General features: G+C 42.0%; 55 protein-coding genes and 1 tRNA gene (1 of these 56 only partly in view). 28 read left to right on the forward strand and 28 right to left on the reverse strand.

Annotation, left to right across the window (positions count from 1 at the left end; all coding sequences use genetic code 11):
* Nucleotides 1–476: the 5' portion of an acetate--CoA ligase gene (acs, locus tag KXV15_RS04650; protein WP_240006986.1), read on the reverse strand. 1465 nt of this gene lie to the left of the window's left edge; 476 of the gene's 1941 nt are visible here — the first part of the coding sequence; the start codon lies at nt 474–476; its stop codon lies off the left edge, out of view.
* A 361-nt stretch (nt 477–837) separates the two neighbouring features.
* On the opposite strand from acs, the gene KXV15_RS04655 reads away from it, so the two are divergent.
* Both KXV15_RS04655 and KXV15_RS04660 read left to right on the forward strand, forming a co-directional pair.
* Nucleotides 838–2055 (forward strand): pentapeptide repeat-containing protein, encoded by a 1218-nt coding sequence (locus KXV15_RS04655; RefSeq protein WP_240006987.1) that lies wholly within the window; start codon nt 838–840, stop codon nt 2053–2055.
* Between the two features lie 74 nt (nt 2056–2129).
* On the forward strand, nt 2130–2876 hold the full coding sequence (locus KXV15_RS04660; protein ID WP_240006988.1) for a creatininase family protein: 747 nt from the start codon (nt 2130–2132) through the stop codon (nt 2874–2876).
* Here KXV15_RS04660 and KXV15_RS04665 read toward each other — a convergent pair.
* From KXV15_RS04665 to KXV15_RS04685, 5 genes are all read right to left on the reverse strand, one after another.
* Nucleotides 2873–3955, reverse strand: a complete 1083-nt coding sequence (locus tag KXV15_RS04665) for a DUF2336 domain-containing protein (protein WP_240006989.1) — start codon at nt 3953–3955, stop codon at nt 2873–2875. The two genes, KXV15_RS04660 and KXV15_RS04665, sit on opposite strands and share 4 nt — an antisense overlap.
* Nucleotides 3956–4058: 103 nt before the next feature.
* Nucleotides 4059–5456, reverse strand: a complete 1398-nt coding sequence (locus KXV15_RS04670; RefSeq protein WP_240006990.1) for a PAN domain-containing protein — start codon at nt 5454–5456, stop codon at nt 4059–4061.
* 72 nt (nt 5457–5528) lie between these two features.
* The gene (locus tag KXV15_RS04675) at nt 5529–7364 is read right to left on the reverse strand and encodes an ABC-F family ATP-binding cassette domain-containing protein (RefSeq protein WP_240006991.1); all 1836 of its coding nucleotides are present in this window, start codon (nt 7362–7364) and stop codon (nt 5529–5531) included.
* 54 nt (nt 7365–7418) lie between these two features.
* Nucleotides 7419–7658, reverse strand: coding sequence for a GIY-YIG nuclease family protein (locus KXV15_RS04680; protein ID WP_240006992.1), 240 nt, complete (start codon nt 7656–7658; stop codon nt 7419–7421).
* A 150-nt stretch (nt 7659–7808) separates the two neighbouring features.
* Nucleotides 7809–7885: transfer RNA gene (locus tag KXV15_RS04685), tRNA-Ile, on the reverse strand.
* Between the two features lie 210 nt (nt 7886–8095).
* On the opposite strand from KXV15_RS04685, the gene KXV15_RS04690 reads away from it, so the two are divergent.
* From KXV15_RS04690 to recG, 4 genes are all read left to right on the forward strand, one after another.
* The gene (locus KXV15_RS04690; RefSeq protein ID WP_240006993.1) at nt 8096–8839 is read left to right on the forward strand and encodes an SIMPL domain-containing protein; all 744 of its coding nucleotides are present in this window, start codon (nt 8096–8098) and stop codon (nt 8837–8839) included.
* Between the two features lie 86 nt (nt 8840–8925).
* On the forward strand, nt 8926–10344 hold the full coding sequence (locus KXV15_RS04695) for a Do family serine endopeptidase (RefSeq protein ID WP_240006994.1): 1419 nt from the start codon (nt 8926–8928) through the stop codon (nt 10342–10344).
* On the forward strand, nt 10341–11648 hold the full coding sequence (locus KXV15_RS04700; RefSeq protein ID WP_240006995.1) for a replication-associated recombination protein A: 1308 nt from the start codon (nt 10341–10343) through the stop codon (nt 11646–11648). The genes KXV15_RS04695 and KXV15_RS04700 overlap by 4 nt, the downstream gene beginning before the upstream one ends.
* A 55-nt stretch (nt 11649–11703) precedes the next feature.
* Complete coding sequence (recG, locus tag KXV15_RS04705) at nt 11704–13761, forward strand: ATP-dependent DNA helicase RecG (protein WP_240006996.1); 2058 nt, start codon at nt 11704–11706, stop codon at nt 13759–13761.
* Between the two features lie 29 nt (nt 13762–13790).
* Here recG and KXV15_RS04710 read toward each other — a convergent pair whose 3' ends face one another.
* From KXV15_RS04710 to KXV15_RS04725, 4 genes are all read right to left on the reverse strand, one after another.
* The gene (locus KXV15_RS04710) at nt 13791–14762 is read right to left on the reverse strand and encodes a hypothetical protein (RefSeq protein WP_240006997.1); all 972 of its coding nucleotides are present in this window, start codon (nt 14760–14762) and stop codon (nt 13791–13793) included.
* Nucleotides 14763–14820: 58 nt separating this feature from the next.
* Nucleotides 14821–15399, reverse strand: a complete 579-nt coding sequence (locus KXV15_RS04715; protein ID WP_240006998.1) for a YqaA family protein — start codon at nt 15397–15399, stop codon at nt 14821–14823.
* Between the two features lie 140 nt (nt 15400–15539).
* Nucleotides 15540–15929: a hypothetical protein gene (locus tag KXV15_RS04720; RefSeq protein WP_240006999.1), complete on the reverse strand. Its 390-nt coding sequence runs from the start codon at nt 15927–15929 to the stop codon at nt 15540–15542.
* Nucleotides 15930–15982: 53 nt separating this feature from the next.
* Nucleotides 15983–16339: a DUF1491 family protein gene (locus KXV15_RS04725; RefSeq protein WP_240007000.1), complete on the reverse strand. Its 357-nt coding sequence runs from the start codon at nt 16337–16339 to the stop codon at nt 15983–15985.
* 46 nt (nt 16340–16385) lie between these two features.
* Here KXV15_RS04725 and KXV15_RS04730 point away from each other — a divergent pair, with 46 nt between their 5' ends.
* Entirely contained in the window at nt 16386–17216 is an 831-nt protein-coding gene (locus KXV15_RS04730) for a hypothetical protein (RefSeq protein ID WP_240007001.1), read from the forward strand.
* Here KXV15_RS04730 and KXV15_RS04735 read toward each other — a convergent pair.
* Nucleotides 17213–18349 carry a sensor histidine kinase gene (locus tag KXV15_RS04735; protein ID WP_240007002.1) on the reverse strand — a complete coding sequence of 379 codons (1137 nt, stop codon included), beginning with the start codon at nt 18347–18349 and terminating at the stop codon, nt 17213–17215. The two genes, KXV15_RS04730 and KXV15_RS04735, sit on opposite strands and share 4 nt — an antisense overlap.
* Before the next feature lie 225 nt (nt 18350–18574).
* On the opposite strand from KXV15_RS04735, the gene KXV15_RS04740 reads away from it, so the two are divergent.
* Nucleotides 18575–18997, forward strand: coding sequence for a SufE family protein (locus KXV15_RS04740; protein WP_240007003.1), 423 nt, complete (start codon nt 18575–18577; stop codon nt 18995–18997).
* Between the two features lie 5 nt (nt 18998–19002).
* Here the strand turns inward: KXV15_RS04740 and KXV15_RS04745 are convergent, their stop codons facing one another.
* The 4 genes from KXV15_RS04745 to KXV15_RS04760 all read right to left on the reverse strand — a co-directional run bounded on the left by KXV15_RS04745 (nt 19003) and on the right by KXV15_RS04760 (nt 23427).
* Complete coding sequence (locus tag KXV15_RS04745) at nt 19003–19362, reverse strand: helix-turn-helix domain-containing protein (protein WP_240007004.1); 360 nt, start codon at nt 19360–19362, stop codon at nt 19003–19005.
* A gap of 98 nt (nt 19363–19460) precedes the next feature.
* Nucleotides 19461–19931, reverse strand: a complete 471-nt coding sequence (locus tag KXV15_RS04750; protein ID WP_240007005.1) for a PAS domain-containing protein — start codon at nt 19929–19931, stop codon at nt 19461–19463.
* Between the two features lie 355 nt (nt 19932–20286).
* A complete protein-coding gene (locus KXV15_RS04755) occupies nt 20287–21516 on the reverse strand; it encodes a DUF2336 domain-containing protein (protein ID WP_240007006.1) in 1230 nt (409 codons plus the stop codon).
* Nucleotides 21517–21651: 135 nt separating this feature from the next.
* Nucleotides 21652–23427, reverse strand: coding sequence for an acyl-CoA dehydrogenase (locus KXV15_RS04760; protein ID WP_240007007.1), 1776 nt, complete (start codon nt 23425–23427; stop codon nt 21652–21654).
* A 302-nt stretch (nt 23428–23729) separates the two neighbouring features.
* Between KXV15_RS04760 and KXV15_RS04765 the strand changes: the two genes are divergently transcribed.
* The 7 genes from KXV15_RS04765 to KXV15_RS04795 all read left to right on the forward strand — a co-directional run bounded on the left by KXV15_RS04765 (nt 23730) and on the right by KXV15_RS04795 (nt 30418).
* Nucleotides 23730–24401, forward strand: coding sequence for a YceI family protein (locus tag KXV15_RS04765; protein ID WP_240007008.1), 672 nt, complete (start codon nt 23730–23732; stop codon nt 24399–24401).
* Between the two features lie 17 nt (nt 24402–24418).
* Complete coding sequence (locus KXV15_RS04770; RefSeq protein ID WP_240007009.1) at nt 24419–24961, forward strand: cytochrome b; 543 nt, start codon at nt 24419–24421, stop codon at nt 24959–24961.
* Between the two features lie 12 nt (nt 24962–24973).
* Nucleotides 24974–25552: a YceI family protein gene (locus tag KXV15_RS04775; protein ID WP_240007010.1), complete on the forward strand. Its 579-nt coding sequence runs from the start codon at nt 24974–24976 to the stop codon at nt 25550–25552.
* 42 nt (nt 25553–25594) lie between these two features.
* On the forward strand, nt 25595–26551 hold the full coding sequence (locus KXV15_RS04780; RefSeq protein ID WP_240007011.1) for an L-threonylcarbamoyladenylate synthase: 957 nt from the start codon (nt 25595–25597) through the stop codon (nt 26549–26551).
* 182 nt (nt 26552–26733) lie between these two features.
* Nucleotides 26734–27825: a hypothetical protein gene (locus KXV15_RS04785; RefSeq protein ID WP_240007012.1), complete on the forward strand. Its 1092-nt coding sequence runs from the start codon at nt 26734–26736 to the stop codon at nt 27823–27825.
* 282 nt (nt 27826–28107) lie between these two features.
* Nucleotides 28108–29322 (forward strand): tetratricopeptide repeat protein, encoded by a 1215-nt coding sequence (locus KXV15_RS04790; protein ID WP_240007013.1) that lies wholly within the window; start codon nt 28108–28110, stop codon nt 29320–29322.
* Between the two features lie 148 nt (nt 29323–29470).
* On the forward strand, nt 29471–30418 hold the full coding sequence (locus KXV15_RS04795; RefSeq protein WP_240007014.1) for a hypothetical protein: 948 nt from the start codon (nt 29471–29473) through the stop codon (nt 30416–30418).
* A 210-nt stretch (nt 30419–30628) separates the two neighbouring features.
* On the opposite strand, the gene KXV15_RS04800 is transcribed toward KXV15_RS04795, so the two are convergent.
* Nucleotides 30629–32431, reverse strand: a complete 1803-nt coding sequence (locus KXV15_RS04800) for an ABC transporter ATP-binding protein (protein WP_240007015.1) — start codon at nt 32429–32431, stop codon at nt 30629–30631.
* Between the two features lie 180 nt (nt 32432–32611).
* Between KXV15_RS04800 and surE the strand changes: the two genes are divergently transcribed.
* Genes surE through KXV15_RS04825 form a run of 5 tightly spaced genes read left to right on the forward strand, consistent with a single transcriptional unit; the run spans nt 32612 to nt 36380 of the window.
* Nucleotides 32612–33388 (forward strand): 5'/3'-nucleotidase SurE, encoded by a 777-nt coding sequence (gene surE / locus KXV15_RS04805; protein ID WP_240007016.1) that lies wholly within the window; start codon nt 32612–32614, stop codon nt 33386–33388.
* A 3-nt stretch (nt 33389–33391) separates the two neighbouring features.
* Nucleotides 33392–34027: a protein-L-isoaspartate(D-aspartate) O-methyltransferase gene (locus KXV15_RS04810; RefSeq protein ID WP_240007017.1), complete on the forward strand. Its 636-nt coding sequence runs from the start codon at nt 33392–33394 to the stop codon at nt 34025–34027.
* Between the two features lie 42 nt (nt 34028–34069).
* Nucleotides 34070–35215 (forward strand): LysM peptidoglycan-binding domain-containing M23 family metallopeptidase, encoded by a 1146-nt coding sequence (locus KXV15_RS04815; protein WP_240007018.1) that lies wholly within the window; start codon nt 34070–34072, stop codon nt 35213–35215.
* A 39-nt stretch (nt 35216–35254) separates the two neighbouring features.
* Nucleotides 35255–35737, forward strand: coding sequence for a hypothetical protein (locus KXV15_RS04820; RefSeq protein ID WP_240007019.1), 483 nt, complete (start codon nt 35255–35257; stop codon nt 35735–35737).
* Between the two features lie 31 nt (nt 35738–35768).
* A complete protein-coding gene (locus KXV15_RS04825; protein ID WP_240007020.1) occupies nt 35769–36380 on the forward strand; it encodes a glutathione S-transferase family protein in 612 nt (203 codons plus the stop codon).
* Nucleotides 36381–36555: 175 nt separating this feature from the next.
* On the opposite strand, the gene KXV15_RS04830 is transcribed toward KXV15_RS04825, so the two are convergent.
* The 5 genes from KXV15_RS04830 to KXV15_RS04850 form a co-directional block, all read right to left on the reverse strand.
* Nucleotides 36556–37119, reverse strand: a complete 564-nt coding sequence (locus KXV15_RS04830) for a hypothetical protein (protein ID WP_240007021.1) — start codon at nt 37117–37119, stop codon at nt 36556–36558.
* Between the two features lie 300 nt (nt 37120–37419).
* The gene (locus tag KXV15_RS04835) at nt 37420–38037 is read right to left on the reverse strand and encodes a class I SAM-dependent methyltransferase (RefSeq protein WP_240007022.1); all 618 of its coding nucleotides are present in this window, start codon (nt 38035–38037) and stop codon (nt 37420–37422) included.
* Between the two features lie 30 nt (nt 38038–38067).
* The gene (ypfJ, locus tag KXV15_RS04840; RefSeq protein WP_240007023.1) at nt 38068–39015 is read right to left on the reverse strand and encodes a KPN_02809 family neutral zinc metallopeptidase; all 948 of its coding nucleotides are present in this window, start codon (nt 39013–39015) and stop codon (nt 38068–38070) included.
* 55 nt (nt 39016–39070) lie between these two features.
* A complete protein-coding gene (locus KXV15_RS04845) occupies nt 39071–40780 on the reverse strand; it encodes a lytic transglycosylase domain-containing protein (protein WP_240007024.1) in 1710 nt (569 codons plus the stop codon).
* Complete coding sequence (locus KXV15_RS04850; RefSeq protein ID WP_240007025.1) at nt 40773–41594, reverse strand: uracil-DNA glycosylase; 822 nt, start codon at nt 41592–41594, stop codon at nt 40773–40775. Before KXV15_RS04850 ends, KXV15_RS04845 begins: the two co-directional genes overlap by 8 nt.
* A gap of 135 nt (nt 41595–41729) precedes the next feature.
* On the opposite strand from KXV15_RS04850, the gene KXV15_RS04855 reads away from it, so the two are divergent.
* Nucleotides 41730–43379 carry an electron transfer flavoprotein-ubiquinone oxidoreductase gene (locus KXV15_RS04855; protein ID WP_240007026.1) on the forward strand — a complete coding sequence of 550 codons (1650 nt, stop codon included), beginning with the start codon at nt 41730–41732 and terminating at the stop codon, nt 43377–43379.
* A gap of 74 nt (nt 43380–43453) precedes the next feature.
* Here the strand turns inward: KXV15_RS04855 and KXV15_RS04860 are convergent, their stop codons facing one another.
* On the reverse strand, nt 43454–43603 hold the full coding sequence (locus KXV15_RS04860; RefSeq protein ID WP_240007027.1) for a hypothetical protein: 150 nt from the start codon (nt 43601–43603) through the stop codon (nt 43454–43456).
* Between the two features lie 91 nt (nt 43604–43694).
* Here KXV15_RS04860 and KXV15_RS04865 point away from each other — a divergent pair, with 91 nt between their 5' ends.
* Genes KXV15_RS04865 through KXV15_RS04875 form a run of 3 tightly spaced genes read left to right on the forward strand, consistent with a single transcriptional unit; the run spans nt 43695 to nt 47418 of the window.
* Nucleotides 43695–45440 (forward strand): tetratricopeptide repeat protein, encoded by a 1746-nt coding sequence (locus tag KXV15_RS04865; RefSeq protein ID WP_240007028.1) that lies wholly within the window; start codon nt 43695–43697, stop codon nt 45438–45440.
* Nucleotides 45441–45497: 57 nt separating this feature from the next.
* On the forward strand, nt 45498–46394 hold the full coding sequence (locus tag KXV15_RS04870; protein WP_240007029.1) for a 4-(cytidine 5'-diphospho)-2-C-methyl-D-erythritol kinase: 897 nt from the start codon (nt 45498–45500) through the stop codon (nt 46392–46394).
* On the forward strand, nt 46387–47418 hold the full coding sequence (locus KXV15_RS04875; protein ID WP_240007030.1) for a glycosyltransferase family 4 protein: 1032 nt from the start codon (nt 46387–46389) through the stop codon (nt 47416–47418). Before KXV15_RS04870 ends, KXV15_RS04875 begins: the two co-directional genes overlap by 8 nt.
* Here KXV15_RS04875 and KXV15_RS04880 read toward each other — a convergent pair.
* The gene (locus KXV15_RS04880) at nt 47411–48421 is read right to left on the reverse strand and encodes a polyprenyl synthetase family protein (protein ID WP_338050412.1); all 1011 of its coding nucleotides are present in this window, start codon (nt 48419–48421) and stop codon (nt 47411–47413) included. The genes KXV15_RS04875 and KXV15_RS04880 overlap by 8 nt on opposite strands.
* 173 nt (nt 48422–48594) lie before the next feature.
* Here KXV15_RS04880 and KXV15_RS04885 point away from each other — a divergent pair, with 173 nt between their 5' ends.
* The 4 genes from KXV15_RS04885 (at nt 48595) to KXV15_RS04900 (ending at nt 52738) form a co-directional block, all read left to right on the forward strand.
* Nucleotides 48595–49362: a tRNA1(Val) (adenine(37)-N6)-methyltransferase gene (locus KXV15_RS04885; RefSeq protein ID WP_240007031.1), complete on the forward strand. Its 768-nt coding sequence runs from the start codon at nt 48595–48597 to the stop codon at nt 49360–49362.
* Nucleotides 49359–50210, forward strand: a complete 852-nt coding sequence (locus KXV15_RS04890) for an NAD(P)H-hydrate dehydratase (protein ID WP_240007032.1) — start codon at nt 49359–49361, stop codon at nt 50208–50210. Before KXV15_RS04885 ends, KXV15_RS04890 begins: the two co-directional genes overlap by 4 nt.
* A 74-nt stretch (nt 50211–50284) precedes the next feature.
* Nucleotides 50285–51574: a serine--tRNA ligase gene (gene serS / locus KXV15_RS04895; protein WP_240007033.1), complete on the forward strand. Its 1290-nt coding sequence runs from the start codon at nt 50285–50287 to the stop codon at nt 51572–51574.
* Between the two features lie 90 nt (nt 51575–51664).
* Entirely contained in the window at nt 51665–52738 is a 1074-nt protein-coding gene (locus tag KXV15_RS04900) for a lysozyme inhibitor LprI family protein (protein WP_240007034.1), read from the forward strand.
* Nucleotides 52739–52741: 3 nt separating this feature from the next.
* Here the strand turns inward: KXV15_RS04900 and KXV15_RS04905 are convergent, their stop codons facing one another.
* The 5 genes from KXV15_RS04905 to KXV15_RS04925 all read right to left on the reverse strand — a co-directional run bounded on the left by KXV15_RS04905 (nt 52742) and on the right by KXV15_RS04925 (nt 57437).
* Nucleotides 52742–53872, reverse strand: coding sequence for a glutathionylspermidine synthase family protein (locus KXV15_RS04905; protein WP_240007035.1), 1131 nt, complete (start codon nt 53870–53872; stop codon nt 52742–52744).
* Between the two features lie 28 nt (nt 53873–53900).
* Nucleotides 53901–54233, reverse strand: a complete 333-nt coding sequence (locus KXV15_RS04910; RefSeq protein WP_240007036.1) for a hypothetical protein — start codon at nt 54231–54233, stop codon at nt 53901–53903.
* A 64-nt stretch (nt 54234–54297) separates the two neighbouring features.
* The gene (pth, locus tag KXV15_RS04915; RefSeq protein ID WP_240007037.1) at nt 54298–54912 is read right to left on the reverse strand and encodes an aminoacyl-tRNA hydrolase; all 615 of its coding nucleotides are present in this window, start codon (nt 54910–54912) and stop codon (nt 54298–54300) included.
* Nucleotides 54913–55002: 90 nt separating this feature from the next.
* Complete coding sequence (locus KXV15_RS04920; RefSeq protein WP_240007038.1) at nt 55003–55614, reverse strand: 50S ribosomal protein L25/general stress protein Ctc; 612 nt, start codon at nt 55612–55614, stop codon at nt 55003–55005.
* A gap of 179 nt (nt 55615–55793) precedes the next feature.
* Nucleotides 55794–57437, reverse strand: coding sequence for a SulP family inorganic anion transporter (locus KXV15_RS04925; protein ID WP_240007039.1), 1644 nt, complete (start codon nt 57435–57437; stop codon nt 55794–55796).
* Nucleotides 57438–57671: the final 234 nt, after the last annotated feature.

The following is a 57671-nucleotide window of genomic DNA, read 5'->3' on the forward strand; positions in this document are numbered from 1 at the left end:
ACCACAGAGTGAATTGCACCAATACGGGTACAAGCAAGCATTGCAAATGCCGCCTCTGGAATCATTGGAAGATAAATTGTAACGCGGTCGCCCTTATGCACGTTCAATGAACGTAGGGTATTTGCCCATTTAGAAACTTCAAGATGAAGCTGTTTATAGGTATAGGTTTTGCTTTCCTTTGGGTTGTCGCCTTCCCAAATAATTGCAATTTGTTCACCACGCGTTTCAAGGTGGCGGTCAATACAATTGTAAGAAACGTTTAATTCGCCGTCTTTAAACCATTCAATGCCAAAAGTATCTTCATCAAATGATGTGGTTTTGATTTGGGTTGGCTCTTTAAACCAATCTAATGTTTTCGCCTGTTCCGCCCAAAAAGTATCTGGGTCGGTAATAGACTGTTTGTACATTTCCTCATATTTTTCTTTGTTAATATGGGCATTTGCCGCCAAGTCTGCGGGAGGTGCGTAATTAGACATATTTGGTATTCCTCAATATAAACCTTGTTTGGGTGAACCCTAGTTTTTAATTTGTTGTTCTAACGGATGGCTCATTTGCAAGATTTCATAGCTTGTAGTCAACTACTACTTTGGTGCTATGCAGTTTTTTTATTATTTTACACAAGGCATTACATTAGTAAAAACCTATTATTAGCAAGTAATAATAAGAATTAAATTGCATCAATGTTCGAATAATTTTGAGGCATTTTATATTATTTTCACCCTTAGAGAGTAAATAGTATTATTTTCTTAATAAAATAATGATTTACCTGAGCTTCAAAACATCTATATATTTGTTTTTCTTAAATAATATAACAGGTCAGGGAGAATATAATTATAAATGACTGTTAATTATCTTAAAATCGATGACGCGATTCTTGCGGAATTGATTAACATGCACCGTTTGTTTCTTGCCAGAAATGGCGGAAAACGCCTTGTGCTACGGATGGCAGACTTTTCAAAGAAAGATTTATCGGGTGCCGATTTCACTGATGCAGACTTGACGGGGTGCAACTTTGAACATGCGCGTTTGGTAAAGGCAAAGTTTAATCGTGCGGTTCTTACGGGTGCAAACTTCCGCAATGCCGATTTAAAATCTGCTAGTATGCATCGGGCGGACGTGCGCGGCGCATATCTTGCGGGGGCTGATATGTCGTTCGCAGATCTGTCAGAAGTCGATTTCCGTGAGGGCGTGGTCGCATACAGTGATAAGGTAAATGGCTTTACCGTTATAAAGCATAAAAAAATTGCTGGTGATGCCGAAAGTGCCAATTTTACTGGTGCAACGCTTGACGCATCGCGTTTTAATGGTGCAGCAGCAAATGGCGCGGTCTTTCGTGATTGTTCGATGCGTGGTGCCAAGCTTACTGGTGCGCAATTGAAAAATGCTGATCTGGGTGGTGCCAATCTCGAAGGGGCGGATTTAAAAGGTGCGCGTCTTGAGGGGGCATTATTTCACGACGCAATTCTTACACGCACAGATTTTGGCGGTCGAATGCCAAGTGGTGATGCAATAAAGGGTGCATTATTATCGCCTGACGAAAAATCAATGGAATCTGTTGATGAATTAAAGGTAATGGCATCAGAGCATCAGGAATGGTGGAAAACCAATGGAAAATCTGGTCGCCACGCGAACTTTAGCAAGCGGGATTTACGCCCTTTGCCAACTTTTTTACGTGGCATGAATCTAACGGCGTTAACCGCAATTGAAGTTGTGGCAACCGGCATTATTTTCATGGAAGCCCAGTTGCAAGGTGCGAATTTTGAAAATGCCGATTTGCGCGGCGCGGTTTTTGTAAATTGCGATTTAAGGGGTGCGAGTTTTAAGGGTGCGCGTCTTGTAAAAGCTGATTTTCGTGGTGCGAATTTGTCGCCCCTGCCGGTAAATCAAACCACGATTAAACATGCTAGTTTTGATGGTGCAGAATTGCGTTATGCACGGTTTGATAAATCGAACCTAGAACAAGCAAGTTTTATGGAGGCTGATTTGCACGGTGCGATTTTTGCGGGTGCCAATCTGAAAGGCGCAAAACGCAGCCCACAGCCATCAGGAGCATAAAACATTTGCTTTGTTGTTTTGGTGCGCTAAATATTTGTTGACCAAATTAATTATACGCCAAAACAGGAAGATAAATGTTACTAACCACCGCCACATGGCAAGAAGTTGAACAACGCATTAAATCAGGCAAAACTGGAATTATCATTCCAATTGGTTCACATGAACAACATGGACCAACCGGATTAATCGGAACCGATGCCCTTTGCCCGCAATTAATTGCATATGAAGCAGAAAAAAATAATGATTTGCTTATTGGGCCAACTTTTGCGGTGGGGCAGGCACAACACCATATGGGGTTTGCGGGATCAATGGCGCTTAGACCGTCAACCATGATTGCAACCATTGTTGATTGGACGAATTCACTCGTTAAACACGGTTTTACGCATATTTACTGGCTTAATGGGCATGGCGGCAATTGTGCGACCATTAATGCGGCATTTTCTGAAACTTATTATCCATATTCATTCAAAAATGAAAAAGCGCCTTTTGCCCATAAAATGATGAATTGGTGGGAATTGCCAAATATCACCAAATTATGTTTTGAAATGTTCCCAACTGGGCATGGCTCACATGGTACAGCATCCGAAGTTGCTCTAACTTATTGGGGCTATCCAGAACGCGAGGTTTTGAACCAAATGGTGCTTGACCCGAAAATTGCCCCCGAAGGCCCAATTCGTGATGCAGTTGACTACCGCAATCGCTTTGCCGATGGCCGTATTTCATCCGACCCCACCCAAGCAAGCGTGGAGAAGGGCGCAAAAATCGCAGAAGTCGCTGTCGCGAGCCTAGTTGAAGATTTCGCGAAGTTTTTGGAAACCTAAGCCGCGTTTTTGGTAACGTTCATTCGAACTTGCATAAAGCGTAATGCACGACCTGCGGCATCGGTTGGAACATCATTGTATAGCTTGCCAAGTTTTTCGGCATTGCCCATACCTTCGTCACCTAAAACGAACACTGCAAGCGCAACAAAAAGCCCACGTTCCAAATCTTTGGCGCGGCACAACATTGCAAGGCCATCAATATCTTTGCGCTTAACAAGATTATCAATTGTTTGATAATCAAGGCCGCATAAATCTGCAAAAGCAAGACGGAATAAAGTATGGTCGCCGTTGCGCCAGATATTTGGTAATTGCTGCGGTGAGAAGCTATTGGTTGATTTCATAATCAATAATTTGCGTTCCATACGTTCGTAATCTTCTGGCAATGCCGAATTTCTGATTACGACGCGTTGTTTCGCTTTTTCCATTGCGCGGTTTAATTCTTCTGGGGTAACGTTCTGGTTACGCTCCATGATTTCTCGGCGTAGGTTCGGGCCAACCGTCATATAAACTTCGTTTAGGAATTCCAAAGGCACGCTTTGACGCATAACAAATGGGTGGTGTAATGCGGGGTTGGCTTCGGCACGTTCAACAACTTTTCCATAAGTTGTGTCACCAATTTTTGCGCCTTCGTTACGTAACAATGATGCAACAACATTATCATCACCATGATCAACCAAGGCATCAGAAACCGCTTCTGAAAGGGTTTCACGTTCGGTAACCGCTAATTGATATTGGGTTTCTTTGTCGGCAACGATTTGAATCAAGTCGCCGTCTGTAAATGATTTTGACGAACGAATGATTGGATATGCAACATCAATAGTGTCATTGGCAAGTGCAATCGCAAGCTCACGCGGGGCTTCGCCACCTTCAAACTTCATTGATAATTCTTTACGAACTTCTTGATTAAGTTCAAAGGCAACTTTTGCCATCAACTCGCCGAATAATGCGGTTTCAACCTGCGTTTTTTCTTCGGATTCAAAGAATAAATCGGTAATTTCGTTTAATAATTCACGTCTTCTCTCGGAGGAATCTACCTTGGCGACTTCCAATAATTTGGTATATCTTTGACCAATTTCCATATCGCCCCCTAATGTAGTCATCTGGCATTTACCAGAATAAAATAAGCATAATTATCATTACATAATTAAGTAAATAAAATGTGCAAAAAATAATTAATTACAATCATTTTCTGCGTAATGGACCATCGTTTTGGTTGTTGTCTGCGCTATCTTCGCTTGCCGGTTCGGCATATTCGTCAAGTTCGCGTTTAAATATTTTTGAAAACAAACCTTTCTTTTTAGGTTTTGTAGCGGCATCGGCCGTGTCTTCAGTTAAAATGTCTTTTTCGCTTACTTCCGGCGGTAGTGGGACAGGTGCAGAGTTTTCATAAATTTTTGCGGCCTGATTTGCATCAGACGTTTGTGCGATGCCTTGCCATTCAGATTCAACTGAATAACGCGGGCTTTTTTCATTTTTCAACATATCGCGGCGCATTGCAGCGGCATCAACCATACCATCCTTGTCGCGATATTTATCATATTCCATTTGGGTTTTTGCCGACGGACGAAGTGGCCCAAGATTGGCCTCTCGTACAGGTTTTGCCACAGCATCGATGTTTTGTTGTGCCGCCTGTTGTTGCATTGCCTGTTGTTGTAGGGCCTGTTGTTGTAGGGCCTGTTGTTGCATTAATTGTTGATTAGCCTGCTCTGTGGCGCGGGCAACCGAATATTCAGGAACTGGCTGTTTTGAATGGCTTTGATAATTTACGTCATTCGCCGAATAGCTTTGTTGTGGTGTGTTTGTTGGTTGTGCGTATGAATATTGCTGCTGTGGGGCAGGTGTCGGCGTGTATGTTTGCACCTGTGTAACCGGAACTTGTTGATATTGTTGCGGTTGTGGTGCTGGTGCCGGTTTATATTGCTGTGGTTGATAAGAAGCCTGTGGTTGGTATTGCGGTTGCGGATTGTATTTCTGCATTTGGCCTTGTTGCTGCTGATTATTTTCAGGGCGAACAAAGCTTATTGCGCCACCTTGTGGTGCCTGTTGCGTTTGGGGATTATATTGAACTTGCGGCTGTGGATTTGGGCGCGCGTTCCAGTTTGGTGTATTTGCCGCCGAGCCATAAGGAAGTGGCGTAACCGCATAATTTCCAGTGCCACGATTTTGATTATTTGTTACGTTTTGATAATTTGTAGCTGTGGTTTTTTGTGGGCTTGTTGCGTTAATGGGGGTGTTTGTCGGCGCACCCATTGATTGCGAACGGTGTGGAACGCCAGAAATCGCCCCAACCACATTCAAAGGTGTTTGTGATGATGTAAGTTGGCAAACATTGGCCATTGCCGCCTGGGTGTAATAAACAAATGAACCACAAGACATATTGGCCGCGCAGGCTTGTGCGCATTCTTGGATTGTCGCGGTGCGTGCCATGCCTTGCGGCACGTTATTGCTTGTAATTTGTGTATTATTAGCCATTTGGGCGTATTGGGCAAAGGCAAATGTCGTGGAAATTGCGGTCATTGCCACCAATGGCAAAGAAAAATAAAGACCTTTTTTAGGATTTAATTTCAACTTTACAGACACATTCTGCCCCTTAAAAAATGCAAATTGCGCAATTTTAAAGGCGATGTTTTCAATTATTCGGTTAAAATTAGATTAAGATTTAACCAATGTGGCTTTTTTCTCTTCTATCTCAAGCCATTCCATTTCATAATTATCAAGAATTTCTTTGGCATTGTCCAATTCTACACTAAGGCGGGTAAATTCATCGGGTGATTTGGCATAAAGACCGTCTTGGGACAATTTTTCTTCTAATTTGATAATTTTTTCTTCTAATTGCGGAATAAGCTTTTCAAGCTCAGAAAGGCGATACTCATCTTTATAGCTTAGCTTGGTTTGAACTTTTGGTGCGGCGGGCGGTGGTGGTGCTTTTTTGACCACCACTTTTTGCGGTTTATGGGTAATTAATTGCAGGTTTTGCGCTGATAAATCACTCCAGCCGCCGGCGGTTTCAAGCCATCTTCCATCACCGAGTGGGGCAAGGGTTGAGGTTACGACATGATCCAAAAATGCCCTATCATGGCTTACAAGAATGATTGTGCCATCATAATTTGCCAATACTTCTTCTAAAACATCCAAAGTATCCATGTCCAAATCGTTTGTCGGCTCATCGAGGACAAGGAAATTGCTAGGTCGCGCCATAGAAAGCGCAAGCATAACACGGTTACGCTCCCCACCTGAAAAAGAGCCAACCGGTTGGCGTAATTGTGCCGAAGAAAATAAGAAATCCTTGGCATAGGCGGCGACGTGACGCTGCACATCTTGCACCATAATCATATCGCCACCATGCGGGGCAAAAGTTTCCCAAAGTGTGGCTTTGGGGTCTAATTTTGCGCGTGATTGATCAAGGTATGAAAGCGTTAAGTTTTTGGCGCGGCGTATATTACCACTATCCGGGTTTAGTTCACCAACCAACATTTTTATTAGCGTTGATTTACCAATCCCGTTGGGGCCAACGATACCAATCCGGTCACCGCGTAAAATCCGAAGGTTGAAATCTTTGATAAGTGGGCGTTTTGCGTCAAAGGCCTTTTGAACATTTTTGGCCTCGAGAACCAGTTTGGATGATATGTCACCCGATTGCGCTTTAACATTTGCCGCAGCACCCGATAGGTTTGCCAAAACCTGCACACGTTGTTCACGCATTTCATAAAGCCTGCGTAAACGCCCCATATTTCTTGTCCGCCTTGCGGTAACACCGCGTGACAGCCAATGGGTTTCTTCTTTGAGACGTAAATCAAGTTTTTCAAGGGCGCGCGCTTCTTGTTGTTCAATATTTTCTGCCCATTCATCAAAGGCTTTGAACGATTGCCCCAGTTTCTTTGCCTTGCCATTCCTAAGCCATAGACATGATGTCGAAACATTTTCCAAAAAGGTTCTATCGTGCGAAATAAGAAGGATTGCGCCTTTATACGCCTTTAATTTTTCCTCTAATGCTTCGATGGCGGCAACGTCTAAATGGTTTGTTGGCTCATCAAGAAGCATCAAATCTGGTTCGGCGGCAAAAACCCGTGCCAAGGCGGCGCGGCGCGCTTCACCACCAGAAAGACCTTGAATATTTATGTTTTCTTCAAGGCCAAAATCATGAAGTGCGGCAATTGCCTGTGCGCGGACAATTCCTTGTTCACGTTCGTCATTATGGGTAGTGGGAATATCTTGGGAAACCCATTCGACAATGTCGGTAAAACCCGTAAAATCAGGTTCTTGGAATTGTGTGGAAATGGTTGCACCGGTGGCCAGTACGCGCTCACCCTGGTCAAATTCCATATGCCCAGAAATAATTTGCAAAAGCGTTGATTTGCCAACACCATTGGGCCCAACCAATGCCATGCGTTCACGCGTTAAAAGCGATAAATCAACACCCGAAAAAATCGGTTTTGCACCCCTTACAAGGCAAATATCTTTTAATTGAAGAACAATATCATTTGCCATGCGGCGAAGTTATCCCAATATACTTTTCAATATTACAAAAGGCGGCTTATATATTTATAAATGCTTTTTTGCAAATGCCCGCCCAGAGCCTGTTTTTAGATATTTTTCAAACTCTAAAGCTTTGATTTCATCATCAAAAGCAATGAATGATTTTAACTTCCATGGGCGATATTTTGAGGTGTGGGACACATCACCAGAGTTATGCTTTTTTAGGCGCTTTTCTAAATCGTCGGTAACGCCAGTATAATAATTATCAGGAAAAGAAATGCTTTGGAGGATGTAAACGTACTTCACGCGAAATATCCTTTAAAAGCTTTAGATATGATGTATTTGCTATGGCAAAAGTCCGCCTTCGCTAAAGCTACGGCGCGACAGCCTTCGCCCTTCACCTTCTGCTAGTCAAGCCTAAATGGCTTGCCGAGCCGAAGCCCGAAGGGCGAAGGCTGGTGGGTCTTGTTGGACTCGAACCAACGACCAGACCGTTATGAGCGGCCGGCTCTAACCAACTGAGCTAAAGACCCACGTTTAAAACCATGCAGTTTGAAAACCTAACTAATGGCGAAAATTGAAAAAGCCAAGTGCAAATGTTGGTGAAATCTGCAATCTGTTGCTGCTTAAAGTTAACAATGCCGCAAAAAAGCCTAAAATCGGTCCTTATTGGGAGCATTTTGTTACAATATTGTTCAGCTTCGACGCCCTATTAATGCAAAATATCCATTTAGGAGGAATTTATGAAAAATTTTAAAAAGAAACTTGGTTTAATGGCTGCTGCATCTGTTATGGCATCTGGGCTAATTGCAGGAAGTGCGTTTGCGCAAACTACTTGTTGCAATCAACCATCGCCAACCACGATGTTCATCAATGCCTCTGCTGAAATCAAACAAACGCCTGATTTGGCGATTGTTTCCGGTGGCGTAATCACACAGGCAAAAGATGCAAAAACCGCTATGGCAGATAATTCGCGTGCCATGAATGCGGCAATTGCCGCCATTAAAGCATCGGGAATTGCCGATAAAGACATTCAAACCAGTGGTTTCGCCATCAGCCCGCAATATGTATATGTTTCAAACAAACCACCAATTATCAAAGGCTATCAGGTATCGAATACTGTAACTGTACGCATTCATGATATGGCAAAAGTTGGCCCTGTGCTTGATTCTATGGTTGAAAAAGGCATGAATAATGTTTCTGGCCCTAATTTTACTATTGATGACCCCGATAAAGCCCTTGACGGCGCACGTGTTGAGGCGATGAAAAAAGCGCTTGCTCGTGCTGATTTATATGCAAAATCTGCGGGTATGAAAATCAAACGCATCACTTCAATCAGTGAAAGCGGTGGTTATGTTCCACAAGCCTATGCACCCGCACCAATGATGGCAAAGATGTCTATGGATTCTGCAGAAGCAGCACCGGTACAGGCTGGCGAGGTTTCAATGTCAGTAAATGTCAATGTCGGGTTTGAACTTGAAAAATAATTCACTAAATAAATTTGAGTTATTGGTTTAAAGAGAAACTTTAAACGGGTTCAAAGAAAATGACGAATAAAGGCGGAGCGGGTTCTATGATAGTGAAATTATTGGTCGCAGCGGGTATGGGCGGTCTTGCCGCCATTGGTGTCCCGAAACTTCTGGATAATCAAAAGCCCGCTCAGTCAACTACATTGGTTGCCGATAATCAATCTTCACGCATTGTCCCGCCCACCAAAACTGATGCCATAATGTCATATTCGCCAGTGGTAAAAAAGGCATCGGGCGCGGTGGTGAATGTTTATGCCCAATCAATCCAAAAGGGTCGAGTTGCACTTGACCCTTTTTGGGGTTTGTTGAAAATCCCTGATAAAGCGCAACAATCACAAGGCTCTGGTGTTATTGTCCGTGATAATGGGGTTATTGTTACCAATAATCACGTTGTTGAAGGTGCACAGCAATTGGTTGTGGTTTTGGGCGATCGTCGTGAATTTCCTGCCAAAGTTATTGTTACTGATCCGCGCACCGATTTGGCGGTTTTGAAAATTGATACTGCCGGTGAAAAACTGCCAACCCTAAATTTTGCCAATACCCAAAGCGCCCAAGTTGGGGATCAGGTTTTGGCAATTGGTAATCCGTTTGGTGTCGGGCAAACCGTTACGGCGGGTATTATTTCGGCACTAGCCAGAACCGACGTCGGTATTACCGATTATTCGTTTTTCATTCAAACCGATGCCTCGATTAACCCTGGGAATTCCGGTGGCGCCTTGGTTGATATGAATGGCAATTTGGTTGGTATTAATACCGCCATATTCTCGCAAAGTGGTTCATCTGCGGGTGTTGGTTTTGCCATTCCTGCGGAAATGGTGAAACGCGTGGTTGATGGCGCGGTTTCAACTGGAAAAGTCGTTCGTGCATGGACTGGTATTGGTGGGCAAACTGTTACCAACGACATTGCCAAGACCATGAATTTACCAAAGCCATCTGGTGTTTTAATTACCGACATTTATCCTGATACTGCCGCCGCCAAAGCAGGTTTAAAGCGGGGTGATGTTGTTGTTGCCCTTAGCGGTACTGCGGTAACTGATGCTAGTTCACTTAGATATTTGGCGGCAACCAAGGCGCCGGGTGAAGATATTGTTTTTGAATATTATCGCGGTGGCAATAAGCAAACCGCAAGCGGAAAGCTTACGTCCCCTGCTGGCAGCCGTGGTGATGAAAAGGCAATCAATGGCAAAAATAGCTTTGATGGTATGAAAATCGTTACTCTTTCGCCTGCTGTTGCCGATGATTTGGGCATTGATATGTTCCAAAAAGGTGTCGTAATCACCAATGTTGATGGTAGTTCAATTGCCGCACGCTCTGGCTTTCAAATTGGTGATGTAGTGCTTGAAATAAATGGTCAGCCTGTTACAAACGTCAAAGACTTTGAAAGCAAACTTGGCTCTGGTCGTCAGGGGCAGGTAACTATTTTACGCAATGGTCAGGCGATTACGGCAGTTTTATTTTTGTGAGCGATGATTTATTCGGTACCGAAGAAAAGCCAGTGGTGGGCGGTGATTTTCGCCCATTATCAGAAATCTTGCGCCCAAAATCTATTGCCGAAGTTGTCGGCCAAGACCATCTTTTAAGTGATGATGCCCCATTGGGGCAAATGCTTTTGCAAAAACGTTTATCATCCCTAATCCTTTGGGGGCCGGCGGGGGTGGGGAAAACCACAATTGCAAGGCTTTTGGCGCAAACAACGGGTATGGAATTTTTGCCATTATCTGCGGTTTTTTCCGGTGTCGGTGATTTAAAAAAGGCGTTCGAGCAGGCAGAAAAATATAAACAAATGGGGCGTAAAACCCTTTTATTTGTTGACGAGATTCACCGTTTTAACCGTGCGCAACAAGATGGTTTTTTACCCTATGTCGAGAGTGGTTTGGTGACATTGGTGGGTGCAACCACTGAAAATCCTTCTTTCGAGCTTAATTCGGCACTTTTATCGCGCGCACGGGTATTTGTTTTAAACGCGCTTGATGAATTTGCGCTTAATCAATTAATTGATCGCGCCGAAGCCCATTTTAATCAACAAGGCGTGTTTGAAAATGATGCGCGTGAAGCCTTGATTTCACTATGCGATGGGGATGGGCGTTATTTATTAAATCTGGCGGGTGAAATTCTTGCGCTCAATAAGGGTGATAAAATCACTTCCGAACAGGTTTTGAAATTCGCGCAAAAAAAGCCGCAAGCCTATGATAAAAATAAGGATGAGCATTACAACCTTATTTCTGCCCTTCATAAATCGGTGCGGGCATCCGACCCCGATGCGGCGCTTTATTGGCTTGCGCGGATGTTAAATGGCGGCGAAGACCCAATGTTTATTGCGCGCCGCGTAATTCGCATGGCATCCGAAGATATTGGTCTTGCTGAACCCAATGCCTTATCGGTCTGTATTGCTGCCAAAGAGGCATATCACCATTTGGGAACGCCAGAAGGTGAATTGGCATTGGCACAGGCGGTGGTGCATCTTGCCTGTGCGCCCAAATCAAATGCGGTTTATACGGCATTTAAAGCGGCACAGGTTTTGGCGAAACAAACCCAAAATGAAATGCCGCCCAAACATTTCCTTAATGCCCCAACCAAAATGATGAAGGATTTGGGCTATGGGAAATCCTATCAATATGACCCGGATGTTGTGGGTGGGGTCTCTGGTCTTTCTGGTTTTCCCGATCGCATGGGGCAACCAAAACTCTATGAACCCAAAGACGCAGGCGCAGAGGCACGGATTTTACCAAAACTAGAAGCCTGGCGCAAATTACGCGGCGAGAAATAGCTTGTAATAATTTCAACGCCTTGCCCTTTTTTCAATATCAATATAATCTCGTGGAATGCGACCAAGCTTTTTAAATCCTATGTTTTTGCCTGTTATCCGTATTAATGGTGTGGGGCCAAAAACTGCGCCATTAATTGAAAAGGCAATTGGCGGGGATTTGGTAAAGGATGCGGCATTGCATCTGCCGTTTCGTTATCTTGATCGCAGGTTTAATTCAAAAATTGCCGATGCCAAAACCGGCACCAATGCGAATTTTGAGGTTTTTGTTGATGCCCATGAACCTGCGGTTAAAAATCGCCCTTACCGCGTGCGGGTTTCCGATGATACGGGTTTTTTAACGCTTGTATTTTTCAATCCCAATCCAAAATATTTGGCTTCCCGTCTGCCGATTGGGGCAACCCGCATTATTACGGGGGAGGTGATTGAAAGATATAATGAAAAACAAATGATGCATCCGTCACGCATTCTTGATTTGGATAGTGACGAGTTAAATGTGCATTTTGAACCGGTTTACGCCAATGTTGCCAGTCTTTCGCAAAAAACCTTGGGCAAGATTTGTAAAGAGGCGGCACGTCCTGCCGCCGATTTTCCTGATTGGTTGTCTGATGATTTAAAATTCCAATATGGCTGGCAAAGCTTTGGTCAGGCATTGCAAACTGCACATAACCCACAACATGAAAGCGATATTTTACCAGATGCCAAGGCGCGCGAACGCCTTGCCTTTGATGAACTTTTGGCGCGGCAATTAACCCTGCAAATTGCAAATAATGCCCGCAATGATGACGTTGCCGAACCCTTGATTGGTGATGGAAAATTGACCCATGCTTTGATTGCCAAAACAGGTTATGTCCCAACCAATGCACAGGCGCGGGCTTTTAATGATATTGCCACCGATTTGGCGCGCACCCGCCCAATGCTTCGGCTGTTGCAGGGGGATGTTGGCGCGGGGAAAACGCTTGTAGCGGCGTGGGGCTGCGCCAAGGCGTGTGAAGCGAAAATGCAATCGGCATTCATGGCGCCCACGGAAATATTGGCAACGCAGCATTTTAATTCGCTGAATAGAATATTTGAAGAAATTGGCATTCGTGCAGCTCTCCTTAGTGGTAAGGTAAAGGGTGCAGCACGGCGCGATATTCTTGAGCAATTGGAAGCAGGGGAAATTGATGTTCTTTTTGGAACTCATGCGCTGTTTCAAGAAAAAGTAATTTTCAAACACTTAGCATTTGTTGTGATTGATGAACAGCACCGCTTTGGTGTTAACGCGCGGCGTGCGCTTTTGCAAAAGGGGCGGATGCCGCATTTATTATCAATGTCGGCAACGCCAATTCCGCGCACGCTTTCGATGGCGCTTTATGGCGATATGGATACAAGTATTTTGGATGAGAAACCAAAAGGGCGTGAAGAAATTGCAACCCGCGCCATGCCGATGGATAAATTACCGGAACTTGAGGCGGCGGTGCGGCGTGCAATCCAAAATGATGACCGCGTTTATTGGATTTGCCCATTGGTTGAAGAAAGTGAGAATTTGGATGTTACAAATGTCCTTGATCGCTTTAATCACCTAAAAGCGCTATTTGGGGACAAGGTCGCACTTATTCACGGGCGTTTAAAAGCGGCCGAAAAAGATGCGGCAATGGAACGTTTTAGGGTTGGGGATGCAAAAATTCTGGTTGCCACCACAGTGATTGAGGTGGGGGTCGATGTCAAAGAGGCAAGCATTATAATTATCGAACATTCAGAACGCTTTGGCTTGGCACAATTGCACCAATTGCGCGGGCGGGTGGGGCGCGGCGATAAAAAAAGCCATTGTTTATTGCTTTATCAATCACCACTTGGTGAAACCGCCAAAAGCCGGATTGAAACCTTGCGCGATACCAATGACGGCTTTGCTATTGCCGAAAAAGATTTTGAATTGCGCGGTGGTGGTGACTTATTGGGACTTAAACAGACCGGACTTCCAAATTTTAAAATTGCCGATATCGCAATTCATAAAGATATTTTACCAATTGCCAGAAGCTATGCCAAAGAAATGCTTAAAAATAATAATGCAAAGGATATGATTGACGGCATCATACAGCTTTTTGATTTGAATGATGCCGTTCACGCAGATTAGTTTTGTTTGCGCGGTTTTAGGGCGAATAATTATTTCGCGGCACACATTTTCTTGCTGTCTTCATCATATAATAGCGCGACACTGCATTCACCAGTTATATCTGAAAAAACTGCTTCAACATTGCCGTCTTTATCAGAACAACCTTTTTTAACGCCATTAGGGTGGTGTATCTCATAGGCCTGATTGGCGTAAACATCGCCAGCGGGCGAAGTAATTTTAAATGGCCCACATTTGCATTGCTCACCAATTATGCCATTGCACGATGAACCTTTTGGCGCGTCCATCAATTGAAAGGGCTTTAGGTCTTGTGAATCTTTTGAAAAAATCAAAGAAATTTCAGGGGAATTTTTCATGTTAAAATTCCACTCAAGTGCCACCATGCCATCGCCTAAATCATAAGATTTATTTGCGTTATGTTTTAAAACCCATTCTTTTGGTAATTCGACACGGGTTAGTAATTTGAATTTCTTCAGATAGTTTTCGATAAAGTCTCTAAACAAAGGATCCTGTTTGTCGTTTTCATTATAGCCTTGTTTATCCGCACCATCATAACCTTGTGTAACCGAATATATTTGATAGGCATTGTTTGATAATTGATTATATGCCGTAAAGCGTAAAAATGTCGGGATTTCGTCATCCCCATTTCCACTTAAAAGTTTTGTATCCCACAAATTATTAAGGCTTGTGTTTTCGTGCCATTTTAAATGATAGGTATCGGGGGCGATTTTATAAATATCGCTTAGATAGTCTTTTTGCTTTAGATTTTCAAAAGACTGTTTGCGATATTCATTTACATCAAACTTTTCACCCTTTTCTCGGTAAATGCTTTTGATAAAGCCTTCGAGGTTATTGAATGTGCCTTCATAGGTCGCGCTTATTTTACCGTCTCTGCCAATTTTAATCGTCTCTTTTACATCTTGCGGGGAATAGGCAATACAGCCTGCAACAAAAGCAATAAATAAAAGCAAAAATGGGGTAATTGCACGGCTGAGTTTTGGCATTACATAACCTATGAAATAATCAAAACTCTTTTAGACCAATTATTTAAATAATAAAGCGCTATATTTTGGTAACAATCCAAAAGCCAAGAACGATAATTACGGCAAGTGCGCCAGTGACCCAATAAAGCTGTTTTTCGATAAATGGTTCAATACTTGGGCCAAATTTTGCCCCCGCCCAGGCCACAAGGAAAAAGCGTGCTGCACGGGTTATTGCCGATGCCAAAACAAAAATTCCAAAGTTAAAATGCGCAAGGCCAGAGGCAATAGTCACAAGTTTAAACGGGATAGGGGTCAAGCCTTTTATGAAAATAATCAATGCGCCCCATTTTTGGTATTGCTCCTGAAAATGCACCAATTTGTCGTCATAATGATAGAAGTGCATTAATGGTTTGCCGATTGAATCCATCAAAAACATACCAATTGCATAACCAAAACACCCACCTAATACCGAGAAAATCGTCGCGATTATTGCCGTGCGCACCCAACGCTCAGGTCGCATAGTGGACATTGGCAAAATCATAATATCAACGGGAATTGGAAAGAAAGAGGCCTCTGCAAATGAAACCATCGCCAATGTTGGTTCTGCTTTATCAGAAGCAGAAAGATCACGTAATTTTTGGTATGTCTTTTTAAGCATTACGTGCCTTTAAAGAGTTTTCATTATATTTTGAATAAGTATTTGCACATTGCCTTGTCCTTTGCGTGACATTGCAAAGATAAAGACCATTGTTGATATAAAACTAATCAATCGGAAATACCCGAATGCCAATCCCCGAACTAACCCGGAATTTTTGACCAGATTACATCATTTATCATATTACTGCTAAGGCGACCTTGATCTTGTAAGGAATTAAAAGCCCCCAAAATCGTCAAATCAGTATTGGCAAGGCGATAACCAATTTGCGCCGGTGATTTTACCTTTGCCGTAGTTGGAACAAAAACCGCCGCATTGGCCTTTGACTTTGAATTTAAAATCCATGCCAGAGCTGCCGCCTTTTCAGGCTGATTTATGTGGAAATTAGGGTCAAGAACAAAAGCATTTTGTAGCGCCAGAATAATATCACCAAGACCAGATTTATTAATTAATTGATGTGGCACACCCGCTCTATCAAGCAATTCGATGCCGCCTGCGATTTTTAAAATTCTGTCGTTCAGCAAGAATAGCAAGAAAATCTCCCAATGTCGTAATTGTGTTGTATCAGAAAACAGTAAAGATTTAATTATTCAACGGTTTCCGTGAGAAAATGCCGCAGTTCCTTATCATCAATTTCAACAATCCAAACATCACGATCCTGTTTAATTCGTTTTTCAATATACTCATCGGTATGTTTCTCGGCAATATGATATTCATTTTCGCCTTTGATTATAGTTTGTGAAATATCAACAAAGATTAAATCACCATCCATATTGCGTGATTGAATTAGAATGCGCGGGATTTGTCGAAAGCCGGTGACTTTTATAATTATGCTTCCGGCGTCTTCATCACCCTTGTGAACAATATAGCCTGATGCACCTGCCGCGTGGGCGCGTGCTAAAAGGGCATCAACCCAAAATCTAATTTTTATATTGCGCGTCATCTAATTATTTTACTTCAAATTAAAGGAATTTTGCCAAGACAATTATATGAAACATTTTAATACTCTGATAATCACGATTTGCCTTTCAATATTTTATGCGAATTCAGCATCAGCACAAGTTTCACCGCTTGAACAAACTTTTGCTGAACGGGTCGCAATGCGTGAACTTGATAAAAGATGTAATCTTTTTACCCCGTTTGAAAGGCGCGCAATGAATGCCTTTGTGATGCAGGCGCGCGGTGATATTTTACGTCAAAGCTGGAATATGGATAGGGTTAATTTGTTAATCAGCCAAGCCAAGCAGGGGGTGGCGAATAAATCATGTTCGGATCCAATGGTGCTTAGTGAGACCAATCGTTTAAAGAAAGCCTATAATGGCTGGAAGTCGCAATTTATTGTGCAATATCCCGGCGAAAAAAGTTCTTGGACCGCATCGCGTGCCGGTGTAGATAATTGGCGGGCATGGCAAGATGTTGGAGGCGGGGTAAAGGTTGGTTATGTTTTGGCGCAAAATGGTTTAGCGTTTGCGATTGAAACCAATAATACATCAATTGCTGGTGCGCGAATATATCTACGTAATAGCTTAAAAATAGGATTGCCAACCCAATCAATGCGCGGCAGGCCGGCCCTACGAATTGGAACGGATTCTTATATGGCGTCATATTCGATTGAAGCGCAAACCAAAAGAAGCGTTGATAGCCGTGCGGCAAGTGGAAAGTTATTTGTTTTTTCCAATGAGGTTACACGCAAAACCGCAACCCTTGATCCACGTGATTATTATGAGATTGAGTTGTTTGACGCAATGGGGCGCACATCATCATATGTTGTTGAGGTGGGGGATGTTATTACCGCCTTTGCCTTTGGTGCCGAGCTTTAATTTTTTGGCAATTCAACCAAAACCTTGGTGCCTTTGCCAGGGGTTGAACTAAAACTAAGTTTGCCATTATGAAAATCAACCAGCTTTTTAACAAGGCTAAGGCCGAGGCCTGTGCTGCGTGTATTCTGAGGGTTATTTTCGCCTGATACATATGCCTCGGTGATGTGTTTTAATTCCTCTTCATCCATGCCCTTGCCGGTATCGCTTACTTCGATCCAGATTTTTGTGTCATTCCCAAAGCAGGATAAATTTATCTGTCCGCCTTGGGGTGTGAATTTAATTGCATTTGAAATTAGGTTCAAAATAATTTGCCTGACCGAGCGGGCATCACATTTTGCCATTAATTCACCAATGCCATAAAAATTAAGGTTTACACCTTGGCGGCTTGCGTTCTCTTTCATTAATGAAATTGCGCTTTTGCAAATTTCAACCATATTATTTTCGGTGAAATTTAGGGAATATTTGCCAGCCTCAATTTTTGACATATCGAGAATGTCGCCAACTAAATCAAGCAAGTGATTGCCGCTTTGTTGAATATAGCCAATATATTCTTTGTATTTATTATCTAATGGGCCAAAAACCTCTTCTTGCATCGTGTCGGCAAATCCAAGAATGGCATTTAATGGGGTTCTTATTTCATGGCTCATTTCCGCGAAATATTGGCTTTGATTGCTTGGCTTTTCTATGATTTCTTGGCGCACAATTTCTTGTGCTACAAGATTTGTATTTGCAGTTTTAATGAAAAATAGGCGAAATGCCAAATAGGTTGAATATATTATTACCAACCAAATTGCCCAATCATAATATGTGGCACCAATTAATTTTCCCCATAAGAATGAGTAAATTAAAAGGATTATTGCCACCACAAACGTGCTTATGATGCCGATGGATTTTGAAATATCATAATTTAATGCTGCAAGTATTATCCAGACACAAACAATGCCGGTAACACCGCCAAGCCCGCCGTAAATTGCGCCAAGGAAAATCGCAGCAGCAGCAACAAGAAGCAAAATAATTTGTTTCTTAACGTTGAAAATCGCTAAAATAATTGAAAGAAAAAGTAATGCGGACGAATAGGTAATAATATCGCGAAAGAAAACATTGCCCTTGTTAAGCGCAAAATTCAAAGTCATAAAAATGGCAATAAAAAACGCCCCGCCAATGTCGATTATCATCGGCAGACCAAAACTTTTTTTATTAATAACAGTTTTGTTTAATTCCATTTTCTTTCAATGGTCTAATATATAGATAAATATTGGTGTGGTCGCGCCATTTCCCTTAATTGGCGAGAAAAAACTGCAATTAACGGATTGTATTTGCATTTCTCGCTTTATAAGGGGTAGGGGATAGGAAATATCATGTCTGAAGTTGCGGAACGTATCGAAGAATTAAAAGGTGAATTTGAATTCCTTGACGATTGGGAAGACCGCTATCGTTATATTATCGATATTGGTAAAGACCTTGCGCCTTTAACGCCTGAACAAAAGAATGATGAAACCAAGGTTCGTGGTTGCACCTCGCAGGTTTGGCTGATTATGGAAAAAGATGCACAAAGCGGCAATCTTGTTTTTCATGGCGAAAGCGATTCAACCCTTGTGCAAGGGTTGGTTGGGGTTTTAATTCGAATTTATTCAAATGCAAAAGCATCTGATATTGTCGCTATACCGCCGGAACAGGCGCTTTCGGAATTGCAATTATTTGATGCCTTGTCTCCAAGTCGCGCCAATGGCTTAAAATCAATGGCCAAGAAAATTATTGAATTTGCCAATTTGAATTCTTAGGCAGTCTAATTTTTAATATTTGCGGCGGGTGGGATTTCATTCAAAAGCCGCTCAATATTATCAAGATAATTGTCAAAATCCGCTTCATCGCGCTTGTCTTCAATAAGGTTGCAGGCATATGAAACTGTGGTTCTGTCACGACCAAATGCACTTGCGACGCGGTTAATGCTAATGCCAAAACCAACATGGGTAAGATACATTGCCATTTGGCGGGCAAAGGCATTTTGTGGCGTACCACGTGTTGGCGCGATAAGGTCGTCTTTTATGCCAGTTGAAAAGGCAACAATTTCGCTGACAATGCGGACAATTGCCATATCTTTTTCAACTTCGGCGATTTTTTCTTTTTGTGATATACGATTATTCATTTCATGCTCTTTAAAAATTCCAAGAACACAAAATTAAACAAAGCTTGTTTTTGTTGTTACTGTTATAAATAACAGGTGTTTTTTTACAGCTTTAAATATTACGCGCTACGTTTGAATTGCATTGCCCAAACCGGCGCGCGCGTGCCACCAATACATAAATCAAGGCCGATAACGGCATTAACAATGCCATTTTCACCTAATGGCAGGCGGAGCCAATGCCGTTCTTGACCATGGCGTGAAATGCTTTGGATTTCTGCTAAACCACATTCAGGGTTTTTGTTATTGATAATTTCTTCAATAGTATCAATAGAGCCGCAAATTCCACGTTTTAAAAGGGTTTCTTTGGGGTCAGAGCTAAAGATATCGCGCAGGTTGGATCCAACAACGCGCACTTTATAGTTTTCGCCATCTGTTGCTTCAATTAACGAAATAAACGGTAATAATGGGCCGAAGCCACATGGGGAGAATGTCTTACGACTTGGCATATCCTTGCCTGCCGCAGCCATGCGCCACACATCAAATAAAAACCGCTGTTCGTCCAAAACCAATCTGGATCTAAAGTTTTCCACTGCAAGCCCCTAAAGTAGAATCCGTGTTTTATTTGCTATTTGCCCCCTGGTGCATCCGGTTGTTAATTGAAACAATTAGCGTAACAAGATGTAACCAATTTAAAATCTTGCATCCAAAACCTTGATTTTGTTGCAAGAAGAAAAACGCATTTTTGATTTGTTTTTCTCTGAGAATCAGTATCGGTGATTTGGGTGGGTTTGCGCAAGAGTCTAAGTGCTAATAAAGTAATAATTTTTTAACTTTTACTGCAAATTGTCGTTTCGGGTGCGAAACAATCCTTAATTCAAGCCATATTAAATATAGCCTAAATAAAGAATATAAATGATTACTTTGATATTACTTTAATAATACTTATTAGCTACCAAAAACTAGACGTGAAGTCTTTAAAGAAGTCGAAAAATCAAGGTTTTCGTCTTCTTCCATTTGGCTTGCAATAATTGGTGACATTGCAGACGTTAAAGACCAATTCCAATATCTAAGCACGGTTTGGGCGCAATTTATCGACAATGTATCGTAAATTAATGACGCACGAGCGAAGGCATCTGGTTCATCGGAAATATCATTGATTGGTCGATTAAGACCACGCCAAATCATACGAAGATGGCGACGTTTTAGGCCGGTTGCCTTGCACAATACGGCAATTGGTTCACCGGCAGGGTCGGTGAAAATTTGTGCACCACACGCAGGTTTGATGCCGGCAAGAAATGAAATCTCACGGATTGTATCAAGGCTAAATTCAGCTTCAAGCGCTTCGACAGCCGCTTCAAGTGACGCAAATGGTGATTTTTCAATTGCCGCACGGTTTCTTTGGCGGCGTTCAATAAATTGCAGACTTTTGCGAACCACTGGATCTTGCCAATTATCCGCAGCAGCACGGGAATAAAGATCCTGTGCGGCATCAAGCAGTGTTAGTCTTTCTACCGCAAAGCGTTGCAAGATGCGTTTTCTGTCATCTGCATTTGCCCACCAAAACATGGTTAGCGCGTGTGATGGGCGAAGCTCACTCCGTTTTAGGAGGTAAGTTACAAGTTCATTATATGTCTTTGACATCGCGGTTAATGTTTCAACCGCATTATTGGCAAGACGTGAACCTTCATTGCGTAATAGCGCAATACAAACATCAAGTTCGCCAAATTCAACCAATACATCGCTAACAACTTCGTTAACAGCTTTGCGTTGGGCAATAAGGATGCGATGCTCAACATTAACGGTTGGTGCTTTGGCGCAGGCAATTAAATCTGAATCATTGAAAGAATTAGAAACTTGTAAAAGAGGACGCGCAACCTCAATCTCATCACGTGATAAAAAGCGTAATAAAAGTGGCGGTGCTTCAATTAATTGTGAAATTCTTTTTGCACAACGAACGCGGGTTTGCAATTCAACATCGCGCAGCATTTCGATAAGCAAGTCTGCTGCCATGTGACGTTCTTGTGGGGTAATTCTTGATGATGGCAGGCCGACAACATCCTGAAGGCGGCGGAATAATAACGCACGTGTGCGCACCATTGACAGATTTGTATCGTCAAGGAAAGAAAGCCCCTCATTAGGAGTTTCATTTATACCGTCTGGTGATATCTGCTGCATACTATTTGCCATTACTCTAATAATATGCATGTAAATGATTAATAAACTGTATCAGAATAAGGAAAGGCACAGCATTTGTCTTGCTAAAACAAATAAATGCCGTGCCTTTGCATTTGGTTTAATTAAGAAAATTAATTAGACCGCATAATCATATTCGTTGATGCCGCAGTTTCCAGATTTAATCTTTTCACACAAAGAAGAAATCGCCGGAAGTATATTTGCAAAATAGAAATCACAAATTGCCGCCGCATTTTTGAAATTATGCTCAATTGGGCCTTTTGCGGCATTGTTTTTACCTTTTAGCAACAATGCAGCACCAAGAACGGTTCCAGCAGCTTCAAGGAAGTAATTTGCGGCAATAAGCGCATTTTGCATTCCATCGGCTGATTGCCACTTGATAAGCAATTGTGCAACTTCGCTTAATTTTTCTAATGCCGCAAGTAATGCTGCTTTTTGCTCCGCAGGAGTTTCTGCTGCATTTGCGATATTGGAAATAATTTCAACCAAATAGCCAAAGCCTTGACCTTTATCAAAAGCAAGTTTGCGGCCAATTAGGTCAATTGCCTGAATTGAGTTTGTGCCTTCATAAATTGGCGCGATACGTGCATCGCGTAAATATTGTGCCGCACCAGTTTCCTCAATAAAGCCCATGCCGCCATGAACTTGAACACCCAATGACGCGTTATCAACACCAATATCGGTTGAGAATGCTTTGGAAATTGGGGTTAGTATGCCTTCGATGCTTGACCATTTGGCTTTTTCATCACCCTCTAGGCATTCTTTCATGTCGATTGCAAAGGCGTTCAAATAGCAAATGCCGCGTGCCGCCATGGTTTTTGCATGCATAGTAAGAATTGAACGCTGAATATCAGGGTGTTTAATGATTGGTGAAGAGGTTTCAGTATCACCCAATGCTTTGCCTTGGCGGCGATCATGGGCATAAGATTTTGCTTTTTGCAATGCTGCTTCGGAAACTGAAACGCCTTGTAAACCAACATTAAGACGCGCATTGTTCATCATGGTGAACATGCAGCGCATACCAGCATTTTCGCCGCCGATAAGATAGCCAATCGCACCTTTTTCATCGCCCCAAATGCCTTCGCCATATGCCATTACGCAGGTTGGAGATGAATGGATGCCCAATTTATGCTCAACGCCGATTGGGCCGGCGTCGTTGCGGATGGTATAGTTACCGCTTGCATCTTTTAAGAATTTTGGAACGATGAAAAGCGAAATGCCTCTTGTACCTGCTGGTGCATCTGGAAGGCGCGCCAATACAAGGTGAATTGTGTTTTCGGTTAAATCATGATCGCCCCAAGTGATGAAGATTTTTTGACCATAGATTTTATAGGTTCCATCTGCTTGTGGAACTGCTTTGGTGGTTAATGCGCCAACATCCGAACCAGCTTGTGGTTCAGTTAGGTTCATTGTGCCGGTCCATTCACCGGTTAAAAGCTTTTCAAGATATTCGGCCTTTTGTTCGTCTGAACCGTGGGCATTGATTGCCTCGATTGCGCCCGCAGTAAGCATTGGGCAAAGGCTGAATGCCATATTTGCCGAACCGATTGCCTCGTTAATTGCAAGACCGATTGTGCGTGGCAAGCCCATGCCGCCAATTTCGGCATCGAATGCAGCACCTTGCCAGCCGCCTTCAACAAATGCTTGATATACGGGGCGAAGAATTTCTGGAACGACAACCTTTTTCTCATCGCTTAGTTTTGCGCCAATTTGGTCACAGGTGCGGTCGGTTGGTGCGATAACTTCATCGGCAAACTTTGCAGCTTCATCGAGGATTTGTACCCAAAGATCCGTATCAAACTCTGCAAATTTTGGGTTTTCAAGTAAATCTTGAACCTCGATTACAGAATTAAGACAATATAGCATGTCATTAAGTGGCGTTTTATATGTCATTTTACCCTCTATTTTATTTTAATCTTGAAACTTTGCGACTTTTGATTTTTAAAATCGTCTATCACACAAATATGCTGCACCGCAAAGAAAAAAATGTAGCATTATGCTAATATAAAAGTCTTATTACGCCACGTAATTTATACATTATTAGCAAGTTAAAATTTACAAATCTTAATTTGCCATGCGTTTTTATATGTCAGCTAAAAATCTTTAAAAGATTGACTAATTGCTTCTTTATTTTAATTTCTGCTTTAATGATAGCAAATCGCAATAAAGCGATTTGGTTATGCTTGGAGAAAAAAATGAAACGCACCAAAATTTTAACATTTTCTGCTGCTGCACTTGCCATTTCAACACTTGGCGGATGTGTAATCACCGATAATTCACAAGTTGTAAGTTCTGTGGTTTCTGCACCAACTGAAATTTCACCGATTGCATCAACTGCGGCAAATTTAAAAGAACAACCATCAGGCACTTATGAAATTGAACCAACCCACTCAAAAGTTTTTTGGCGTGTGACGCATATGGGCTTTTCAAACTATACTGCGGCATTGAACAAGGTTTCAGGCACACTTAATTTTGATAGTGCAAATGTAACCAATTCAAAAGTTGATATTACAATTGACCCAAATGTTGTTGATACTGGTAATCCTGCATTTGACAAAGAAATTGCCGATTTATTCTTTGAAACTGGTAAATACCCAACTATTAAATTTGTTTCAACTTCATTGGTTAAAACCGGCGATGTTACAGGTTCTTTGACCGGAAACCTTACTTTCCACGGTGTAACCAAACCTGTAACCTTGCAGGTGAAATTTAACGGTGGTAAGCTTCACCCAATGCGCGGTGTTCAGGCGATGGGTTTCTCTGCTGTTGGCAGCTTTAAACGTTCTGATTTTGGGGCGGATAAATATGTTCCAATGGTTGGCGATGAAGTAAACCTTATTATTGAAACCGAATTCTTGAAAAAATAAAATAATAAGAGGCGATAATGACAGAAGTTCAGGTTAAACGTTATAATTTCGTTGCGATGTTATTGCATTGGGCAATCTTTCTATTGCTTGTCTATGCGATTTATCTTGGCTGGTCTACTGAATCCTTGCCAAAGGAAAAAGTCCGCGAAGTTATGCAAATCCACAAAAGTGTTGGTTTAACCATTTTGCTTCTGTCATTGTTCCGCCTTGCATGGCGTATCATGAACCCACCACCGCCATTACCACCAATGTCACGTCGTGACCAAATTATTATGGCGGCAACCCATCACACTTTATATGCCCTTATGATTGGTATTCCGTTGATTGGCTGGGTTATGATTTCTTCTAGTTCTTTCAAATTTCCAACCAAGTTTTGGGGAACTTTTGAAATTCCATTATTGCCGCTTACCGGTATGGAAACATTGCATCATGTAACTGAATTCCTTCATAGCAAATTGGTTTGGGTCGGTATTGTCCTTGTGGCATTGCACTTTGCTGCTGCCTTGAAACACCAATTTGTTGATAAGGATAATCTTATCAAACGCATGTTGCCTTTTTAAACAGGTTTTAAAATGACAAAATTTAATATGAAAATGGCTGCACTGGCATTTGGTGTGGCAGGGTCTTTCGCGCCCCTAAATTCTGCATTTGCCGATGCGCCGCTTTGGAAAGTTAATGCGGCGCAAAGCGGGATTTATTGGTCAACCACTTGGACTAATCAACCCGTTACCGGAAATTTCAACAATTTTTCGGCAAATATCAAATTTAATCCTGATGATTTAAAATCTTCATCAGTGGTGGTTAATATACCGCTTAACCCGATTGCCAGCCCATCACGTGAGGCGGTGGATAATTTACCCCTAAAAGACTGGCTTGATACCAAAGCATTCCCAAATGCAAAATATGAAAGCAATTCATTCCGTAAAACCGGCGCCAATAGCTATGTAGCCGATGGTTTTTTAACGCTTAAAGGTGTTAAATATAAACTTGCATTGCCATTTACTTTGCAGACTAATGGTAATCAGGCGGTTATGAATGGCAAAGTTGTTATCGATCGTATGAAATTAAAAATCGGTCTTTCATCTGATGGCAAGGGCGAATGGGTTTCGCGTAATGTCACAGTAAATATCAAAGTGACAGCGACAAAGTAATAAATACTTGGATTTCATCCTTAATTGTTTTATTTGGCGGGTGTGAATAATATTTACCCCGCCAATTCTTTGAATATTGAACGCGCCATTGAAACCTTACAAAATGGCGAACTTATCGGTTTGCCGACCGAAACTGTTTATGGGTTAGGCGGGGATGCAACCCGCGATGATGTGGTTGCCAAGATTTTTGCCACCAAAAACCGCCCGAATTTTAACCCACTTATATCCCATGTAACGGGGCTTGAGATGGCGTCAAAATACGGTGTTTTTGATGAAATCGCGCTAAAGATTGCCGAAAAATTTTGGCAAGGGCCACTTACCATTGTTGTTCCCAAAAATAATGCTGGTGTATGCGATCTTGCCTGTGCTGGGCTTGAAACCATTGCAATACGCGCACCTAATCACCCAGTGGCACAAGAAATTATTTCGGGGTTTGGAAAACCAATTGCCGCCCCATCGGCCAATGTTTCGGGGTCAATCTCACCAACTTCGGCACGTGATGTTGCGGCTGAACTTGGTGATAAATTAGGCGTTATCATTGACGGGGGCGATTGTATTGTCGGGCTTGAAAGCACTGTTGTTGGGGTGTTTGATGGTGAAATTCATCTACTACGTAAGGGCTTTTTCACTGCCGCAGATATTGAGAAGGCAATAGGAAAACGGGTTTTAACCCCAAGCCTTAATGATGAAAACGCCCCCAAATCCCCTGGCATGTTGCTGCGCCATTATTCACCCAAAACGCCAATGATTTTAAATGCCGAAAGCGCAGATGAGGATGAGGTTTTCCTTGCGTTTGGCAAAGTTCCAACAGGTGTAAAGGGGGCATTTATCCAACTTTCGGAGAGCCAAAACCTTACCGAAGTTGCCGCTAACCTTTACCGCGCTATGCGTAACGCCGATTTACAAAACCCAAAAACTATAAAAGTTGCACACATCCCAAATGTGGGGCTAGGTGAGGCGATTAATGACAGGTTGGTGCGAGCGGCGGGCACTATTTAAAGACATGCTACTAGCTTGGGATATTGCAACAGTTATTTCTACTAAAAATTTGTATTATTAGCTTGATTTAAACAACCACAGACTAAATAATCAGCTTCAATCAATATATGAGGTTGGCTGTGCTATTAAGAAAACTGCATTTTTTTTATTTATTTAGTGCCATAATTATTGCAGCCTTTTCATTGGTTGGTAATTCATCATTCGCGAAAGATGACATATTTGCGAGTGAAACATGCTCTCAAGGTGTTTTCAATCTTGGCGCAGAAAAGAGATTTCCAACTGCAACTAAAAACCTCGAATATATTTTTGATTATTTGCATATTTTTGATGTTGAGGATGATAAATATTTTGCACCTGATCGTAGAACGGTCATGGAATATTTTAAAGTTAGTCCTGAAATAATTGAAGACTTAATTAGTGAAGATGTACCAAGTAAGGAAAAATTAATTGCGTATTATCGCCCTTTGCTTAATGAAGCAAATAATGCGCCAAATTATTTTAGAGATGATCTTGCAAATAATAATTTTGATATAAAGGATTTTACCGAAATAAATGGTTTTGTATTTATGATTCCCAAATTTTTCGAATGTTTAAATGGTATCAACAGTCAAGTTGATAAATATGACGTTGGTAATAAAATTAATATATCCGCCTTACTGGAACAATACCGTAAATATTCTTCAGAATATCTTTTAAGGCATGAAAAAGAAGTGGTTGCATATTCAGATAAAATTACAAATTCCGATAAAATTTCTGTTTATGATGCCTTTAATGCATACACTCTTACATCAATTTTGTTATATGATGATATTAGCTTATTGCAATTGTATAAAGAAGGATTTCAAAAAAAGCCTGAGCTAAAAAATAAGATTTTAAAAGCTTATGCCCATGCCCAACAAGTAATCGCACAAATTAATAATTTAAATAATAATGGGCAAAAGTGTATGATTTCTGATAATGATAAAGCAATTAGGAACAAATATATAAATCCTGACTTTGGTAATAGTAATGATATTTCTCAAAGATTGATACCGACAAACGGTATCGATATAAATTTTATAGCTTCATTTGATGTGGATGCTCAAGGGATGCCTCATAATATTACTTTCGAGCCAAAGGTTGAAGGCAAATATTTTGAAGGTGGGGATAGTGATGCGGAAAAAAACATTGCCGCTATGACTGAAAATATAAATGCTTATAATTATGTGCCAGGTCTTAAAGATTGCAAACCCTATGCAGTTAGGGGGAAAGTAAACTTTGACTTTAAAGAATAGCGTATAGATAAAATATGCAAAAAATGGATAAGTTATAAAGACTGCTTTGATTATGTATATGGATATAAAGCGGGCGATTAACGACAGGTTACAACGTGCTGCCGGGTTAAATAAATAATAGAAAAACTAAAGTCATATAAGCATAAAATAGAAGTTATTGATTAAATCCTCTTTTTGCCTCTAGAAATTATATTTTGAGAGGATTTTGTACAACCTTCAAGCAGTTTACAAAGGTTATAACATAAATATAATTATTTATAATATTGTGCGAAGGAGGATGTTTTGACTGCCGCCAAATCCGTATTAAAGCTTTTTATAACTTCCTTTTTTGTATTCACACCAATTTTTGCAATCAGCAATATTGCAAATGCGCAAACAAATAATGCGCCATCAAAGCAAGATATTGCCAAAGTTTTTTACCAAAATGGCGAAAAAGCAAATAGTTCAAGGGATTATTCAGCGGCATTAGAATATTATAAAAAAGCTGCCAACCTAGATCATGTTGAGGCAATGAACATGATTGGTTTTTACTATCAAAATGGTTATGGCATAAATGCAGATTATACCAAGGCTTTTGAGTGGTATAAAAAAGCTGCGGCGCTTGGCAGCAGTAATGCGATGAATAATATTGGAAATTTATATGTTGATGGTCTGGGCGTAACCAAAGATTATGCCAAGGCAATAGAATGGCTTCAAAAAGCCGCCTTACTTAATAGCCCGGCCGCATTCAATAATATTGGATATATATATGAAAATGGCGGTGATGGCGAAGATTATAGCAAATTAGGGGTTTCAGCCGATACCGCAAGGATGCTTTCAGGTTACGGCGTAAAAAAAGATTATACCAAGGCAAGGGAAAATTATGAAAAGGCGCTTGGCATAAATCCAAATTACTCAAGGGCGTTGTTTCACTTGGGTAATATATATGAACAAGGATTAGGAGTAACGCAGGATTACTCAACAGCAGGGGCATATTATATTAAAGCGGTTAATAATGGCGATATTGATTCAATTCTTAGGCTGGCTAATTTTTATTATGATGGCAGAGGTGTAACGCAAGATGATACGACTGCCTTGAATTTATATGAGACATGGTATGGAAAGGCTCTTAACGCAGACGAAAAACTATTTTATTCTACCAGAATAAATCAGTTAGAAGTAAAATTAAAAGCTAAAAAAGATAATGAAGATGCCGCAGCATTAAAGGCAGAAAAAGAAGCAGAAGAGCAGGCTGAATGTCGTCATCTTTCAGACGAAATGGATACTATATCATCGGAACAAGACAGGCTTGAAACTGCAATTGATTTAAGGAAAACAGCTATAATGCTTGCGCAACAAAACTTGTCGCTTGCTTCAAGTCGGGGGGCATATACAGGTGGATATGCTGCGCAACTGGCGGAATTACAATCTGGATATGCAAATATGGTTAGAGAGTATAATTCAATGGTGAAAAAGCGTAATAATTTAGTGACTAAATATCGTGATAAATGCGAGTAAACGCTTTTAAAGTTTGCCTCTAAAGCAATTTGACAAAAACCTATGACGCATCATGCGCAATACCAATCTATAATGCGCGGCGGGTGGATAAAGGCTGGATAATTCGATAGAATTATAATATCAACTAAAAGCAGAATTGGAACTGGTAATGAAGTTGAAATTGTCTTTGGTTTTAATGGGTTGTTTGGCATTTTGGGGCGCTGACGCGTTTGCTAAACCCTTGGAATATTCAAATTGTCGTGACTTGCCGTCATTATATTTATTGCCACAAAGCGATGCGTTCAAAACCAAGTTTTCTGCATCATTGGACAATTCTTCACAAAGTTCCATAGAAATATATAATCAGTTTCCAGAAGTATTCAAAAGCGACTTGAATAAGACAGAGTTCAGCGCATATGAGCTTAATCAAATTGATATTTTCCGAAATGTTTTTGTAAAAAAATATCGTGAATGTGGTTCGGAATTATCAGAAAATTCAAAAACCGCTTTAGGTACCGACGCAAATATTGCGCGCTTAAATTCATATCTTGATGAATATGTTTTGCGCCTTGCCGATGGTTTTGGCGATAAAATAAACAATGCCACAAAATTTAAGGTCGAAGATTTATACAATTATAAGCGTGAATTCGATGATGTTTTTTATACTTATAGCGGATTTTATAACGGCCTAATTGAAACCAAACCCGCACTTTTAAACAAGCTAAAAACCGCCGAGGCAAAGATTAAACTTGCTATTGAACAGGCGTACGCAATTGATGCGCGGGGCGGGACGTGCCTTATTGAAGATAATAAAAAGGCATATTTATTGATGCCGACTTATTCATTTAATCATAAGACTTTTCCGCAATTCAACGGGGCGGTTACACCGCGCAAAATATTATTTGCTGTTGATGCAAACGGACATTCCACAAATATAAAAGCATCGCCACCATTTACAAAAAGCGATTTCAAATCCGAAAAAGATATTGCCAAAGCCAATGAGGAAATCGGAAACTATATTTCAACCGCAGTCATCTATCCACCGGCAAAAAATTGTATTGGCCAAATAGGGGTGGGGGAAACAACCGTTGATTTATACCATATCCATCATCATTGATTAGAATATTAAATTCTTTAAAAATGCACTTCAACAAAGTTCTCTTACCAAAACATGTGCAAAGAATTTTTGGAAACCGCGTTTTTAATTGAATTTCTAACAATTAAGTGAAGCGAAAGCGGAACGCAAGCGCGATTGAGCGCCGGCGGCGAGTGCCGCCGCCCCACCGGAGGCATAATGCGAAGCATTTAGCCGTGAGGTCAAAAAATATCAATCAAATTCCGCCACCAAATGCCCCTTGGCGACTTCGATAAGTTTCGGGCGATATTGCTCGCCGTCACCATCCACAAGTTTTGATTTCATAAAGCGTAATTGTGCCTTTGCATCCATTGGTGATGGAAGATCGCCTTCAAGTTTGATGCGCTTGCGTGATTTTTCAATTTTTGGATCAGGTATTGGTGCGGCGGATATAAGCGCCTTGGTATATGGGTGACGGGCATCGTTATAGATGCTTTCGCGGTCGGCGGTTTCAACCACACGCCCCAAATACATCACCATAATGCGGTGTGAAACTTCGCGGACAACCGCCAAATCATGGGAAATAAATAGCATCCCAAGTTTAAATTCACGCTGCAAATCCAAAAGCAAATCAATGATTTGTGCGCGAATTGAAACATCAAGTGCCGAGACCGCTTCATCACAAACCACGAATTTCGGTTTCAAAATCATTGCACGGGCGATGCCAACACGTTGGTTTTGGCCACCAGAAAATTCGTGCGGATAGCGGTTAATCCAATTGGGATCAAGGCCCACACGTTCCATAATTTCGCGCACTTTTTCATCGCGCTCTTTACCATTCATAAGTGGGTAATGCACCAATAATGGTTCGGCAATAGAGGCGCCAATCGTCATTCTTGGGTCCAATGATGCCAATGGATCTTGGAAAACAATGGTCATATCCTTGCGGTCGGCACGAATTTCGCTTGCCTTCTTTTGCGAAATATCTTTGCCAAGCCACGCAATCGCACCCGATGTTGGTGGTATAAGTTTTAATACCGCGCGGGCAAGCGTTGATTTACCACAACCAGATTCACCAACCACGCCAATTGTTTCACCCTTGCGCACAGTAATATCAACGCCATCAACGGCCTTTAGTGGCATTTTATGCGGGAAAAGCCCTGCCTTGACCACAATTGGGAAATGAACTTTTAAATCCTTACCTTCAACTACGATTTCGTCTTTTTCGCTTGGTGCGGCTGCAAGCTGCGCGCCTTTACGCGTCTTTGCATCGATACGTGGCACGGCGGCAAGTAGCTTTTTTGTATATTCGTCTTGTGGGTTATAGAAAATATCTTCAACGCTGCCTTGTTCAACATATGCGCCCTTATTCATAACCTGCACATGGTCGGCAAGGCGGGCAACAACGCCCATATCGTGGGTTACAAGGGCAATTGCCGCACCGGTTTCGCGGCGTAATTCTTCCATCAACTCAAGAACCTGTGCCTGAACGGTTACATCAAGTGCGGTTGTCGGTTCGTCGGCAATCAAAAGCTTGGGTGAACACAACATGGCAATGGCAATCATCACCCTTTGGCGCATTCCGCCTGATAATTCGTGGGGATATTGGTTAAGTCTGCGTTTGGCTTCGGGGATACGAACACGTTCAAGCCAATCAACGCAATGTTTCGCCGCCGCATCGCCACGCAATTGTGTATGAAGTTTAAGAACTTCATCCATTTGCGCCCCAATTTTCATATGGGGGGTAAGGGAGGTGAGGGGATCTTGGAAAATCATCGACATTTGATTGCCGCGAATTTCATTCAATTCTTTTGATTTAAGGCCAAGGATTTCTTTGCCATTAAATTTTATTGACCCGTTCGCAACACCATTGCGTGCCAAAAGCCCCATTGCGGTTAAAAAAGTTTGTGATTTGCCAGAACCAGATTCGCCAACAATCGCCACACATTCACCGGCATTAATATCAAGATTAATGCCTTTAACCGCGTTGATTATGCCATCGGGGGTCGTGAAGTTAATTTTTAAATCACGCACACTTAGAATTGGCTGTTGCAAAACTTTCTCCCGCTTTAGACAGTTTGTTTTCTATTTTGCCAAAAGACAACATAAATCTGGCATTGCGCAAGTGATTTTTGTGTAAAAAAACAAGTTTTTTAACAGTTTTTACCCTTTATCCCGCTGCTATGGGGAATAAAAATGATGTAGTTAATCTCGCAAAAAAGAATCGGAAGAAATATGCGAATTTTATTGGTCAATGATGACGGAATTCATGCCCCGGGGTTGGGCGTATTAGAAGAAATCGCCCGCGAACTAAGCGATGATATTTGGATTGTCGCCCCCGATGTGGAGCGTTCGGGCGCATCGCGTGCATTAACACTGACTGATCCAATCAGGGTAAGAAAAATCGATGACCGCCGTTATTCATGCTCTGGCACACCAACTGATTGTGTGCTTTTGGGGGTTTTGGATTTGGTTAAAGGCAAAAAGCCAGATTTGATTTTATCGGGCGTTAACCGCGGTCAAAATCTGGCCGAAGATGTAACAGTTTCGGGAACTGTTGCCGGCGCGGTGCAGGGGATGCAAATGGGTATTCCATCAATCGCACTTTCGCAAACTATTGATTATGACCACGGCAAAGAATGTGATTGGACCATTTCCAAACAAACCGGTGCCGAGGTTGTGAAACGTCTTTTGAAACATAAATGGTCATCAAAAACCGTTATGAATGTTAATTTCCCAGACTTTTTAAAAGATGGGCAGTTGGCAATTGAGGCAACCCACCAAGGGGCGCGTGATGAAGACGTGAATCACGTTGATCGCCGTGCTGATTTACGTGGTAATGATTATTATTGGCTTGGCTATAATAACAAGCAACTTACGCCTGAAGAAGGTTCTGATTTGCGGGCGGTAATGGATGGCAAGGTTTCTGTGACACCGTTGCATATTGATTTAACCGCCAAAAAAGTTTTGTCTCAATTGGCAAAAGAATTTAACTATAATGGGGCCGTATAATTCATGAGCATTAATGAAGCGCGCGCACAATTAATCCTTGCCTTGCGTCAGCAGGGTATCAGGGATGCGCGCGTGCTTGAAGTTATGGAAACAACCCCACGTGAAAAATTTGTTTCGCCAGAATTTGCCGATAAGGCATGGGATAATCAGGCATTGCCAATTCCCTTTGGGCAGACAATTTCCCAACCCTTTGTTGTCGGTGCGATGACGGCGGCACTTGGGTTAAAAGGTGATGAAAAAGTTTTGGAAATCGGTACTGGTTCGGGTTATCAAACCGCGATTTTATCAAAACTTTGCAAACGGGTTTTCACGATTGAACGTTATCGCCCACTATTGCGGATTGCCCAACAGAAATTTGCCGATATGCGCCTGCATAATGTGGTTTCAAAATGTGCCGATGGTGGTCTTGGCTGGGAAGATCAAGGACCGTTTGACGCAATAATACTTACTTGTGCCGCACCAATTCGCCCTGATACATTGCTTGGGCAGCTAAAGCCTGGTGGGGTTTTGGTTGCACCAGTGGGACAAGGAAGTGTGCAGGAATTATTGCGTTACAGACGGCGTGAAGATGGCATATTCGAAGAAGAAGAATTAATGGATGTGCGCTTTGTACCATTGCTTCCGGGTACATCGGGATAGTCATTAAGCCTATATAAACCAAAACCTGCCAATAGAATCATCATGAAGGCAAGGTTTTGGATTTTTGGCATTTTAACGGCCGCTATTTGTGCGAATGGCAATTGTATTGCCTTTGCCCAAGATGTTGCGCCACCGGGAACCAAGGCGTTCGATCCGCGCAATCCGCCAACCGAAACCGTTGCCAAACCACATGAAACCCTTTTTGATATTGCCGAACGCACACGTTCACCATTGCAGGGCATTATTGAGGTAAATGGTTTTTCACCTCCATTTGAAATTTCAGCAGGGCAGGTGATTAAACTACCACCGCTTAAGGTGCATGTGGTGCAGCCTGGTGAGACATTTGACATAATTGCCGATAGATATTCGGTTGATACCCGTTCTTTGGCGATTTTTAATAATTTACCCAAGCCATATAAAGTTTCAGTTGGGCAAAAAATTATCTTGCCGGCAATGGTAATGGATACTTTAACCGGTCTTGAACCCCGCGATTTGGTTGATTTACTAGCAAGTGAGATTGGCGCAGGCCGCCAAGTTTCTGGCGCGAAAAAGGGGACAATCCACCGTGATAATACCATCCCGCAGCTTCCAGAATTTTCAACCGAGGCCAATGGCGTAATTCCAACCCCACCAATTAAGTCACCTGATACGATTACCCCACCGGTCATAAAGCCGCCGGTTAAAACACCTGACACAAAACCTGTTATTACCAAGCCACCTGAAACAAAACCTGTTATCAAGTCGCCAACCGATACAAAAATGGCAAATGTCATTCCAAATGATGTTATTGCCAATACCACAAGCAATATAAAATTTGCATGGCCAATCAGGGGTAAAATCATTGATGGTTATGGTGATAAACCTGGCTTTAGGCGCAATGATGGCATTGATATTGATGCCAAGGAAAATACGCCATTTTTTGCCGCCGCCGATGGTGAAGTCGCCTATGTCGGCGATCAGCTTCAGGGGTATGGTTGGTTAATTTTGGTAAAGCATGATGCAAAATATATCACCGCCTATGCTTATTGCTCCGAACCCAAGGTAAAAGAGGGGCAGAAAGTTAAAAAGGGTCAGATTCTTGGTTTGGTTGGTAAAACTGGGCGAGCGACGACACCGCGCCTTCATTTCCAAATCCGTGAAGATACCAAAGCGGAAAACCCATTAAAATATTTACCAAAAGCGGGATAAAATGCTTTTATTTTCTGATAAATGCGCCATAATTGCGTTATGAAAAAATCCCTTCTTTTACCAATCGTTGCTGTGTCAATTTTGCTTTCGTCTTGCAATAAGAAACCCGATGAAACCAAAAACCAATCACCATCTTTAGAAGTTAAAGAGCAAAAGACGCAAACGTCAGCACCAACAAAGCCCAAAGTAATTGAGGAAAGGCCCGATATTTCTGAAAAAGCTGCACGTGATGCTATGGTTGGGGTTTGGGTTATGGCAGGGGATGAATGCGACAGTAGTACGGGAATATCACTTGCCGCCAATGGCAAATATGGTTCCGATGACGAAGGTGGAACTTGGTCAATGGATGGCTATTCATTAAAAGTCGATGCAACAGATGATGCCAATGCGGATGGCGAAAGTAAAACCGCAACCAATGAATGGATATTAAAATTACGCAAAATTGACGATAAGCAGGCAATTCTTTCACGTGGTGACGGTAAAAAGGTGGTTTGGAAACGTTGCCCACAAGTACCTGAATAATAAGTAAGCAAATAATTATAAGGGATGCAATATGAAATTATATAGCGCGAAATACGCCCCAAACCCTTTGCGGGTTGAAGTTTTTCTAAAAGAAAAAGGTATTTATGAGCAAATCGAAATTATCGAAGTTGAACTAGCCGAAGAGGCAAAGGGTCAAGAGCATCTAACAAGAAACCTTTTGGGGCAAGTTCCGGTTCTTGAATTGGATGATGGGCGTTTTTTATCGGAATCTCGTGCAATTTGCGCATATCTTGAAGGTCTTTATCCAGAACCCAATTTATTGGGTAATGGTTTTGAAGAAGCCGCCTTTATCGAAATGTATGATCGCCAGATTGAACACGGCTTGTTATATAATGTTATGCAATGGGTGCGCCATACCCATCCGGGGCTTGCGAAACTTGAAAAGCCGCAAATACCAGAATGGGGTGCATCATGCGAAGCCAAGGCACGCCGTGCCGCAGGGATTTTTGATACCCAGCTTGCCATTCATCAATATGCGGCGGGTGACAGGTTCACAATCGCAGATTTAACCCTGTTTGCAGGTCTAAACTTTGGGCGATTGGTCAAATTCAAAGCGTGGGAAGAATATGAAAACATCGGCCGTTGGTACGGGGAATTAATGCAACGCCCGGCGTTTAAATAAACAAAAGCCCTGCATTGCAGGGCTTTTTTTAGATATGCGAATAAAAATCGAAAACTATGCTTTTTGATTTTTATTCTCTACATTTGCCAAGTTTCTAAGTGAGCGAAGCGAAGGCGGAAACTTGAAGAGGTTTAATACTGCCAATCATCCTTACGCGCCAAAATGTCATGATTTTTCAATATAATTTTATAATTCCAGAGTTCTCTCCATCAATAGGATAAATAAATCCTGATGTTTCAAGTTCCGTTTCTTTTTGGACATTTCTTTTAACTAGAAAATCAAAAATATATTTTCCTCCAAATGGTGGCTTAAATATAGAAAATGGCCCTTGAACCATGTTTATTCCGAATTCTCCATGATATTTGCAAAGAGCAGTAATTCCCTGCCTGTTGCAATCAAATCCATATAATTTACCTTTCTCGATAAAGCTCTCTATGCTTGATGTCTGACCACCAAATATCTTCATAAGTTTGTTATTAATTATTCCCATGTTTTCATAATAAATATTATCCTTATAAATAGAGAATAATTCGTCATCTTTTAGGCCGACACAATCTTTTACCCCGTATGGTTTAGATACAATTTCTGGAAGATTACAATCCCAATTGGTATTGCTTTTAAGTCTATTAACAAGCTTGCCTGACCCTAATTTATCAAACGCAATCTTTGGGCTAGCATAAGAGCAAGCAGCAATTGGCATTAGTAATAACAGATTAAAAACAAATCTTAATGCTTTCATTTAACCTTTGCCTTATCCAATATAGGTTTCAAATGTTATAGTTCTTTCATCCGCTAAAGTATTTCGATACTCTTATTTATTATTACCTTAACAATGGAATTTGCTTAACATTTTATTATAATAAATAATTACTTAATCATGCTAACTTTTCGCTTAATTTTATTGTTATTAAAAAGCCCTGCATTGCAGGGCTTTTTTTAGATATGCGAATAAAAATCGAAAACCACGCTTTTTGATTTTTATTCTCTACATTTGCCAAGTTTCTAAGTGAGCGAAGCGAAGGCAGAAACTTGAAGAGATTTAATACTGCCAATCATCCTTGCGCGCGACCATGTCGATTAATGCCGACGGACCTTTATGGGCATGGCCTTCTTCAAGATGGGCGTCATATTCTTCTAGCTGAAGCATATCAAATTCCGCAAAATCATGACGCAGCAAATCTTTGGTATAAAGATTTTCAATTTCTTTTGGGCCACCGGTTAAAAATTCAAGCTGTTTTGGTGAATAACCGTGAAGCATGATTAAACCATCGGGTTTCAAGGCCTTTTTGAATTTGGCAAACAATTTGCTTCTTTCTTCTGGGGGGGCAAATTGAATGAAAATGGCGATAATTGCGTCATATTCCTCTTCTTTTGGTTCCCAATCGAAAATATTCATAACTTCAAAAGTAACATCGGAATTTTTTTCGGCACAAAGTTTTTTTGCCTTTTCAATTGCCACTTCGGAAAAATCTGTTGCATAGACATGATGACCAAGTGAAGCAAGATAACAAGAATTGCGCCCCTCACCATCGCCCGGCATAAAGATTTTAGAACCAGGGGTTAGGTAATTTGCATGTTTTTTTACAAATTCACTCGCCTCGGTGCCAAACACAAACTCATCGGTATTAAAGCGATTATCCCAAAATTCCTTTGTCATCATCTTGTCCTTTTTACTTGATTTTCTTTGTTATAAATTTTTGGCATTAAATGTATCGCATGACGCAGGGTCGCCTGATTTCATACCAACATTAAACCATTTTTCACGTTGTGCGGATGTGCCGTGGGTAAAACTGTCAGGAACAGCATAACCTTGGGCACGCTTTTGCAGGCGATCATCACCCACGGATTCTGCGGCATTCATTGCCTCTTCAATATCGCCTTGTTCAAGGTTTCCGGCGTCGGCAATCGCATTCTTTGCCCATGCGCCGGCAAAACAATCGGCCTGAAGCTCGATACGAACGGAAAGCGAGTTGGCCCCCTTATCTTCGCCAGAGCGTGCCATTGCACGGTGTGCTTTTGACAAAATTCCCATTTCGTCTTGAACACGGTGACCAATTTCATGGGCAACAACATAGGCTTCGGCAAAATCACCATTTGCACCCAATGAAGTGCGCATTTCATTAAAGAAGCCCATATCGAGATATACTTTGCCATCACCTGGGCAATAAAATGGGCCAGTTGCTTGGGATGCCGTTCCACATGCCGATTTGGTTGAATTATCGAAAATGACCAAAGTTGGCGGGTTATAGGTTCCGCCATTTTGTTTGAAATAATTGCCCCAATAATCTTCGGTCGAGCCAAGAACGCGGGCAATACGTTTTGCGGTGCGTGCTTCGTCTGTGTTGCGATCATTGGCTGTATTAAGGCCGTTGGCACTTGTATCCTGTCCTTGATAGCCACTTTGGGAATATGAATTATTATCAGAGGGCAAATTGGCAAGCAGGTTTTTGCCGCCACCAAAGAACAAAATCAAAAGAACAACAATTACAAAGCCCAAACCACCACCGGTGCGAATTGGAATTCCGCCATTGCCAAAGCCACCACCTAAGTTGCCGCCAAAGCCACCATCATCACCACCTGAACCACCACGGCGGTCTTCAATATTTGTCGATTCCCTGAGATTTTCGTCGCGCATTATTACCTCTTTATTTTAGAGGCATAATAAATGTTCACGCGCTTTATTTAAAGCACTATTGTTTGTTCATAGCAGTCTTTATTGCCGCAGGTGCGAAGGTGTTGCGGGCAAAGCGCGGATTATCCTGTGGCTCATAATCTGGGGCTTTATCAAATGCCAGTTTTTCAAGTGTTGGCGCATTTTGACCCAAACGTTTGTGATAGACCCAAAGATTGGTCATAACCTTTTTAACATATTCGCGCGCTTGGGTGTTTGGTGTGGCCTCTATGAACATCAAAGTATCATTGCTCATGGCGATATTGCGCGACCATTTATTCACATTCCCCGGGCCCGCATTATACGCCATTAGTGCGCGGGCAACCGAGTTGTTAATCTGATCAAGGCGTAAAACATATTCAAGATAATTTTCGCCGAGTGAAATATTAACCTCATCATCATGCAAAAGACTTGGGTTATTGCGATAATCGGGACGACCAGCAAGCCATGCCGCAGTTGCCGGCATTAATTGCATAAGGCCACGTGCGCCGGCATAAGAAACCGCAGTTGAGTTGAACTTACTTTCTTGGCGCATAATTGCGTAAATAAGGGCGCGGTCCAACACAAAATCACCACCCCGTGGATGGGCATCAAGTGGCAGAGGGTATGCTTTGGCAATACCTGTAAACACTGTTGAACGGGCGATTTCATCAGATAAATCTTCGAAACCTAATGCTGATGCAATTGTGGTAAAGGCAATGTCATCCTTGGTTTCATTTTCAAGCCATGCATTGCGTAATTCAAATTGCGCAATGTCTTTTTGGCCAATATCAAATAATTCTATGGCATGTTTTAGGCGCGGGCTGGCCTCAACAATATCATAAAGGCTTTTACCCTCATTGGCGGCATCAGGCATTGTGAAATTATCCCAAAGCCCAAGGCGCATCATCGCTAATTGTCCATAAAATGTGAATGGCGTATTGGCAGCGATTTTTAGATATTTATCTTCTAATTCTTTGTTGCCCAATTTTGCTGCGGCGCGTGCCGCCCAAAACGCCCCTTCTGAACGGGTGAAATCATCGCCATATTGCCAGTTTGCAGTTTTATCAAAAAAGCGCAAGGCATCCTGATAATGACCGATACGGTATGCGGCAAGGCCGCCAAACCATGTGGCTTTACCAATTACCCCGCTATTGCCCTGTAAATCGGCAAGATTGATGGCGGCAATATCGCGGTTGGCACGGAAAAGGCTTGCGATTTGTGAAACTGCAGCAATGTCCGCTGCGGTGGTGTTGGGCGCGCGTTCATTGGCAAGTTCTTTTGGGGCTTTAAAACTTATAAGATTTTCACGTTTTTTGGGAAAGATGGGCGCGGAAATATCTTTAACGCCCATTCTTTGCAGTTTGAAATAAATTATATCGGCGCCGAATTTATCGTTATTATTTTTATACCACCCCAATAATTTCTGCTTATCCTCAGAGGTTTCAAGCATGCGAAATTCAAGATATGGCAAAAGTGATTTATCGGTTATTTGGCGTGTGATTTCATCAATCTTTGCGGTGTCATTGCTTGCGATAAGGCCAAAGGCGTGTGTGTATAATTGATGGTCTCGCTCGATTGCCATTAATTGCGCGCGCGCTTCATAGCCACCATTATCAGAGCTAAGGGTGATTGTCTGGGCGGTTGCGGTTGAAAAACCACCCATTATCAACGCCATAAGTGACAGACCAAAAGCAAAGCGCAATTTAAACACCAAAAGATTAACAATGATTTGGATAGAATCACCCAAATATATGTTTAATTTGCCTTTTAATGTTTAATAAATCCTTCCAAGCGCCAGATTTTTCGATTGGGCGTTTCAAGAGATATGATGGGTGGAAAATGCAATATACCGGAATTTCACTCCCATCAGGCAATTTATAAACATGCGCCTTTTTACGCAATTTATTGATACCATCACTCGAATTAAGGACGGTATTCGCCGCAACAGCACCCACCAAAATAATCGCTTTTGGATTTTTCAATTCAATATGCTTTTGTAAAAATGGGAAAAGAATTGTTGTCTCTTCTTTTGTCGGTGTGCGGTTGCCGGGTGGGCGCCAATTTACACAATTGGTTATGTAAAGATTGGTTTTGCGATCAAGACCGATTGAGGCAAACATCCTATCAAGCAATTGCCCCGATACACCAACAAATGGTTTGCCTTGTTCATCCTCATCTCGTCCTGGCGCTTCGCCAATTGCCATGATGGGGGCATCAAGCGCACCATCGGCAAAAACCATCTGTGTTGCTTTGGGCTTTAGTGCGCAACCATCAAATGCATCAAGTGCCGCGCGCAAAGATTCAAGTGATGTGCAGCGAGCAACAATTTCTTCGGCCTTGGCGATGGCATCTTTTGGATTGGCAATATTTTGTGAAACGTTTAAATTCGCAATTGGTAGCGATGGCGTAAGTTTTGCCTTTGGCGGTTCGCGATTGGTTTTAATATCTTCAACTGGTTCAATTACCGAAACACCGTTTGATTCCCACCACCCCAAGAGATTAATGGCGGCATCATGAAAATTAACGCTGTTTGAAACACTGTTTCCCAATTTTTCGACCAAAGTTTCTGCAATACCGCAGGAAATTAAATAACCAATGCTTGATTTAAAATTTTTCAGTCTTAAAAGCAATGCTACATAATATATTTAAAATAAAGTTCGCAGCATAAATTAAAACAGACTAACTGGGGAAAAGTTATGGATAATCAAGAAATCGAACGCGAGTCTATGGAATATGACGTTGTCATAGTCGGGGCTGGTGTTGCGGGTCTTTCAACGGCAATCAAATTAAAACAATTGAACCAAGAATTAAATATTGCCGTTCTTGAAAAAGGTGCCGAAGTTGGCGCGCATATTTTATCTGGTGCGGTTATTGACCCATCAGGTCTTGATGAACTTTTACCCAATTGGCGTGAGGCATCTGACTGCCCATTAGAAACAGAAGTTCAAAAAGATGAATTTTACCTTTTGAATGAAACCGGCTCTATTGGTTTGCCACATTTCCTTATGCCGCCATTGATGAATAATCATGGAAATTATATCGGCTCTTTGGGTAATGTTGCGCGCTTCCTTGGCGCCCATGCCGAAGAATTAGGGGTCGAAATTTACCCTGGCTTTGCTGCTGCTGCATTGGTTTACAATGATGATGGCTCTGTAAAAGGTGTGCAGGTTGGTGACATGGGCGTTGGTCGCGATGGTCAGCCAAAGGGTGACTTTACACCGGGCATCGAGCTTCATGCAAAATATACCATCCTTGCAGAAGGTGCGCGCGGCTCTTTATCAAAGCAGGCAATTGCAAAATATGGCCTTGATAAAAATTCCGATTATCAAAAATATGGGATTGGTATCAAAGAATTATGGCAAATTGACCCTGCTAAACATAAAAAAGGTACCGTCCAACACTCATTCGGTTGGCCATTAAAAGATGAAGATGGCAATGGCGGTGCATTCCTTTACCATTGGGGCGATAATTTTGTTTCCGTTGGTTTTGTGGTGCATCTAAACTATAAAAACCCATATTTGTCGCCTTTCGAAGAATTCCAAAAGTTAAAACATCACCCACTTTATGAAGATACTTTCAAAGGTGGCAAACGTATCGCTTATGGTGCACGCGCCTTGACCGAGGGTGGCTTCCAATCAGTTCCTGATTTGGCATTCCCGGGTGGTGCATTGGTTGGTTGTTCGGCAGGTTTTATGAACGTGCCGCGTATTAAAGGTTCTCATAACGCAATTAAATCTGGTATTTTGGCGGCAATCGCAATTGATGAAGCGTTCAAAAGCGGTGATGCACCGGCAACCCTGCCAAACCTTAATCAGCTTTATCAAAATTCTGAAATCAAAAAAGATTTGTACCGCGTTCGTAACGTAAAACCACTTTGGTCAAAATTTGGCACAATGGTTGGGGTTGCGCTTGGTGGTCTCGATATGTGGTTCAACACCTTATTGGGCGTATCGCCATTTGGCACAATGGCACATGGCAAGCCGGATTCAGAATGTTTGAAACCTGCCGCTGAATGCACGAAAATTGAATATAAAAAGCCTGATGGCGTTATTTCATTTGATCGCCTGTCTTCTGTGTTCTTATCAAACACCAACCATGAAGAAGATCAACCAGTGCATCTAGTTTTAAAAGATGCCGAATTGCAAAAGGCTTCAGAATTAGACGTATTTGCCGGCCCATCAACCCGCTATTGTCCAGCCGGTGTCTATGAATGGGTTGACGGAAAATATGTAATCAACGCCCAAAACTGCGTGCATTGCAAAACCTGCGATATCAAAGATCCAAACCAAAACATTACATGGACTGTTCCCCAAGGTGGCGAAGGTCCTATTTACTCGAATATGTAGGTTTGGACGTCGAACTACGGGCAAGCCTGCTCGCAGGTATTAACATACCTGCTGCGCGGTCTTACCCGTATTTCTTAGCCCAACCCCACATCTTCTGAATAAATCATGGCAATAGTTGTTGATTTGTTGGCGAGCCTGCTCATGAGGTTTAACATACCCGCTTCGCGGTTCTCACCAATATCTCTTTGCCAAAATCCACATATTATTTGTAAATGCATGGTCATGATGGCGCGTTAAAAACATTTCACCAAAACTATAAATAATAAACATGATATTGCGCTTGCTTATGAATTTGCGGCGTTATAGATTGGTCAAATGAAATCACGCTTGAAAAATATTGTTTTTGGATTTTCGTCACTTTGCTTTTTTGTTGGCGTTGCCCCTGCTTTTGCTTCTGAACCCGTTGTTTTGCACCGCGACAATGCCATAGAGCTTGGTAATCTTTATGCCGATAGCTTAACTGGCACATATGCCCAAAATGTCGGCGATGCCAAACTTGCCGCCGCCGCGTATGTGAGTGCATGGGAGCATAACAAATCTGATAGCGAATTGTTCGATCGTGCGGTTCGCGCCTATATGGTTTTTGGCGATATTGATAATGCAAGCAAGATTGTTATCCCTGCGGATAAGGCGCTTTTAAATGACGATGCTAAATTGATTTTGGCATATAATGCGCTTTTGTCTGGTAAGGCTGGTGACGTAAATAAATTATTGCCATTCGACAAGGATTCAACCGTTTTCACGCCAACTCGCGCGCTTTTTGCCCGCAACCTAAAGGCATGGGCCTTGGCCAAAGAAGGCAAAAAGGATGAGGCATTAAAAATTGCTACCGTTCCAGCCGGTATCAAAAGCATTGACAAGGCCGCAAATTATTCACGTGGCCTTTTATATCAATATTTTGGTGATAATGAGGATGCGCTTGCGGCCTATGAAACCGCATATCAATCAGGTGCAATAAATCAAATTGGTATCGAGTCTTATGTTAAATTACTGGCATCAACTGGTCAAAAAGATAAGGCGCTTGCGGTTTTAAATGAATTAAAGGCCGCCAATGCATCAGATTCCTATTATGATAATGTCTATAAAACAATTGATGCGGGAAAATTGCCGGCGTTAAAGAAAAAAGACAAAAAGCAAATTAATAAATATATTGGCTCTTCATTAGGGGTGATTTCAATTGCGCAATCAGGTGATTTCCGAAATGGCTCACCATTATCAGAGCTTGCAATTGCCCGTAAATTTGACCCAACACTTTATTCATTAAACGTTACATCGGCACGAATTCTTTCTGCGCTTAATATCGATGATGACGCGGTAAAATTATTAGAAGCTGTTCCGGCAGATTCATTGAATGGCGATCAGGCAAGTTCTTTATTGGCAAGTATTGTCTTTGATAAAGACAAGGCAAAAGGTGTTGCAATTGCCGAGCGCGCTTTAAAAGCAAATCCAAGCATTTCCAACCGCGTTTCCGCCGCAGTATATTATATTGATACCAAACAATATGATAAATCAATTGAACTATATAATAGTGTGATTGCCGATGCTGCATCATCAACAAGCGGTTTTGAGATGTGGCAATTGTATTTTGGGCGTGCCAATGCCTATTTGGGCATCGAAGATTGGGACAATGCCATAAAAGACTTGCGCAAGGCAAATGAATTAAACCCCGGCAACCCAAGCCTTATGAACAGCCTTGGCTATACCCTTGCTGACAGGAACATAAATTTACCAGAGGCACAAAAATTACTTGAAGATGCGGTTGCACTTGACCCGCGCTCTGGTGAGGTTTTGGACAGTCTTGGCTGGGTATTATTCCGCATGGGAAAATATGACGAAGCGCTTGACAGGCTCGAGGTTGCATTCTCATTATCGCCAGGTGTTGGTGAAATTGCTGAACATTTGGGCGACGCCTATTTCCGTACCAACCGCAAGACTGAGGCAAAGTTAGAATGGGAAAAGGCATCCCGCCTTTATGAAAAAGATTCAGACAAGGCGCGCGTATTGTCAAAGGTTGAAAAAGGTCTCGAAAATTTACCGAAAAGCAAAATGGCCCAACAATAAATGCCAGAGGCTGTGTAAAAGTCATGTTTAAAAAAGCAATTTAATTGGTTGTTGTGAATGTCTCTGCAACGCTATTTCTCGCCTGCAAAAATAAATCTTACCTTGCACGTAAGTGCGCCAATTGCGGCGGGTGAAAAATATGCGGGATATCACAAACTTGATTCACTCGTGGCATTTACAAAAGATATTGGCGATTATTTGTATTTTCTTCCGTCAGAAAGCCTTGAGTTAATTATTAGTGGTCGCTTTGCTAATGGGCTTGATACTGGTGAAAATAATATAATTATCAAGGCATTAAGATTGCTTGAGGCGCATGTTGGGCATTCAATTAAGGCAAAAATTGAACTTGAAAAGAATTTGCCAATTGCCTCTGGCATTGGGGGTGGTTCGGGCAATGCGGCGGCGGCATTAATTGGCTTGAACCAGATATTCAATCTCGGTCTAGATTATGAAGTTTTGGAGAAAATCGCGTTGCAACTTGGGGCCGATGTTCCGGTTTGCCTAAAGGGTTTGCCAATAATTATGCGCAATATTGGTGATGAATTTGCACCGGCACCAAAATTTCCCAATCTTCCGATTGTGCTTGCCAACCCATTGGTGGAATGTTCAACCCCATCAATCTATAAAAAATTTGACTATTTAAAAGATTACGATTTTTCGGAATTTGAATTTAAAGATACCACTAGTTTGGACGGGTTTTGCGATCTTATTTCAAGCGCAAAAAATGACCTTGAAAATGCAAATTTTGCACTTTATCCGCAGGTGAAACTATTGGTAAAAACCATGAAAAACCTTACTGGAGTTAAATTGGTTCGTATGTCTGGCTCTGGCGGAAGTGTTTTTGCAATTTTCGAAAATGCAGACTATGCAAAAAAGGGTGCAGAAACTTTGCACGAAATCTATAATAACCAAATTTGGGCAATAGCAGGGACGCTGGCTGGAAATCATGAGTGAAGAATTAAATATATTCCAAATTAACGGAATGCTTGCCTTTATTGCGTCACTGGTTTGCACGCGCTTGTTAATAAGTGCGCACCTTAATGATGCGCCAAATGATGCCCGCAAATTGCATGACAAAAATAATGCAACGGCGGGTGGCTTGGCAATTATTTTGGGTTTTTGTGCTGGCTTAATCTCACTAAATCACCAAATGGGTCTAGTTGAAAATAAGCAAATTTTGTTTGTTGTCGGGCTATCACTTTCTTTAGGGTTAATTGGCCTGATTGATGATGTTTTTACCCTTAAATCACATTTTAGAATGGCACTTTTGGTTTTGATAATTGGCCTTTTTTTGCGGCCTGAATTTGTTGTTAAAACCCTGCCAATTTATACCGGCATACGCATTGAAATCGGCATGATTTTTGGGATTGTCGGCTCGTTCCTTTGGCTGATGTTAATGATTAATGCCGTGAATTTTATGGACGGGGCCAATGGCGTTGCTTTTGGCGCAATTTCCATATCCTTTATCGGGCTTGGGGCGATGTGCTTTTTACATGGCGAAATTGGTGGCGCGGCAATGTGCTTTTTGGCGACCGCCGCTATTTGGGGCTTCTTGACCTATAATGTGGGTAAGGGGAATATTTTTGCGGGTGATGTGGGTTCGTGGTTTATTGGCGGTCTTTATGGCGCAATGGGATTATTGGCAGCAAAGGCGGGCGTGAATGTTTTTGCAATTGCGCTTTGTGCCTTGCCAATTCTTGCGGATGTGATTTTAACAATTATTCACCGCATTAAATTGGGTGAAAATATTTTATCTGCGCATAACCGCCATATTTATCAACGCATTATAAAAGGCGGAAAGTCACATTTTTACACCGCGCTATTATTATGGTTGCAAACCCAAGTTTGTGTTGCGGCGGCAATTGCTGGCGATAAATTTGCACAAAATTATCAAGCAGTGATTTTTGCCGGAATGGTTGTGATTTATATTATTGCCTTCGCAATCTTAAGACCGCGATTAGAAGCCAAAATTATCTAATACGGCTTACAACCATATCAGCAAGGCTAATGAGTGCTTGTTTGATATCAGAATCCGCAAGATTATCTAATGCCGCCTTGGCAAGATCGGCACGTGATTGCGCCTCATTCAATGTTGCCTCAATCGCGCCGGTTTGCTTGATGTAGGTGAGGGCAGTGTAAAGATCCTCATCAGAATGTTTGCGGGCAAGCACTTTTTTCCAGAATTCATTTTGCTTGTCATCGGCTTTTTCAAGTGCGGCGATTAATGGGAATGTTGCCTTACCTTCACGGAAGTCATCGCCAACGCGTTTTCCAAGTTCTTGGGTAATGCCACCGTAATCAAGTGCATCATCAGCAAGTTGGAACGCCATACCAAGTTCTTGACCATAAATACGGAAGGCATCAATAGTATCTTCATCCGCACTGGCACAAATCGCGCCGCATTCAGTTGCCGCAGCAAAAAGGGCCGCGGTTTTAGATGAAATAACCTCAAAATAGGTTTCGCGTTTTGCCGTTCCGGCAGAAGTTGACGCAAGTTGCAAAACTTCACCTTCAGCAATTACGGATGAGGTGCGCGCCAAAATTTCAAGGATGCGAAGTGAATTTGTGGCAACCATCATGCGGAATGCACGCGCGAAAAGGAAGTCACCAACCAAAACGCTTGCCTTGTCACCCCAAATTAGGTTCGCCGCCTTTTGCCCACGACGTAGGTTTGAACCATCAACAACGTCATCATGCAAAAGGGTTGCCGAATGGATAAATTCAACCGCCGCCGCAAGTTTAATTGCGGGCTTGCCAACCGCGCCACACATTTTGGCGGCAGCTAGTGTTAAAAGCGGGCGAAGTCTTTTGCCACCTGCGTCCACAAGGTGATGGGCAACATCGGGGATAAGGCCGACATTCGACATCATTTGCGATGAAATTTCTACTTCAGTTTGCGCCAGCTCACCCTCAAGAAGTTGCGAAAGAATTTCCATCGCATTAGGAGTTTTCACAGCAGGCACAATTGCAGGTGCGTTCAAAACAATTCTCCGAAATTATAGTGCAATTTTGCTTATGACATTTATAATTAAAATTTCAAACCGCGATTACAGCTTAAACACAAAAATTCCAATAGGACAAAATGGTAAAATGCAATAAGGTCACACTTGTAGAGTGTAAATAATTCTAATATCAAAGGCCATTAGGCAGATTTATGACAGAAAATATCGAAATTACCAATGACTATTTTTTAGAACGTTCGCTAAGAATCACTCAACCTGCAAAGGGGTATCGTGCGGGAATTGATGCGGTTTTATTGGGTGCTGCGGCGGGAGCAAAAGGCAATGTGAAAAATATTGCCGAACTTGGTGCGGGTGTAGGTGTTGCAAGTTTAAGCGCCCTTTGGCGATTAAAACCAAATATAATCAATGCCTTGGCGATTGAAAAAGACGAAAGATATTTCGGGCTTTTGCAGCAAAATATTACCCAAAATGGTTTTGAAAATATTGTTGCGCAAAATATTGATGGCTTAAAGCCCAATAAAGAAATCGAAAATAAATTTGATTTGGTAATTTCCAACCCGCCTTTTTTTGACGATAATACAACAATTCGTGATCCCCATATGGCGCGGCAATCGGCATATATTATTGGGCAGCCGCTTGAAAAATGGATAATTGCAATGTTGCGGCTTTGTCACGCAAAAGGTGACATTTTAGTCATACATCGCGCCGATAGAATGACCGATATTTTGAACGCATTAAAGAATCGGGCAGGGGATATTCGCGTTTTGCCAATCCACCCCAAAACCACACAAAATGCCAATCGTATCATTGTGCGCGCAAAAAAGGCATCAAAAGCGCCAACGCAAATCCTGCCATCGCTTTATCTTCGTGATATTGAAAATGACGGGGTTTATTTGCCAGAGATTGACGGGCTGTGCCGTGGTGAAAATCTTGAAGTGTTTGAGGGGCTTTTTAAATGATAATCGACAAAAGTGTTATGCAGGATTTCCCCTGGGTTAAAACCAACGCCCACAAACATTCGCGCGGGCGGCTTGCGGTTTTTTCGGGCGGGGAATTGCACACTGGTGCGGCGCGTCTTGTTGCCAATTGTGGGGCGCGTATTGGTGCGGGTTGGGTGGTCATGTTTGCCTCTATTGATGCCGCAAGAATAATTGCCGCCCACGAAACTGCAATAATGGTTGAAGAGTATGAATATTCACCAGCATTGCCGCAAAAAATTACTGATTTTCGGGCGATTGTTATTGGTCCGGCATTGGGTTTTGGCAAGGGGAAATATGCGGCGATAAAATCACTCTTGGGGCTTGAAAATAAATTGGTGCTTGACGCCGATGCCTTGATGATGATTGCAAATGATACTTCAAGTCACGGTTTGCGCGAAATTATTAAAGGGCGTGAATTTGAAACTATCATAACCCCGCATGAAGGCGAATTTTCACGTCTCTTCGTGCATAGCGCCGATGATTTGGATGAAAAAATTGAAATCACCCAAGTGGCCGCCGCAAAAATCAATGCCACAATCGTTCACAAGGGCGCACAGACAGTTATTGCATCACCAAATGGTGATGTGGCGGTTTTGGAAAATTCAACGCCTTGGCTTGCTACTGCGGGCACTGGTGATTGCCTTGCTGGCATGATTGGCGGGCTTGTGGCACAGGGGCTTGATGGGATGAGCGCGGCAAAAATTGCGGTCTATCTTCATAGTGAATGTGGCAAGGCATTCGGTGCAGGACTTATGGCGCAGGATATCCCAAATATCTTGCCAGAAATTCTTAATGAATATGCGCCCAATGAATTGCGCGCCCAATGAAGATTTAGCTTTATGGCGGTTGAAAATTAACCCGCATCAAACTAAAGAAACGCCAGTATTTAATGGAGTAAAAAATGCACGATATAAAAGCAATTCGCGAAAACCCTGAACGCTATGATAAAGCATGGGCAAGACGCGGTCTATCGTCACAAACTCCTGCAATTCTTGAAATTGATGCCAAACTTCGTGCCGCCAAAAACACTCGCATGGAAGCCGAAGCCTTGCGCAATGCATCATCAAAAGCCATTGGCGCCGCCAAGGCACAAAAAAATGAAGAAGAGGCCAATCGCCTAATGGCAGAAGTTGCCAAGGCAAAGGCGGATATTGATGCCGCAACCAGTGAAGAGGCCGCATTGCAATTGTTGCTTGATGAAAAATTGCAAACCTTGCCAAACCTGCCATTTGATGAAGTTCCAGACGGTGGCGGCGAAGAAGAAAATGTTGAGGTTTTAAAATGGGGAATCCCACGCCAATTTGACTTCACACCAAAAGATCACATCGAACTTGGTGCCGGTATTACCGAAAACGGCTTTAAGGCAATGGATTTTGAAACTGCCGCCAAATTATCGGGCGCGCGTTTTGTGCTTTTGCGTGGCCAAATTGCCCGTCTTGAGCGCGCAATTGGTCAATTCATGCTTGATACCCATACCGAAAAAAATGGCTATATCGAAGCATCTGGTCCGGTTTTGGTGCGTTCTGGTGCAATGTTTGGCACGGGGCAACTTCCAAAATTTGAAGAAGATTTGTTCAAAACCACTGATGATCGTTACCTTATCCCAACTGCCGAAGTTTCAATGACCAATACGGTTTTGGGCGAGATTGTTGAAGAAGAAGTTTTGCCAATCCGCCTAACGTCTCTAAGCCCTTGTTTTAGGTCAGAGGCTGGTTCGGCGGGTAAAGATACCACCGGCATGATACGCCAACACCAATTCTGGAAAGTGGAAATGGTGTCAATCACTGCACCAGAAACAAGCAAGGAAGAACATGAGCGTATGACCGCATGTGCCGAAGGTATCCTTCAAGCGCTTGAGTTGCCATATCGTAAAATCGTGCTTTGTACTGGTGATATGGGCTTTGGCGCGCGTAAAACCTATGACCTAGAGGTTTGGTTGCCGGCCCAAGATAAATATCGTGAGATTTCATCATGCTCAAACTGCGGTGATTTTCAGGCGCGCCGCATGAATACCCGCACCCGTAAAAAGGGCGAAAAAGACACACGTTTTGTCCATACTTTGAACGGTTCTGGTCTTGCGGTTGGGCGCACCTTGATTGCGGTTTTGGAAAATTACCAAAATGCCGATGGTACAATTACCGTTCCAAATGTATTACGCAAATACATGAATGGTGCGGAAAAAGTCGGGTAAACATAAATAAGACAAAATATAATGTGAAGGCTTTGGAAATTGTGCTTTCCAAAGCTCTTTGCACAAAGTTTTTCAAGTGGGGATTTGATTTTGAAAATATCTAATCTGTTTTATTTGGTTCCACTCTTTTCGTCATTTGCATTTTTTGGCGCTGCCCACGCCCAAACTGCGCCGTCATTTGATTGTGCCAAGGCAAAATCATTTTCAGAGCGATTGGTGTGTGTTACACCCGAACTTGCCAAAAAAGATGCGTTGTTAAATGAATTTTATAAAACCGCATCAATAAGTGCATTTGGGACAGGGGTTTCAAATATCAAATCATCGCAAATTGATTGGATAAAGGGGCAAAAAACTTGCGAAAAGGCAAAAGAAGCCAAAGATTGCATTAATCGTGCCTATGACAGCCGGATTTATGATCTTGCGATTTATACATTGTTTGTTAACCCCGAAAAATCATTTCCGATTATTGATAAGGAATTGCCTGCTGCTGCACCATTTTATCATGCGGTTTATGAATATGTAACCATGCCGCAAACGCCATCGCGTGATAAACGAATTGCCAATTATTTCCGCCCTGCCTATTCCAAAATGGCAAGTACTAATGATTATGTGAAATCGGTTGCAGACGATGCGGGCGTTAAATCGCCAGAAGACGGTTTGAAAAGCGATAAAAACTTTGGTGTGCTTTATGCTCTTTCTGCTTATGGTCTTGAACAGCCAATAAGTATGCCATGTGCGGCAATGTTGAAAAAGCCAGGGATTTCCAATGCTACCGAAGCCTATTTCGGAAGCTCTATTGACGGGTTTTTGCCATCTTCTGATTGTTCGGTAGTTTTGCCGCAATTACCAAAATTCGTTGCCATAGAGGCCTTTGCATACAAAAAGGCGCCTGATTGTGGTGGCACAATAATTCACGGCATTGTCCATTCAAATATTCGTGAAAATAGCCTTATAAGAATGGGGCAATTAGATGAAATTTTGGGCGGCGAAAATCAAGGTTATAATGACGATGATTTTTCCAAACAAAATCCAAAAGCGTTTAATGATGCGCTTGATGAACTTGTGGCATATTACGCAAAATATTTGCCCGCAAAAAAATATTCACGCACCGATATTCGCAATGCCCTAAACATCCATCTTAATAAGGTCGCGGAAGGGTGTTAGTTTTTATTCGATAATATGCGGCACAAAAGATGCCATATTATCAGTAATAATTCCGCCTTCACGAATACCAATACCTGCGGGATATGCGTCAACTATCCAGCTACCAATAATTGGGAATTTACCGCCATATTCGGGTATATTAAAAAATTCTTGATAAATTGCATCGCCAAAATAATTACCGCTTGATTGGTGTAATATTTCCGAATGATTGAAGATTTTGATGTTTGCACCTTCGCGGGAATGAATTGGTTTTTTCACGAATTTTGCCACTAAAACAGGTTTGAAGTCGGCCGCAAGAATATATTCCGAATTTGGAAATAATTTATGCAAAATTGCCAATATAGCTTTATTACTCCAAAGCATTTTCCAAATTGGTTCAAGGTAATTAGTTTTGATAGAGGTTTGCAGAATCTTGGGGCCAAATTCTTCATGGACCATCCATTCCCAAGGATATAATTTAAATAAATTCCTAATTGGCTCATCTTTTTCATCGACAAAATAGCTTTTTTTATGCCAGCCAACATCTTCTATATTTAAAATTTCTGAACTTACTCCTGCCTCAATTGCGCAATCCATAAGGTAAGAAACATTTATAAGATCTTCACCGCTATCTTCGCTAAAATATGCGAAGTGAAGTTTTTCGCGCTTGATAATGTTTTTTATATCGGCGAATTTTTCAACTAATGCTTCATGTATTTCGTTGAATTGTCTTTTGTCGGGAAAGACATCTTCTTTCCAATACCATTGTATTATTGATGCCTCTAATAAAGAGGTGGGGGTGTCACAATTAAATTCAAGTAGTTTAAGGTTTTCGCCATCAAAGCCAAAATCAAAACGCCCGTAATTAAGGCATGGTGGTTCATTATTCCAGGTGTCAATTATTACATTTTTGCACCAATCAGGAATTCCAAATTGTCGGAATAAATCACGAGATATTATGTAATCACCAGCCTCAAGATACATTTCATAGATTTGTTTGGTGGCTTTTTTTATTTTATCAATTTCATATTGACTAAAGGAATAATATGCGCTTTCGTTCCAGTAATTATATTCATCGGTTGAATGCCAAACCAGACCATATTTTTCTACATATTGTTTCCAGTCATTTCGTGGACTTATACTAATACGCTGCATTATATTGCCTTTATCTAGGCTGGTTGAATTATGAATGTGCCGAAAAACTATGTCCGTGGCTGCCCCAACCACCACGGGAAACAATTGAACGCCCACTGATTGGGGTGGCTGAACCACCAACTATTTTTTCGCCAACTCTTGGGATGCTTGATGAATAATATGGTACATACACATGGTGACCGCCATTTACTGCGCCGCCGCCATAATTATTTTGTTGACGACAATTTTCGTCATTTACGCGCCAACCATTATTATCGGCACACAGTTCTACCTGTTGGTTCTTATGATTATCGCAAGATGCCAAAAACAATGCCGCGCCAGCAAGCACAGTTGTAAGTTTAGGTTTGGAAAAGTTGTTCATTTAATATAGTTCGCTCTAAGGCGTTAAATATATTTTGCTTTTCTTAAAATTGCAACGGGCAGAGCTATTTTTCACCACCCCTTAACCAGTGAGGAATTGGTGGTGGTGGCGCAGCTTTTGAAACCTCGGTTTGGAATTTATCGGTTTCACCGACAAGAACATATTTGATGTTTTGCGCAACGGCAGTGGTTAATCTATCGACCCAATTAAAGTCTTCTGACGAAAAATCACTTAGGACGTGCCCCAAAACCTTTTCTTTGCCCGGATGCCCAATGCCAAGGCGAACCCGTTTATAATCAGAACCCAATTGGGCGGTGATGGATTTTAACCCATTATGCCCCGCTGTGCCGCCGCCTTGCTTGAAACGGCACTTGCCGGGCGATAGCTCAAGTTCATCATAGAATACGATAATATTTTTTGGCGGGATTTTAAAAAATGTCGCAAACCCACCTACCGAACGACCGGACTCGTTCATATAGGTTTGCGGTTTTAAAAGGATGCATTTTTCGGGGCCATTTTTGGTTTCAATTGTGCCGTCGCGGTAAAGACCTTGAAGTTTTGATTTCTCTGTGCCGAAATTTAATTCGCGCGCAATTGCATCCGCCGCCATGAAACCGATATTATGGCGGTTTTTTTCATATTTATCACCCGGATTACCAAGACCAACAAGAAGAAACATATTTGAAACCAATAAATAAAAATTATTGCTGCTTATAATAAAAAAGGCTTGGCATTGCCAAGCCTTTTAAAACATATTTGTAAATCGCTATTATTCTTCAGTAGCAGTATCTTCTGCATCATCAGCAGCAGCTTGTGCCCCGCCGCGGCTTGCGATTGTTGCAACAGTGAAGTCACGATCGATAGTTGGTTTTGCACCTTCTGGAAGTTTAATAGCAGAAATGTGAATAACGTGACCCATTTCCATACCGGTAAGGTCAACTTCGATTGATTCAGGGATTTTGCCAGCAGGAACGTCAAGTTCAACAGTGTGACGAACAACGTTAAGAACGCCGCCTTTTTTCAAGCCTGGGCAAGTTTCTTGGTTCAAGAAGTGTACAGGAACCTCAACGTTAATGATTGAATTTTCATCAACGCGGTAAAGGTCGAAGTGAACTGGGAAATCAGTAACCGGATGCCATTGAACATCTTTAGGGATAACCAATTGTTTTTCACCCTTATGCTCAAGGGTAACAGTGTGGGCGATAAATTTACCTGAACGGATTGCTTTCAAAAGCTCATTGCCTTTTGCAGAAATTGCAACCGGATCAAGACCGCCGCCGTAAAGAATACCAGGGACACGACCTTCACGACGAACTGCACGCGCGCTACCTGTGCCAGTTTCACCACGAACGTCCACTTCAATAACAATGTTTGATGACATTGGGACACTCCAGAATAAAAATTAAAACAAGTCTTTATGAAAATTCAAAGGTCAAGACCCAGCATCGCAAACTCATAAAGACGAAACGAGGCGCACCCCATAACCGATGTTATATGGAATCGCAAGCGCTTATCGCCTATTTAGCGACAAATATCTGCGAAAACCGCCTATTTTAGCGATTAACTGCTGGCTAATGTCACGGCCTCATCAAAATCTTTGGCGAAATATACCATATCGGTGCGCTCTAATGAGGTTACGAGTGCCTTAATATCAGATGCGATACGCTCTTTTGTGCCACTGAAAATGATTTTACCGCCATATTTTTTTAAGGTTGAAAAGGTTTTTTCAAATGCCGAAAGTCCGCTGGCATCGGTAAAGGGTACATGCGCCATATCAATGATAAGCCATTTCACTTTTGAAGTTGTGATATTTTCAATCGCATCAATAAAGGTATTAACTGCGCCAAAGAATAATGGACCATTGATTTGGAACATCTCACAATTTGGGGGAAGGCGTTCCCGCATATCGGAATGATGGTCGGCATCAACGCTTTCAATTTCGAAATTCGCGCTCATTTTGTGCATTAGGAACATCGCGCCAAGAACCACGCCAACTTCTACCGCAACGGTTAAATCGGCGAATACAGTTAAGAAAAGGGTGATGAACAATATGGTTCTGTCTGAATTTCCTGATACTTTTACAAAGCGGATTAATTTGCCAATCTCCGCCATATTCCACGCCACAATCATCAAAATCGCACTTAAAACCGCAAGCGGGATATAGGATGTAAGGCGTCCAGCAAGCATTAATATAATCAAAAGCAAGGTTGCATGCATTACCCCCGCCATTGGCGTTCTTGCACCCGCGCGGATGTTGGTTGCGGTGCGGGCAATTGCCCCAGTTGCCGGAAGGCCACCGGTAATTGCCGACATGATATTGGCAAAGCCTTGCCCCATTAATTCGGCATTGGGGCGGTGGCGTGCGCCAGTCATACCATCGGAAACCACGGCTGATAAAAGGCTTTCAATCCCTGCAAGGAATGCGATTGTAAATGCCGATGGTATCATTTCTTTGATAAGTTTTATATCAAATTTTGGGATAACAATATCGGGAATGGTGGTGATAATCGTGCCGAATTTATCGCCAACGGTTTGGGTCGGTAGGTGTAATAAGCCAACAATTAGGGTGAAAACCACAACCGCAATCAAAAAGAATGGTAATTTTGGAAAGTTTTTACGCAAAAATATCATCAATGCCAATGATGCAATCGCGACCATCATTGTAAATGGGTTGGCGGTATGCCATGCCGAGGCATATATTTTTAGTTTTTCAACAATCTCTGTACTGTCATGCCCAAGCGTAAGCCCAAAAAACGCGGGGATTTGGGTTATGAAAATTGTTACCGCAATCCCTGTGGTGAAACCGATAACCACGGAATTGGGAATATATTTTAAAAACACCCCAAGTTTTAACCAACCCGAAAGCATTAACATTATCCCCGCCATCATAGTGGCAAGCAAAAGCCCATCCATCCCGTGGGTTTGAATAATATTGGCAACCACAAGGGCGAAGGCAGCAGTTGGCCCACCAATTTGAAAGCGCGATCCACCCAGTGCCGAAATCCAAAACCCTGCTACAAAGGCAGTTTTTAAACCAACCGCCGGCGAAACCCCCGATGCAATGGCAATCGCCATCGATAGCGGCAATGCAACAATCGCGACCGTAAGCCCCGCGATAATATCCTTTTTAAAGGTTTCAAAATCATAGCCACGACGGGCATAAGTATAAAATTTTGGAAGTAAATCCGTACGATTTGCAAACATATCAGTTATTTAAGCGATTTGGTGTTAATTATTATGAATGGCGAGAATTCGCATCTTTTTAAAAAGCTACAACTTTGCCGCCATTATAACAACCATTAAGCGACCAAAAATTCAAAAAAAACCTTAATAATTACAGAAATTAAATTTGAATTATAAAAAAGTTTTCTGTTGGCTTAAAATATGGATTTATGTAAATTTGCGAATTGCCCGTTATTATGAACAATCAACCAAAAA

Origin of the sequence: Pseudaquidulcibacter saccharophilus (genome assembly GCF_019455445.1) — a bacterium.
Taxonomy (GTDB): domain Bacteria; phylum Pseudomonadota; class Alphaproteobacteria; order Caulobacterales; family Aquidulcibacteraceae; genus Pseudaquidulcibacter; species Pseudaquidulcibacter saccharophilus.

Excerpts from the sequence above, each read along its gene's own strand:
- KXV15_RS04740 (WP_240007003.1), top strand. The coding sequence starts at position 18,575 with ATGTCTGAAGTTGCGGAACGTATCGAAGAATTAAAAGGTGAATTTGAA.
- KXV15_RS04905 (WP_240007035.1), bottom strand. The coding sequence starts at position 53,872 with ATGCAGCGTATTAGTATAAGTCCACGAAATGACTGGAAACAATATGTA.
- KXV15_RS04765 (WP_240007008.1), top strand. The coding sequence starts at position 23,730 with ATGAAACGCACCAAAATTTTAACATTTTCTGCTGCTGCACTTGCCATT.
- serS (WP_240007033.1), top strand. The coding sequence starts at position 50,285 with ATGCACGATATAAAAGCAATTCGCGAAAACCCTGAACGCTATGATAAA.
- KXV15_RS04820 (WP_240007019.1), top strand. The coding sequence starts at position 35,255 with ATGAAAAAATCCCTTCTTTTACCAATCGTTGCTGTGTCAATTTTGCTT.
- KXV15_RS04810 (WP_240007017.1), top strand. The coding sequence starts at position 33,392 with ATGAGCATTAATGAAGCGCGCGCACAATTAATCCTTGCCTTGCGTCAG.
- recG (WP_240006996.1), top strand. The coding sequence starts at position 11,704 with ATGCGACCAAGCTTTTTAAATCCTATGTTTTTGCCTGTTATCCGTATT.
- KXV15_RS04690 (WP_240006993.1), top strand. The coding sequence starts at position 8,096 with ATGAAAAATTTTAAAAAGAAACTTGGTTTAATGGCTGCTGCATCTGTT.
- surE (WP_240007016.1), top strand. The coding sequence starts at position 32,612 with ATGCGAATTTTATTGGTCAATGATGACGGAATTCATGCCCCGGGGTTG.
- KXV15_RS04795 (WP_240007014.1), top strand. The coding sequence starts at position 29,471 with ATGAAGTTGAAATTGTCTTTGGTTTTAATGGGTTGTTTGGCATTTTGG.
- KXV15_RS04655 (WP_240006987.1), top strand. The coding sequence starts at position 838 with ATGACTGTTAATTATCTTAAAATCGATGACGCGATTCTTGCGGAATTG.
- KXV15_RS04855 (WP_240007026.1), top strand. The coding sequence starts at position 41,730 with ATGGATAATCAAGAAATCGAACGCGAGTCTATGGAATATGACGTTGTC.
- pth (WP_240007037.1), bottom strand. The coding sequence starts at position 54,912 with ATGTTTCTTCTTGTTGGTCTTGGTAATCCGGGTGATAAATATGAAAAA.
- ypfJ (WP_240007023.1), bottom strand. The coding sequence starts at position 39,015 with ATGCGCGACGAAAATCTCAGGGAATCGACAAATATTGAAGACCGCCGT.
- KXV15_RS04695 (WP_240006994.1), top strand. The coding sequence starts at position 8,926 with ATGATAGTGAAATTATTGGTCGCAGCGGGTATGGGCGGTCTTGCCGCC.
- KXV15_RS04860 (WP_240007027.1), bottom strand. The coding sequence starts at position 43,603 with ATGACCATGCATTTACAAATAATATGTGGATTTTGGCAAAGAGATATT.
- KXV15_RS04875 (WP_240007030.1), top strand. The coding sequence starts at position 46,387 with ATGAGTGAAGAATTAAATATATTCCAAATTAACGGAATGCTTGCCTTT.
- KXV15_RS04760 (WP_240007007.1), bottom strand. The coding sequence starts at position 23,427 with ATGACATATAAAACGCCACTTAATGACATGCTATATTGTCTTAATTCT.
- KXV15_RS04815 (WP_240007018.1), top strand. The coding sequence starts at position 34,070 with ATGAAGGCAAGGTTTTGGATTTTTGGCATTTTAACGGCCGCTATTTGT.
- KXV15_RS04830 (WP_240007021.1), bottom strand. The coding sequence starts at position 37,119 with ATGAAAGCATTAAGATTTGTTTTTAATCTGTTATTACTAATGCCAATT.
- KXV15_RS04920 (WP_240007038.1), bottom strand. The coding sequence starts at position 55,614 with ATGTCATCAAACATTGTTATTGAAGTGGACGTTCGTGGTGAAACTGGC.
- KXV15_RS04665 (WP_240006989.1), bottom strand. The coding sequence starts at position 3,955 with ATGGAAATTGGTCAAAGATATACCAAATTATTGGAAGTCGCCAAGGTA.
- KXV15_RS04755 (WP_240007006.1), bottom strand. The coding sequence starts at position 21,516 with ATGCAGCAGATATCACCAGACGGTATAAATGAAACTCCTAATGAGGGG.
- KXV15_RS04715 (WP_240006998.1), bottom strand. The coding sequence starts at position 15,399 with ATGCTTAAAAAGACATACCAAAAATTACGTGATCTTTCTGCTTCTGAT.
- KXV15_RS04660 (WP_240006988.1), top strand. The coding sequence starts at position 2,130 with ATGTTACTAACCACCGCCACATGGCAAGAAGTTGAACAACGCATTAAA.
- KXV15_RS04725 (WP_240007000.1), bottom strand. The coding sequence starts at position 16,339 with ATGACGCGCAATATAAAAATTAGATTTTGGGTTGATGCCCTTTTAGCA.
- KXV15_RS04775 (WP_240007010.1), top strand. The coding sequence starts at position 24,974 with ATGACAAAATTTAATATGAAAATGGCTGCACTGGCATTTGGTGTGGCA.
- KXV15_RS04745 (WP_240007004.1), bottom strand. The coding sequence starts at position 19,362 with ATGAATAATCGTATATCACAAAAAGAAAAAATCGCCGAAGTTGAAAAA.
- KXV15_RS04910 (WP_240007036.1), bottom strand. The coding sequence starts at position 54,233 with ATGAACAACTTTTCCAAACCTAAACTTACAACTGTGCTTGCTGGCGCG.
- KXV15_RS04825 (WP_240007020.1), top strand. The coding sequence starts at position 35,769 with ATGAAATTATATAGCGCGAAATACGCCCCAAACCCTTTGCGGGTTGAA.
- KXV15_RS04835 (WP_240007022.1), bottom strand. The coding sequence starts at position 38,037 with ATGACAAAGGAATTTTGGGATAATCGCTTTAATACCGATGAGTTTGTG.
- KXV15_RS04925 (WP_240007039.1), bottom strand. The coding sequence starts at position 57,437 with ATGTTTGCAAATCGTACGGATTTACTTCCAAAATTTTATACTTATGCC.
- KXV15_RS04710 (WP_240006997.1), bottom strand. The coding sequence starts at position 14,762 with ATGCCAAAACTCAGCCGTGCAATTACCCCATTTTTGCTTTTATTTATT.
- KXV15_RS04730 (WP_240007001.1), top strand. The coding sequence starts at position 16,386 with ATGAAACATTTTAATACTCTGATAATCACGATTTGCCTTTCAATATTT.
- KXV15_RS04735 (WP_240007002.1), bottom strand. The coding sequence starts at position 18,349 with ATGACTTTGAATTTTGCGCTTAACAAGGGCAATGTTTTCTTTCGCGAT.
- KXV15_RS04770 (WP_240007009.1), top strand. The coding sequence starts at position 24,419 with ATGACAGAAGTTCAGGTTAAACGTTATAATTTCGTTGCGATGTTATTG.
- KXV15_RS04675 (WP_240006991.1), bottom strand. The coding sequence starts at position 7,364 with ATGGCAAATGATATTGTTCTTCAATTAAAAGATATTTGCCTTGTAAGG.
- KXV15_RS04865 (WP_240007028.1), top strand. The coding sequence starts at position 43,695 with ATGAAATCACGCTTGAAAAATATTGTTTTTGGATTTTCGTCACTTTGC.
- KXV15_RS04885 (WP_240007031.1), top strand. The coding sequence starts at position 48,595 with ATGACAGAAAATATCGAAATTACCAATGACTATTTTTTAGAACGTTCG.
- KXV15_RS04870 (WP_240007029.1), top strand. The coding sequence starts at position 45,498 with ATGTCTCTGCAACGCTATTTCTCGCCTGCAAAAATAAATCTTACCTTG.
- KXV15_RS04890 (WP_240007032.1), top strand. The coding sequence starts at position 49,359 with ATGATAATCGACAAAAGTGTTATGCAGGATTTCCCCTGGGTTAAAACC.